Annotated in this window: 48 protein-coding genes and 2 tRNA genes (2 of these 50 running past the window's edge); 24 read left to right on the top strand and 26 right to left on the bottom strand. The window is 62.5% G+C overall.

What is annotated here, in order from left to right:
• Nucleotides 1-688, top strand: the 3' portion of a protein-coding gene (locus KF712_13150) for a hypothetical protein (GenBank protein ID MBX3741936.1). The gene continues 605 nt to the left of window position 1, outside the view; the window shows 688 of its 1,293 coding nt (coding positions 606-1,293); the start codon falls outside the window, past its left edge; its stop codon occupies nt 686-688.
• Nucleotides 689-706: 18 nt separating this feature from the next.
• On the opposite strand, the gene speA is transcribed toward KF712_13150, so the two are convergent.
• From speA to KF712_13125, 5 genes are all read right to left on the bottom strand, one after another.
• Complete coding sequence (gene speA / locus KF712_13145; protein MBX3741935.1) at nt 707-2,653, bottom strand: biosynthetic arginine decarboxylase; 1,947 nt, start codon at nt 2,651-2,653, stop codon at nt 707-709.
• A gap of 148 nt (nt 2,654-2,801) precedes the next feature.
• Nucleotides 2,802-3,236 (bottom strand): hypothetical protein, encoded by a 435-nt coding sequence (locus KF712_13140; GenBank protein MBX3741934.1) that lies wholly within the window; start codon nt 3,234-3,236, stop codon nt 2,802-2,804.
• Nucleotides 3,237-3,284: 48 nt separating this feature from the next.
• Nucleotides 3,285-5,663: a tetratricopeptide repeat protein gene (locus tag KF712_13135; protein ID MBX3741933.1), complete on the bottom strand. Its 2,379-nt coding sequence runs from the start codon at nt 5,661-5,663 to the stop codon at nt 3,285-3,287.
• Nucleotides 5,664-5,705: 42 nt separating this feature from the next.
• Nucleotides 5,706-6,122, bottom strand: coding sequence for a biopolymer transporter ExbD (locus KF712_13130; GenBank protein ID MBX3741932.1), 417 nt, complete (start codon nt 6,120-6,122; stop codon nt 5,706-5,708).
• Nucleotides 6,123-6,136: 14 nt separating this feature from the next.
• Nucleotides 6,137-6,943 carry a MotA/TolQ/ExbB proton channel family protein gene (locus tag KF712_13125; protein MBX3741931.1) on the bottom strand — a complete coding sequence of 269 codons (807 nt, stop codon included), beginning with the start codon at nt 6,941-6,943 and terminating at the stop codon, nt 6,137-6,139.
• A gap of 189 nt (nt 6,944-7,132) precedes the next feature.
• Between KF712_13125 and KF712_13120 the strand changes: the two genes are divergently transcribed.
• Nucleotides 7,133-8,680: an excinuclease ABC subunit UvrC gene (locus KF712_13120; protein MBX3741930.1), complete on the top strand. Its 1,548-nt coding sequence runs from the start codon at nt 7,133-7,135 to the stop codon at nt 8,678-8,680.
• 18 nt (nt 8,681-8,698) lie between these two features.
• Here the strand turns inward: KF712_13120 and KF712_13115 are convergent, their stop codons facing one another.
• The 3 genes from KF712_13115 to hprK all read right to left on the bottom strand — a co-directional run bounded on the left by KF712_13115 (nt 8,699) and on the right by hprK (nt 11,130).
• On the bottom strand, nt 8,699-9,097 hold the full coding sequence (locus KF712_13115; protein MBX3741929.1) for a hypothetical protein: 399 nt from the start codon (nt 9,095-9,097) through the stop codon (nt 8,699-8,701).
• A 42-nt stretch (nt 9,098-9,139) separates the two neighbouring features.
• Nucleotides 9,140-9,865 carry a hypothetical protein gene (locus KF712_13110; protein MBX3741928.1) on the bottom strand — a complete coding sequence of 242 codons (726 nt, stop codon included), beginning with the start codon at nt 9,863-9,865 and terminating at the stop codon, nt 9,140-9,142.
• A 296-nt stretch (nt 9,866-10,161) separates the two neighbouring features.
• Nucleotides 10,162-11,130: an HPr(Ser) kinase/phosphatase gene (gene hprK / locus KF712_13105; GenBank protein MBX3741927.1), complete on the bottom strand. Its 969-nt coding sequence runs from the start codon at nt 11,128-11,130 to the stop codon at nt 10,162-10,164.
• Between the two features lie 139 nt (nt 11,131-11,269).
• Here hprK and KF712_13100 point away from each other — a divergent pair, with 139 nt between their 5' ends.
• Complete coding sequence (locus KF712_13100) at nt 11,270-12,004, top strand: PEP-CTERM sorting domain-containing protein (protein MBX3741926.1); 735 nt, start codon at nt 11,270-11,272, stop codon at nt 12,002-12,004.
• 16 nt (nt 12,005-12,020) lie between these two features.
• Here KF712_13100 and KF712_13095 read toward each other — a convergent pair whose 3' ends face one another.
• The 5 genes from KF712_13095 to KF712_13075 all read right to left on the bottom strand — a co-directional run bounded on the left by KF712_13095 (nt 12,021) and on the right by KF712_13075 (nt 18,997).
• Nucleotides 12,021-13,718, bottom strand: a complete 1,698-nt coding sequence (locus KF712_13095; protein ID MBX3741925.1) for a hypothetical protein — start codon at nt 13,716-13,718, stop codon at nt 12,021-12,023.
• 78 nt (nt 13,719-13,796) lie between these two features.
• A complete protein-coding gene (locus tag KF712_13090) occupies nt 13,797-14,360 on the bottom strand; it encodes a spermine synthase (GenBank protein MBX3741924.1) in 564 nt (187 codons plus the stop codon).
• 244 nt (nt 14,361-14,604) lie between these two features.
• On the bottom strand, nt 14,605-16,056 hold the full coding sequence (locus KF712_13085; GenBank protein MBX3741923.1) for a hypothetical protein: 1,452 nt from the start codon (nt 16,054-16,056) through the stop codon (nt 14,605-14,607).
• A gap of 22 nt (nt 16,057-16,078) precedes the next feature.
• A complete protein-coding gene (locus KF712_13080; protein ID MBX3741922.1) occupies nt 16,079-17,563 on the bottom strand; it encodes a c-type cytochrome in 1,485 nt (494 codons plus the stop codon).
• Between the two features lie 132 nt (nt 17,564-17,695).
• Nucleotides 17,696-18,997 (bottom strand): N-acetylmuramoyl-L-alanine amidase, encoded by a 1,302-nt coding sequence (locus KF712_13075; protein MBX3741921.1) that lies wholly within the window; start codon nt 18,995-18,997, stop codon nt 17,696-17,698.
• Nucleotides 18,998-19,072: 75 nt separating this feature from the next.
• On the opposite strand from KF712_13075, the gene KF712_13070 reads away from it, so the two are divergent.
• The 12 genes from KF712_13070 to rpoC all read left to right on the top strand — a co-directional run bounded on the left by KF712_13070 (nt 19,073) and on the right by rpoC (nt 33,207).
• Nucleotides 19,073-19,900, top strand: a complete 828-nt coding sequence (locus KF712_13070) for a TIGR00282 family metallophosphoesterase (protein MBX3741920.1) — start codon at nt 19,073-19,075, stop codon at nt 19,898-19,900.
• Between the two features lie 184 nt (nt 19,901-20,084).
• Nucleotides 20,085-20,159 (top strand) — tRNA-Thr (locus tag KF712_13065).
• A 45-nt stretch (nt 20,160-20,204) separates the two neighbouring features.
• Nucleotides 20,205-21,389 (top strand): elongation factor Tu, encoded by a 1,185-nt coding sequence (gene tuf / locus KF712_13060; GenBank protein MBX3741919.1) that lies wholly within the window; start codon nt 20,205-20,207, stop codon nt 21,387-21,389.
• A gap of 100 nt (nt 21,390-21,489) precedes the next feature.
• Nucleotides 21,490-21,565, top strand: a tRNA-Trp gene (locus KF712_13055).
• A gap of 112 nt (nt 21,566-21,677) precedes the next feature.
• Nucleotides 21,678-21,923 carry a preprotein translocase subunit SecE gene (locus tag KF712_13050; GenBank protein ID MBX3741918.1) on the top strand — a complete coding sequence of 82 codons (246 nt, stop codon included), beginning with the start codon at nt 21,678-21,680 and terminating at the stop codon, nt 21,921-21,923.
• Between the two features lie 32 nt (nt 21,924-21,955).
• Nucleotides 21,956-22,525, top strand: a complete 570-nt coding sequence (gene nusG / locus KF712_13045) for a transcription termination/antitermination factor NusG (GenBank protein MBX3741917.1) — start codon at nt 21,956-21,958, stop codon at nt 22,523-22,525.
• A gap of 47 nt (nt 22,526-22,572) precedes the next feature.
• Nucleotides 22,573-23,001 (top strand): 50S ribosomal protein L11, encoded by a 429-nt coding sequence (gene rplK / locus KF712_13040; protein ID MBX3741916.1) that lies wholly within the window; start codon nt 22,573-22,575, stop codon nt 22,999-23,001.
• Nucleotides 23,002-23,085: 84 nt separating this feature from the next.
• Complete coding sequence (gene rplA / locus KF712_13035; GenBank protein MBX3741915.1) at nt 23,086-23,793, top strand: 50S ribosomal protein L1; 708 nt, start codon at nt 23,086-23,088, stop codon at nt 23,791-23,793.
• Between the two features lie 17 nt (nt 23,794-23,810).
• The gene (gene rplJ, locus KF712_13030; protein MBX3741914.1) at nt 23,811-24,329 is read left to right on the top strand and encodes a 50S ribosomal protein L10; all 519 of its coding nucleotides are present in this window, start codon (nt 23,811-23,813) and stop codon (nt 24,327-24,329) included.
• A 140-nt stretch (nt 24,330-24,469) separates the two neighbouring features.
• Nucleotides 24,470-24,844, top strand: a complete 375-nt coding sequence (gene rplL / locus KF712_13025; GenBank protein MBX3741913.1) for a 50S ribosomal protein L7/L12 — start codon at nt 24,470-24,472, stop codon at nt 24,842-24,844.
• Nucleotides 24,845-25,047: 203 nt separating this feature from the next.
• A complete protein-coding gene (gene rpoB, locus KF712_13020; protein ID MBX3741912.1) occupies nt 25,048-28,995 on the top strand; it encodes a DNA-directed RNA polymerase subunit beta in 3,948 nt (1,315 codons plus the stop codon).
• A gap of 45 nt (nt 28,996-29,040) precedes the next feature.
• Nucleotides 29,041-33,207, top strand: coding sequence for a DNA-directed RNA polymerase subunit beta' (rpoC, locus tag KF712_13015; protein MBX3741911.1), 4,167 nt, complete (start codon nt 29,041-29,043; stop codon nt 33,205-33,207).
• Nucleotides 33,208-33,423: 216 nt separating this feature from the next.
• Here rpoC and KF712_13010 read toward each other — a convergent pair whose 3' ends face one another.
• The 5 genes from KF712_13010 to def form a co-directional block, all read right to left on the bottom strand.
• Complete coding sequence (locus tag KF712_13010) at nt 33,424-34,374, bottom strand: hypothetical protein (protein ID MBX3741910.1); 951 nt, start codon at nt 34,372-34,374, stop codon at nt 33,424-33,426.
• A 117-nt stretch (nt 34,375-34,491) separates the two neighbouring features.
• The gene (locus KF712_13005; protein ID MBX3741909.1) at nt 34,492-34,719 is read right to left on the bottom strand and encodes a hypothetical protein; all 228 of its coding nucleotides are present in this window, start codon (nt 34,717-34,719) and stop codon (nt 34,492-34,494) included.
• A 62-nt stretch (nt 34,720-34,781) separates the two neighbouring features.
• Nucleotides 34,782-38,423, bottom strand: a complete 3,642-nt coding sequence (locus KF712_13000) for a hydantoinase B/oxoprolinase family protein (protein ID MBX3741908.1) — start codon at nt 38,421-38,423, stop codon at nt 34,782-34,784.
• An 86-nt stretch (nt 38,424-38,509) separates the two neighbouring features.
• Nucleotides 38,510-39,481, bottom strand: coding sequence for a hypothetical protein (locus KF712_12995; GenBank protein ID MBX3741907.1), 972 nt, complete (start codon nt 39,479-39,481; stop codon nt 38,510-38,512).
• 80 nt (nt 39,482-39,561) lie between these two features.
• A complete protein-coding gene (def, locus tag KF712_12990; GenBank protein MBX3741906.1) occupies nt 39,562-40,119 on the bottom strand; it encodes a peptide deformylase in 558 nt (185 codons plus the stop codon).
• Between the two features lie 127 nt (nt 40,120-40,246).
• Between def and KF712_12985 the strand changes: the two genes are divergently transcribed.
• Nucleotides 40,247-41,278 (top strand): aldo/keto reductase, encoded by a 1,032-nt coding sequence (locus tag KF712_12985; GenBank protein MBX3741905.1) that lies wholly within the window; start codon nt 40,247-40,249, stop codon nt 41,276-41,278.
• 243 nt (nt 41,279-41,521) lie between these two features.
• Here the strand turns inward: KF712_12985 and KF712_12980 are convergent, their stop codons facing one another.
• On the bottom strand, nt 41,522-42,190 hold the full coding sequence (locus KF712_12980; GenBank protein ID MBX3741904.1) for an HAD family phosphatase: 669 nt from the start codon (nt 42,188-42,190) through the stop codon (nt 41,522-41,524).
• The gene (locus KF712_12975; GenBank protein MBX3741903.1) at nt 42,187-43,401 is read right to left on the bottom strand and encodes an MFS transporter; all 1,215 of its coding nucleotides are present in this window, start codon (nt 43,399-43,401) and stop codon (nt 42,187-42,189) included. Before KF712_12975 ends, KF712_12980 begins: the two co-directional genes overlap by 4 nt.
• A 70-nt stretch (nt 43,402-43,471) precedes the next feature.
• Here KF712_12975 and KF712_12970 point away from each other — a divergent pair, with 70 nt between their 5' ends.
• Nucleotides 43,472-44,347, top strand: coding sequence for a LysR family transcriptional regulator (locus KF712_12970; protein MBX3741902.1), 876 nt, complete (start codon nt 43,472-43,474; stop codon nt 44,345-44,347).
• 87 nt (nt 44,348-44,434) lie between these two features.
• On the opposite strand, the gene KF712_12965 is transcribed toward KF712_12970, so the two are convergent.
• Both KF712_12965 and KF712_12960 read right to left on the bottom strand, forming a co-directional pair.
• Nucleotides 44,435-45,586: a hypothetical protein gene (locus KF712_12965; GenBank protein MBX3741901.1), complete on the bottom strand. Its 1,152-nt coding sequence runs from the start codon at nt 45,584-45,586 to the stop codon at nt 44,435-44,437.
• 28 nt (nt 45,587-45,614) lie between these two features.
• Nucleotides 45,615-46,772, bottom strand: a complete 1,158-nt coding sequence (locus KF712_12960; GenBank protein ID MBX3741900.1) for an aminotransferase class I/II-fold pyridoxal phosphate-dependent enzyme — start codon at nt 46,770-46,772, stop codon at nt 45,615-45,617.
• A 95-nt stretch (nt 46,773-46,867) separates the two neighbouring features.
• Here KF712_12960 and KF712_12955 point away from each other — a divergent pair, with 95 nt between their 5' ends.
• From KF712_12955 to ispF, 3 genes are read left to right on the top strand one after another with little or no spacing between them, the layout of a single operon-like run.
• Nucleotides 46,868-47,515 carry a phosphopantothenoylcysteine decarboxylase gene (locus KF712_12955; protein MBX3741899.1) on the top strand — a complete coding sequence of 216 codons (648 nt, stop codon included), beginning with the start codon at nt 46,868-46,870 and terminating at the stop codon, nt 47,513-47,515.
• Between the two features lie 12 nt (nt 47,516-47,527).
• On the top strand, nt 47,528-48,274 hold the full coding sequence (locus KF712_12950) for an inositol monophosphatase (protein MBX3741898.1): 747 nt from the start codon (nt 47,528-47,530) through the stop codon (nt 48,272-48,274).
• Entirely contained in the window at nt 48,271-48,741 is a 471-nt protein-coding gene (ispF, locus tag KF712_12945; GenBank protein MBX3741897.1) for a 2-C-methyl-D-erythritol 2,4-cyclodiphosphate synthase, read from the top strand. The genes KF712_12950 and ispF overlap by 4 nt, the downstream gene beginning before the upstream one ends.
• Nucleotides 48,742-48,895: 154 nt before the next feature.
• On the opposite strand, the gene KF712_12940 is transcribed toward ispF, so the two are convergent.
• A complete protein-coding gene (locus KF712_12940) occupies nt 48,896-49,843 on the bottom strand; it encodes a tetratricopeptide repeat protein (protein ID MBX3741896.1) in 948 nt (315 codons plus the stop codon).
• Between the two features lie 91 nt (nt 49,844-49,934).
• Nucleotides 49,935-50,462, bottom strand: a complete 528-nt coding sequence (recO, locus tag KF712_12935; protein ID MBX3741895.1) for a DNA repair protein RecO — start codon at nt 50,460-50,462, stop codon at nt 49,935-49,937.
• Nucleotides 50,463-50,589: 127 nt separating this feature from the next.
• Between recO and KF712_12930 the strand changes: the two genes are divergently transcribed.
• The 4 genes from KF712_12930 to KF712_12915 are packed head-to-tail and all read left to right on the top strand — an operon-like array spanning nt 50,590 to nt 55,940.
• Nucleotides 50,590-51,465: a helix-turn-helix transcriptional regulator gene (locus KF712_12930; protein ID MBX3741894.1), complete on the top strand. Its 876-nt coding sequence runs from the start codon at nt 50,590-50,592 to the stop codon at nt 51,463-51,465.
• Nucleotides 51,466-51,525: 60 nt separating this feature from the next.
• Nucleotides 51,526-53,304, top strand: a complete 1,779-nt coding sequence (locus KF712_12925) for an Hsp70 family protein (GenBank protein MBX3741893.1) — start codon at nt 51,526-51,528, stop codon at nt 53,302-53,304.
• Nucleotides 53,305-53,357: 53 nt separating this feature from the next.
• Nucleotides 53,358-54,809 carry a hypothetical protein gene (locus tag KF712_12920; protein ID MBX3741892.1) on the top strand — a complete coding sequence of 484 codons (1,452 nt, stop codon included), beginning with the start codon at nt 53,358-53,360 and terminating at the stop codon, nt 54,807-54,809.
• A 9-nt stretch (nt 54,810-54,818) separates the two neighbouring features.
• Entirely contained in the window at nt 54,819-55,940 is a 1,122-nt protein-coding gene (locus KF712_12915; GenBank protein MBX3741891.1) for a hypothetical protein, read from the top strand.
• 19 nt (nt 55,941-55,959) lie between these two features.
• On the opposite strand, the gene aroE is transcribed toward KF712_12915, so the two are convergent.
• Together aroE and KF712_12905 are read right to left on the bottom strand one after the other, a co-directional pair.
• On the bottom strand, nt 55,960-56,859 hold the full coding sequence (gene aroE / locus KF712_12910) for a shikimate dehydrogenase (GenBank protein ID MBX3741890.1): 900 nt from the start codon (nt 56,857-56,859) through the stop codon (nt 55,960-55,962).
• A 4-nt stretch (nt 56,860-56,863) separates the two neighbouring features.
• Nucleotides 56,864-57,671: the 3' portion of a glutamate--tRNA ligase gene (locus tag KF712_12905; GenBank protein MBX3741889.1), read on the bottom strand. The gene runs 509 nt beyond the window's last position; 808 of the gene's 1,317 nt are visible here — the last part of the coding sequence; its start codon lies beyond the right edge, outside the window — the gene reads right to left on this strand; its stop codon occupies nt 56,864-56,866.

Raw genomic sequence — 57,671 nt, 5'->3', positions numbered from 1 at the left:
GAACCTCTTGGCGAGCGCCGCTGTAAAAGATCCGGCATTGTCGTTCGATCTGCTGGGGCAGCTGGGTTTGAAGGATGGGAAAGCCGGATTTGCGGCCATCCTTGGTTCCGTGCGGACTGATGGAGAGCGGGATGTCATGCTCGCTGCGATGCGACGACATTTGGCGGGCCTTACTGATCCGGTTGAGAGAGCCGGGTTGGAAAGGCTGGGTTTGCAGAAATTCGCTTCAGGAATTGCCAAGGATGGAATCGATTCCGCGATTCGTTGGGTGGAAACATTGAAGCTGCCCGAAGCGGAGCTTGTAGCTTTCTCCGAAGGCTTGATTGGCAAGGTGCGGACTGCGGAAACCGGAGAGTGGATCGGCTGGGTGAGCCGGACATTGTCCCAGGACAAAATCGACGGAACGGTGAGGGCGATGATGGCAAAATGGACGGAAGCTGATCCACAGGCGGCTGGCCAATGGCTTGTTTCCGCCCATGCGGGTTCCGGGAAGACGAGTGCCGTCCGCGCCTATGCGGAGACGGTGGCGAAGTATGATCCGCAGGCTGCAGAGCAATGGGCGCTCACCCTGCCTGACGGAGCCGTCCGCCGCGAAACATTGGAGAACATCCTGAAGTCATTGCCTGCTGACGGGGATGAAAACAAAAAAGCCGCGGCGTCCTTCGCGGAGCGCCACGGCCTTCGTTGAGTCCTTCAGGGAGCGGAATCAGCTCTCGAAATACGTGTAGCCGTTCAGTCCCTCGCGGTAGCGGTCGAGGATCTCGCGGCGTTCCTTCGGGGAGATGCGGCCTTCGGTCACGGCCTTCTCCGCGAAGTTGCGGAAGCGGCTGATCAGTTCCTTCGGATCGTATTCCACGTAGGTGAGCACGTCGGCCACGGTGTCGCCCTCGACTTCGTGGGTATAGACCGGCTTCCCGTTCTCAAGGTGGACGCCCACGACGTTGGTGTCGCCCAGCAGGTTGTGGAGGTCACCGAGGGTTTCCTGGTACGCACCGACGAGGAAGATGGCCACGTAGTAAGGCTCATCCGGTTTCAGGTCGTGGAGAGGGAGGATCTTGGCGACGTCCTCCTTGTCGATGAAGCGGTCGATCTTGCCGTCGCAGTCGCAGGTGATGTCCGCCAGCACCGCGCGGTGGCGAGGGCGTTCCTCCAGACGGTGGATCGGCATCACCGGGAAAAGTTGGTCGATCGCCCAGGAGTCCGGCAGGGATTGGAAGAGGGAGAAGTTCCCGTAGTAGTAGTCAACCAGCGTGGAGGACAGCTCGCGGAGGTCTTCCGGGATCTCATCCAGATCCGCGATGAGCTTCGAGATGCGGGTGAGGATGTGCCAGAACCAGGCTTCGCCCAGGCCGCGCTCACGCAGCGTGGCCGCCCCATAGAAGAACTGCGCGCGGAGCTGGTCGCGGTAGTAGAGCGCGTCGTTGTAGCTTTCCTGCAGGTTTTTCGTGGAAAGCGTTTTGTTGATGTCGATGATGTTGATCAGGTTCTGCGGTGCCTTTTCCGGGATGGCCGGTGCCGCTTCGCTGGTCTGCGCGCTGGTCACATCCAGGATGTTGAAGACCAGCACGGAGTAGTAGGCGACGATCGCGCGGCCGGACTCCGAAATGAGGTTCGGGTGGGCGATGCCGGCCTTGTCACAGACCTGGGAAACCGTCTCCACGATGTCGGTGCAGTACTCGGCGATGGAGTAGTTGCAGGAGGAGGCGAAGTTGGTGTGGGAGCCGTCATAGTCGACCGCCATGCCACCGCCGATGTCCAGCACGCCCATCGGCGCGCCTTCCTTCACCAGGTCGCAATAGACGCGGACCGCCTCCGTGCAGCCCTCGCGGATCGCCGCGATGTTCGGGATCTGGGAACCCTGGTGATAGTGGAGCATCTTCAGGCAGCCCAGGTATCCAGCGTCCTTCAGTTGATCCACCACGTCGATGATCTGGTTGGCGCTGAGGCCGAACACGGACTTGTCGCCCGCGGACTCCTGCCAGTGGCCGGAGCCTTTCGTGGAAAGACGGATGCGCACGCCGAGGTTCGGCAGCACGCCGATCTTGCGGGAGCGCTCGAGGATCAGGCTCAGCTCGGACGGCATCTCCAGCACCAGCATGATCTTGAGTCCCATCTTCTGGGTGGTCAGCGCCAGGTCGATGAATTCCTCATCCTTGTAGCCGTTGCAGATGATGTAGGCCTCCGGATCGTGCATGTGCGCCAGTGCGGCGATCAGCTCCGGCTTCGAGCCTGCCTCCAGGCCGTAGTGGTATTTTTTCCCGAACTCGGAGATTTCCTCGATGACCTGCCGTTGCTGGTTCACCTTGATGGGATAGACGCCGCGATACTCGCCACGGTACTTCACATCCTTGATGGCCTTGCGGAAGGATTCGTTCAGTTCGGTGATCCGGGAGTGGAGCAGGTCGCGGAAGCGGAGCAGCACGGGCAGGTGGGTGCCACGGTCGCGCAGGCCTTCCACGACTTCATGCAGGGAAACCTCCGCGGTGGTGTCTTCGTCCGTCAGCTTGACGGTGACATGGCCGGCCTTGTTGACGCCGAAAAACCCGTGTCCCCACGAATCGACCCCATAGAGGTCGGCGGACTTGTCCGGTGACCACGCCTTTTCAGCGGGACGTTTCGGGGATTTACCGGTGGCGGTGGCAGGAGGCGTCATGGGAAGGAGCGAATCGTTAGCACCGCTGGGCGGGGGATCAATGACGAAGATGTGGCGGATGCGGTCAGCGGTCAGCGGTCAGCGGTCAGCGGTCAGCGGTCAGCGGTCAGCGGTCAGCGGTCAGCGGTCAGCGGTCAGCGGTCAGCGGTCAGCGGTCAGCGGTCAGCCGGTTGCGAACTTCCCCATCCTGATGGCCATTGTCTGATGACCGCTGACCATTGACCGAAAGAATGCTTTCCAGTTCGGCGATTCTTTTCGAGAGGCCCCGGCGCTGGAAGGCGGTCATCAGCAGGCCCCCGGCGAACACCAGGGCGGAGGCGGTGGGAAGCCAGTTCCAGAACGTGAAATACACGACCTGTGGCAATTCCAGGGGCTCGTAGCCCTTGTTGGCGCGGTAGTCGATGAACTGCGTCAGCGCCTGTGGAATCATCCCGGTCAATGACAGGATGGAGCCAACCAGCATGATGCGGGGGCCGGCTCCCTTTTCCCGGAGAAAGACCACAGAGGCGCAGATGGCACCTCCCAATGCCAGCAGCAGCACGCAGAAACCGAGCAGTTGGATTTCGGGCGAGGCGAGGTCCATAGGTGGGAAGTGACCCGGAGGAGGATTCTGGAAAATCCCTCTGTCAGATCAAGGTGCGTTGCCGGGAGGCTTCCAGTTGGGGAATTCCTTCTGGAGCTGCTGGCGGAGTTTGTCCGCTTCGTCGTTGTTTCCGTTGCGCTCGCGGAGCTGGATCAGCTTGTGGAGAGCCAGAGGTTTGAGTTCCGCATCCGCCGCGAACTGGACGATCTTGTTGTAGGCGGCGGCGGCGCGGTCGGCCGCCCCTTCCTTGTCGAAAAGATCCCCGTTGAGAATGCCGAGCAGCACGCTGGTGCGGCCGGCCGGATGGAGGTCCTCGGCCTCATTCGCGGCCACCCGTGCTTCCGCGACACGATCAAGGGCGAGCAGGGCGCGTCCCTTGTCCACCAGTCCGTCCGCTTTCCAGCCCGGATTGTCCTCCACGGCCAGCACGTTGTTGGCGGCTGCCAGGGCGCCTTCGTAGTTCCCGGTCTCAAAGCGGGCCTTGCCCAGATAGCGCCAGACTTCCTTGGCGGTCGCACGGGGTTCGTCCGGGTCCGCGATGAGTTCGAGGAAGCGTGCGGCCGACTTGTAGTCGCCGCCGTTATAGGCCTGCATGCCGGCCCACTGGATCGTTTGATCGGCAAGTTCTTCGGAATACCCACCTTCGATGGCGAGGTTGATCTCCGCGGAGAGTTTCTGGGCATCCAGCATGGCTCCATAGGCCATGCACAGCAGGAGGCCGGAGTGCTTGCCGTAGGTTTTCGAGTCCAGGGCGCGGGCCTTCTCCAGATAGGGGATGGCTTCGGCGTGGGTGTTCTGCTTCACCAGCCCCCAGCCGATCCGGAAGTTCGCTTCCCCGGACTGGCTTTCGGTGATGTTCTTTTTGGAGAGCAATCCTTTGTAGCGGGCGATCATGTCCGGGACGTTCTCCTCCGCCCTCCGGAGGCGGGCTGACTCGATCCAGGCCGCGGTGGAGAGATCTTCCGGCATGCCTTCCGCGGTGAGCTGGTCGAAATCGGCGATGGCCTTCGCGTTGTCCCCGCTCTCCGCGTAGGATTGCGCGCGCTTCATCAGTGCGGATGGGGTGCGCCCGTCCTTGGGGAATTTCGTGATGAACTCACCCAGGGAGCGGATGGCGCCCTGGAGGTCACCCGCTTCCGCCAGACACCAGCCACGGTTGTAGAGCAGGCCTGGGAGATTCTGCTCGCTGATCGCGGTGGCATCGATCTCGGCGAATGCTTTCGCGGCCTCCGCGTTGTTGCCGCCGGCGAAAAGGGTTTCCGCCTTCAGCAGCAGGACGGTCTGGATCTTGGGGTCATCCGGCGGGCGGGTCTTGCGGTAGATCTGCAGGAAGCCATCGACCTGGTCAGGCACGTGCCGGCCTTCGATCTGGAAGAAACAGTGGAGCCGGTAATAGGCCGCCAGGAAGGCGAGGTTGCTTTCCGGCACCAGCTTCTCCACCTCGCGGAAAAGCGGCATCGCCTCCTGCGGCTGCTTGTTTTCCATGTAGGCGCGGGCGGCCAGCGTCAGGCGGGCGGCTTCGCGTTCGCCCTGGGCAGGGGCATTGTTGCGTTGGTAGATGGCGATGACCTTTTTGTATTCCTTCCGGTCGAACGCCTGCTTCATCAGCGTGGTCTGGGCATCGGCCCGGAACGCCTCCATGCCCGGATTCGTGAGGATGAACTGGAGATACTTGTCCGCCAGATCATGTTGGCCGAGTTTCGCCGCGGCGTCGGAAGCGTCCAGCGCCGCATCTCCCCGCAGTTCGTTCGGGTTTCCGGCGGAGTTGACCACTTCCTCGAAGAGGGGCAGGGCTTGCTTCGCATCACCGGATTTCAGAAGGATTTTGGCCGTGAAATATTTCGCCTTCGGGACCATCGGCGCACCTGCCGGGTCTTCGATGACCTTCCTGAAAGCGGCCAGCGCCTCCTTGTCCCGGCCGAGCAGGCGGTAGCAGTCGCCCGCATTGTAGGTTCCCCTCGGGCGCTCGGAAGGCTTCGCCGCGTTGAGCGCATAGCGTTCGAAGAGGGGGGCTGCGAAGGCGTACTCGCGCCGGGTGTAGTGCTCGAAGCCCAACTTGTAAGCGGCGAGGGCTGCCCACGGTCCGTCAGGGTAGCGGTTCAGCAGGGTGTGGAAACGCTGCCTGCCGGCATCCGGCTGGCCGCTCTGGTAGAGGGATTCCCCCAGGAAATAGTAGGCGCTTTCCGTGTTCTTGTGGTTTGGAAACTGGCTGATGTAGTTCTCCAGCAACTCCCCGGCATGCTGGAAAATCAGGATGCGGTTCTCCACGTCCGCAGCCTGCACGCCTTGGTTGAAGCGGTTCTTGCAACGCTGGAAGAACGCCTCACCGGGATCCTGTTCGAGGACCTCGTTCACCGGCTCGGCACGCGGCGGCTGGGCCGACAGGGCTCCGGCAGTGAGCAAAAGAAGGGATAACGCGCGGTTCAAGGGATGCGGTGGGTTCAGGGATAGCTCCCGGAGGTGGCTGCACTATTTCTCTTTCGGAGCTTGGGAGGCGAACGAAATGTTCCAGATCCCCGCTTTTTGGCAGGTGTCGATCACGTCAACCATCCGCTGGTAGGGGACGGTCGCATCCCCCCGCAGCCGCACCGGCTGGTTCTTGTAGTCCTTGGCCAGGGCGGTCAGTTTTTCCTGCAGCTCGGGGAGGGTCACGGTGCGTCCCTCCACCCGGATCGAGAGATCCGCGAGGATGTTGATGATGATTTCCCCCCGTTGCTGCTCGGAGTCCGTGCCTTCCTCGGCGGTGGGGACGGAGACGTTCAGCTCCGTTTCGGACTGGGAGAATTGCCAGGAAATGATGAAGAACGCGAGCAGCAGGAACAACACGTCGATCATCGGCACCAGGTTCATGGGTGCCGGAGGCGGTAGGTGACGATTGAACTTCATGGCCGGTTCGGAGTTCAGATGCCGTGCAGATCCGGGCGCTCCGCTCCCAGCGGGCTTGGCGTCGGCATGGCGAAGTCATCACCGCGGCCCCGTGCGGCCGGGGTGGAATAGGACGGACCGGACGGCTGACGCTCGATCTGGCTGTTCAGGATCGCCATCAGGTGTGCGGACGCTGCTTCCAGTTCGGAGACATAGCGGAAGACGCGGCCCCGGAAGAAGGAGTAGAACACCAGCGCGGGAATCGCGATGATCAGACCGGAAGCGGTGGCGATCAGTGCTTCGGAAACACCGCCCGCCAGTTCCATCTGGCGCACGCCCTGGCCCGCCCCACCGGAGATGTGGATGAACGACTTGATCATGCCCAGCACCGTTCCGAGCAGACCCACCATCGGCGCGATGGCGGCGATGTCCGCGAGGTAGGTGATGCGGGAGGTGAGGGTGCCCGCCTGGCGGGAGCCTTCCGCTTCGGCGAGGCTGCGCACCTCGATGAACGGAGCGTTCGGGTTCTTCGTGAGGAATTCCAATGACTTCTGGATCACCCGCGCGATGGATTCGTTCTGCCGGTGGCAGTAGGCGATGAGGCCCAGATAGTCCCGGCGGCGGATCATGGCGTCCGCGGCGCTCATGAACTTGTCACTCACCACCGCGTTGCGGCGGATGGTGGCGAGGAAGACCAGGATGAACAGCACCAGGATCACAGAGATCAGGAGCAGGGCGTACATCGTGTATCCGCCCGCGGCGAAAAGCTCGATGAGTCCTTTCTCCTGGGGAGCGCCGGTAGAGACGGGAGCAGCGGAAACGGAAAGCGCGGAGATCAACATCCCCGCGGTGGTCAGGAGGCGGCACTTCATGAAGTTGTCTGGGAGTTTAGCGACCGCGAGGGTCAACGCAAGCCCGGGGTGCAGGTGCGGATTACGGGAAAACCGGCGATTTCTTTCACCGGAAAGGCGTCGCCGGAATTCCGGTTTGTTTTTTGAAAATCCGGCGATTGGATGCAGAATCAACCACGGATGGCAGGGAGTGACTTGAGATCAAGGCTTGGCGAGGTGCCACATCAACCCGGCGTCTACCTGATGAAGGACCGTCTCGGTTCGATCATTTATGTCGGGAAGGCGCGGGATCTCCGCAAGCGGCTGTCGAATTACTTCATGGCTTCGCGGAAGACCCGCGCGGACCTCAAGACCCGTGCGCTGATCGATTCCATCGTGGATTTCGAGTTCCACATCGTCCGCAACGAGCAGGAGTCGCTGTTGCTGGAGGGCAAGCTGATCAAGGACTACCGCCCGCGCTACAACGTCGCCTTCCGGGACGACAAGCGCTTCCTGCTGGTGAAGGTCCGGATGGAAGACCCTTGGCCGAAGTTCATGACCACCCGTCTGAAAAAGGAGGATGGCGCCCGCTACTTCGGGCCGTTCCCGCATTCAGGGGCGCTCCGGGAAACCATTTCCTGGATCAACCGTGCCTGCGGGCTGCGGGTCTGCCGCCCCGTGGTCCCGGGGGAGACCGACTACAAGCACTGCAACGCGGACATCATCCGCAACTGCGCCGCACCCTGCATCGGGCGGATCGACCGGGCCGCCTATCTCCTGAAGGTGGAGGAGGCCTGCCGGATGCTGGAGGGGAAGGGACGGAAGGAGATGTTCGACAACCTCCGTGCGGACATGGAGCGCGCCGCCGCGAACCTGGATTTCGAAAAAGCGGCGAACCTCCGCGATGTCATGCTCAATCTGGAGAAGACCCTCAGCCCCACGCGCCAGTTCACCCGCGGCCGCGGGGTGCCCACCACCGTGAAGCCGGTGGAGGATCTGGCGGACCTCGGGGAGGCGCTCCACTTGTCCGGGCCACCCCGTGTCATGGAGTGCTTCGACATTTCCAACGTCTCCTCCAATCACATCGTCGCCTCGATGGTGAGGTTCACGGATGGCAAGCCGGACAACCAGAACTACCGCCGCTACCGCATTCGCACGGTGGAGGGGCAGGATGATTTCGCCTCCATGGCGGAGGTCATCCGGCGGCGCTACTCCCGCATCCTCATGGAAAACGCCTCGGCGGATCCGGATGCGGAGATTTCCCAGGAAGACGTCATCGAGGCCCAGCGGCGACTCGCCCGGGAAGGCCGGGCGAAGATCGTGCTGCCGGATCTGGTGATCGTGGACGGTGGCAAGGGCCAGCTTGGCATGGCCGTGCGGGAGCTGGGAAATCTCGGGCTGCATGATTTGCCGGTGATCGGCTTGGCGAAACAGCGGGAGGAGGTCTTCATCCCCGGCCACAGCGAGCCGATCCTCATCCCACACGACCGCGGCGCCCTGAAACTCCTCCAGCGCATCCGGGATGAAGCCCACCGTTTCGCCAACGGCTACAACGCGTTGCTCTACCGCAGGCGGATGAAGGAAAGCCTGCTGGATGACATCCCCGGCATGTCACCACGGAAGAAGAAGCTCCTGCTGGAGAAATTCGGCAGCGTGGAGCGGGTGAAGAAAGCCACCGCCAAACAGATCGCGGAAATCCCCGGAATCTCGGAGAAATCCGCCGCGGCCATTCTCGATTGGCTTTCCTGATGGCATGAGGCCGGTCGTTCAATTCGGTGCGGGAGGAGCCTTCGCCGCCTGTGCGGCCTTCTTCCTCTCCGCCATTTCCAGCACCTGCGCATGGATGGGGGAGTCCGGGTTTTCTTTCAGCCAGCGGTCCACCGCCGCGTGGTCCCGCTGGAGGGCGAAATCGACGGCACTGTTCCACTGGCGTTGGCTGAACTCTTTGCCTTTGAAAACCGGGCCCCGGGCGAGTTCGTCGAGAAGTTCGATTCCTCCCGTGACTTTCCTGTCCCGGATCTGCCCCATGCCACGTGTCGTCCAGTCGGCATCATCCGGGAACGTTGTGATCAGGCTCTCCAGGTCTCTTGCGAGGGAGGCGGCGTTCCGCCGGTTCGCGCCTGACCAGAGGATGCGGTCGAAAAGGGAGGTCGCCGCCCGCCGCACATACGGATCATCGCCACCGCTCGCTTTGAGTTCGTGGAGCCACTACACCCCACTCTCTTTCCCCGCCACCTGGACGATCTGGTTGGTGAAGGTGGCCAGGGCCCGCTCACGGTCTTCCCCCTGGAGAGAGCCGTAGAGCCGTGTGGCGGACGCCGGATCATTGATCATGGCCCCGGTGAGGAGGGCGTTGAAGAGTTTGCTCCTGGTGCTTCCATCGAGATCGGGATTCGCTTCCAGCCAGCGTCGTGCGGCTTCCGGATCCACTTGCGCCCAGCCCGTGAACGACTTGGACGCCGCTTCGGTGGTGATGCCGTTTTTCTTCCAGTCCTCCATCACCGTCTGACCGGCAATCTGACCGGCCCGCATGCTCATCAGCAGATACTCTTCCGGATACTCCCGTGCCGTGGCATTGGATATCTCCAGGATCTGGTTCATCATTTCCCGGTAGTTCGTGTGATCCCTCCGGGAATAGAGTTCGGACATCAGTTGCCTGCGCAGGATGGGATCCCCCGTTTCCAAGGCGCGGAAAACCAGTTGGGGGATCCGGTCAGCCGGTTGCGCCCGGATTTCCTGCTTCAGCCGGGCTCCGGGAGAGGAGGGGCGTTCCACCGGCGGCCGTTCCGCCACGCGTGTTTTGGCGGTAGCTGTCCGGCCATGCGTGCCGCCCGCGCTGTCATGGGCTGTTTCCGATGAGGACGTGATCCGCCCCGCCATGAATCCTACGGTCAAGGTCACGAGCAGACCGGCGGCGATGGTTCCATTCCTCATGGAACGATATCCCTATCTCGGAAGGCCTCCGGGTGTCAATCTGCTGCCGGGACAGGCCCAGGGTCACTTCATTTTGGAAAGCTGCACCCGGAATTTGGTCAAAATTACAACTGATTGCACTGATTTACTGATTCAGAATTGGATAATAGGGCCGCAATGTGAATGAGCGGCAATCGATTCTCTCTCTTCAAATCAGTAAATCAGTGCAATCAGTGGTCATCCAACGACTTTCCTCCAAGCAGCGCTCGAAATGAGGTGGCCCTGGGGACAGGCCGGGACAGCGAGGATCTCCAGAATCACCTCATCGGCCCGGCATTCATGCCCGCCATGTGGCTGAGGAGCTTCTGGTTGAACTCGTCCGCCATGTTGTAGCCCAAGCGGCGGAGCTGTTGGTCCAGCGCGGCGATGGAAACCATCCGGGCGGTGTCCCGTCCGGGACCGACGGGGATCTCCACGTGGGTGATGTGCTGGCCGAGAATCTCGTGGGTTTTCTGCTGGAGGCCCAGGCGGTCCACTTCATTGAGGTCCGCCTGCGGCTTGAGCGTCACGACCAGATCGACGCGCTTCTCCGGGCGGATGGAGGCCAGTCCGTAGAGGTTGGCCACGTTGATCACGCCGATGCCGCGGATCTCCATGTAGCCGCGGGAAAGGTCGGGCGCGGTGGCGGTCAGTTCGCCGCCCACCAGCTTGATGCGCACCATGTCATCCGCCACCAGGGACGCCCCGCGTTCCAGCAGGCCGATCGCGGTTTCGGATTTTCCGGAGCCGCTCTTGCCGATGATCAGCACGCCCACGCCGCGCATGTCCACCATACAGCCGTGCATCGTGACACTGGGTGCGAACTCGTGCTCCAGGCGGATCGTCGCCGCGTTGAGGAACTTCATCGTCACCTGGGAGGTGCCGAAGACCGGGATGGAATGCTCCTTCGCCACCGCCATCAGGTCCTCCCCGATGGTGGCTCCGCGCGCGATGACGATGCAGGGGATGTCACGGTCGCACATCCGGCGGAAACGGTCGGCGCGCATGGCCTCCGGCAGCTTCTTCAGGTAGGAAAGTTCGGAGTTTCCCAGCACCTGGACCCGCTTCGGCGCGAAGTAGGAGAAGAAGCCGGCGAGTGCCAGGCCGGGACGGTTGATCGCCGGTTCGCTGATCGGCCGGTCAAAGCCGACACTTTCACCGTGGAGGGTGAGGCCGAGGGCTTCGGCATGGTTCTCGAAGAACTTTCCGACGGTGATGGAGGCGACGGTTTTGACGCGTGGGGTCATGACTTGTGTCCACTCAATCAAACCCGGGACGTCGCGGCACGCGAAAAGAAATCAGGCTGGCGGACGTATGGCTGTAGTCCGGCGGGCCGCGAAGGGCCTTGTTCATCTCCATTTCATTGCCCGAAATCCCAGAAACCCCATGAAAAGTCTTCTCGCTGCCACTGTTATCGGCTTCCAGCTTGTCGGAACCGGATTTTCCCAGGCTACGACGGTTCTCTATACGACGGACTTCCCGGGGACGGCCACCCAGCCTGGCGATTGGACGGTGATCGATGGCGGGACAGTGACCGGCACCGGAGTAGGCTGGCGCATTGATGACAACGGTGCCTATCGATACCAGAATCCGGATACCGGGATAAATGCCCTCTCCCACTACACAGGGCCTCTTGAGGGTGGAATCGCTTACAACGAGCTGACGGATTTCACGATTGAGGCCACCGTGAGGAGGTCGAGCGGGTCCGTGGTCGGGCTTGCGGGGCGGATTTCAACGTCCAACACCTATTATCATGCACGGATCATCAACGTGAGCAGCATCCCGCGACTCCAGTTGTACAAGTTTGTGGGCGGTTCGCCTGCGGTGCAGCTTGGATCGAACGTAACGCTGGATCCCACCTACGTCGCGGACGCGGCGTGGCGGCTCGTGATGGATTTCAACGGCACCACCATTTCCGCCTACGCGTATGACGAATCCAATACGCTGGCCGCCTCGATCGTTGTGACTGACTCCTCCATTGCTTCAGGATCTGCCGGAGTGAGGGCCCAGGGCACGGGCCGCTACGAGAGTTTCACCATCAGCATCGTGCCGGAGCCTTCGTCGGCCCTGCTCGCGGGCCTGGGTCTGCTCGGTGCGGCTGCGGTCCGGAGAAGGATCTGAGGGAATCCCTTCCCTTTCACTTGAAGAGGGCGTCCACTCCCATTGCTGACTTGCGGAGGAATTTCGGCATCTTCCGTTTGTCCCGTGGCTTGAACACCCGGAAGGCGAAGCCGAGCAGATTGAGGGTGAAGATGTGGTCGATCAGGCGGTAGCCGCGCTTTCTCCGCAGGAGCAGGGAGGCGGCCAGGCCCAGCGTCCGGCCGGTGACCTTCACCGGTTCGAATGAAATCTTCAGCCGGTAGCGTTCGCGGGAGCCCTTCGGCCAGCGCTGCTTGTAGGCCTTCTTCGCGGCGCGCAGTTCGGTGCACAGTTCCCCGTCATACGGCAGCAGGTAGTAACGCCGCGCGAGGAGCAGGATGCCGAAAAGATCCCGCATGTGCTCCACATCCTCCACCGGCAGATCCGCCTCGCGTGCCAGGCTGATCATTTTCGGAAAAAGCGAGAATGCGCCTTCCGCGGATCTCAAGGCCCGTTCCGGATCCTTCACGAAATGCCGCAGCACCTTGCGGACCGCGTGGTTGATGAAAAGAGAATCCCAGTAGGCATGCAGCAACGGCGGGATGCGGACCCGCCGGAAGAACAGCTTCTGGCGGGCGAAGTCCTCGATGTAGAGCAGCTCGTGGATCACCGTGTCCGCCAGCGTGAGGAACTCCATGACGGCGGGATTCCCCACGGATTCCTCCACCGACTTGCCATGGCGGAAGATGTCGATGGCGGCGGTGGCGTTCAGGCGGATCCAAGTGTCATCCCCGGCGTTCTCCAGAAATGGCAACCGGCGGAACCGGTGCCAGCCTCCTGTCTGGCACCATACGGAAATGCCCGCCATGTTTTCCGCCGTGGCGAGCTCCCTGGCGAAGCGTTCGCAGTCCCGGCCGATGTAGGAGGGATACTCTCCGGCGCCCTCGTATTCCCGCCGGGCCTGGAGTTCCAGCAGCTTGCGCTGCGGCAGGCGGAAGAAAGCCCGGTTGAGCGGCAGGTAGCGGAAGAAGTCGCTCTCGCCGTGTTTCATCGAGACGATGAAATGGGGCGAGTCGATGCCCTCAAAGGTTTCCGCCAGCGTCCGGCGGTGCCAGATGAGATCCCCGATCTTGTGTGCGCCGACGGTCCACGTGCGGAGGATGAGGGTGCGGCCGCGGGCTTCGAACTCGGGCAGCAGGTTTTTCAGGAACCGGTTCGTCTCCGCCGCCCCGCGGAGGTGCAAGCGGGTCCGGATGGGGTCGCGCACGTCGTTGCCATCGCTCTCGCCGATGCGGAGGATGAGGCCGTCGAGCTGCGGGAAATCATCGAGGATGCCGCGGACCAGATCCCGGTAGTAGTCCTCCCACGTAACGGCATTCCCCCCGAACGCCGCATCCAGCGCGGGGGTGGACGGGATCACATCCGAGGTCAGGAAAATCTTCAGTCCGCATTCATTCTTCAGGAGATCGAACAGCCTGGCGAACTCCTCACGGAACACGGTGATGCGGTCGCGGATCTTCGGTTCATGGAGCGGATGCGGGGCCAGATGGGCAAGGTCATCCAAAGTGACCGCATTGTAACCAAGCCGGACGACTTCCGTCGCGAACCGGGCGAGATCCTCCCGGATCGTTTCCCATTGGGCCGCCCTGTCCTCCCCGGTGCACAGATGCGTGAACGGGATCTTCGACCAGTTGATGCGGCGCTTTTCATAGCCCCGGAAAAACGGGCCGATGGCGTCGATGAGGAACAGATCCATGGACGGGGCGATTCTTTCCCCGACCATGCCATAGGATAGTCCGCCGATGTGGCGGAATCGTCACCGGAGGAGTCCCGCTCAATCGCGGTCCGCGATGAACAGCGTATGGGTGAAGCGTTTCGCCTTCGGGTAGGCCTTGGCGCTGATCGCCTCGACGTTCTTGAACGTCCTGGAGAGGGTTTTGACGAAGGACTTGTCCTGGTGGGCGGACCAGAAGATGACGCGGCCCCCAGGCTGGAGGGCTGCCTTGATCCGGACGAGGCCGGAGCCTTGGTAGAGGCGCTCGTTGCCTTTCTGGACAAAGGGATCGGGACCGTTGTCAACGTCCAGCAGGATGGCGTGGTAGCGGTCGGGGCCGGATGCCTTGCCGATGATGTCATAGACGTCGCGGACGAGGGTGGTGACTCGCGGGTCGTCGAGCAGCCTGCCGTTGACTTCGGAAAGGTGCTCGCGGTTCCAGGCGACGATCTCCGGCATGAGTTCGGACACGTGGACGGCGGCATCCGGGCCGGTGAGCTCCAGGACGCGCTTCAGCGTGAAGCCGAAGCCAAGGCCGCCGATGAGAATGCGGGGCCGGGGCGGAAGCGTGGCGCAGGAAAGTTCCGCCATCTGCTCCTCGGAGGAGGAGGCGGTGGTGCTCATCAGTTGCAGGCCGGCCACCTTGAGGAAGTGTTGTCCGTCATGCTCGTGCAGGGTCATGGTCGCCCCGTCCGGGGTGCGGGTGGTGGCGAGGGTGACGGTCGGTTTCATGACGTGGAATGTGGCTGGGCCATCCTGGCCCAGGCCGTTGCCGGGGCGTCCCGGGTCTTTCTCCGGAAAGAAGTAAAGACGTCGCCTCACATGGCCAATCCTTATCGGGCAATTCGGAGAATTGCCTTCCTTTCCCTTACTTCGGGATCTCGTTCAGGGTGTACCATGCCTCCGCGTGCCATAGTGGGCTGCCGGAGGCGGACTTCACCCCTTTCGCGTCCAGGTGGTGGACGTGGCCTTTGGTGAGGCCGTCGATCTTGAGCCGGACGGACTTCTTGTCCGGGGAAAGCGTGGCGGCGGTGATCTTCGGAACTGTCTGATCGACTTCCGGGCTGCCATACTTCGACTGGTAGATGTAGGTCCAGGCGTCCATGGAGTAGCTCGCCGGATCACCGGCGGAGTCCCCCGCGGGTTCGGTGAAGTCCAGGGTGAAGCCGTCTTTCTCCGCCTTCATCGTGTGGATCTCGAACGGCGTCACGCCGGTCCAGGTGACGCGCTCGAAGGTGAATGGCTTGCCGCCGCGGGAAGCCCAGCCGCGGCTGGAACCACCGGCGAACAGGTGGCCGGTCTCCGCGTCGAGACGCAGCGGGATGATGCCGGAGCCGAAGCCGTCGAGGAACTTGAATACCGCACCCTGGTAGAGGCCGTTCACCTGTTCCAGGGCGACACGCTGGACTTCCGAGTGGGTCTGCTCACCCACGTAAAGCTGGTTTTCCCATGGCCCGAATTTCCCGCCGGAGACATCCGCGGCGATGCCGGTGGGCGATTGGCCGACTTTCGCATGCGGAAAGATCACGGCGGGCGGGACGAATTCCGGTAGCTTCTCCCGCTCGGTGATGATGCGTGAACCATCGGCTGGCTTAGGCGGTTCCGGCAGGTTGGCCAGGGTGTGATACTTGTTTCCCGTGGGATTTCCCTGGAACGAGCCGGGCTTCAGCCATTTGAGGGAGGAGGATCCGTTCCACGGCCCTTGGTTGTCCGTGTAGAACACATCCCCGGCGTGGTTGAAGCCGATGCCGCCGGGGGAGCGGATGCCGGAGCAGGTGGGGATCATCTTTCCATCCGGGGTGACGCGGACACACCAACCCCGCCAGTCGGATGCGGCCCCGCCCGAGCCGGTCAGGCAGAGGACCACCCAGATGTTGCCCTCCTTGTCCGCCGGGCTGCCGAAGGCGTATTCATGGTAGTCGCCGTTGATGCCCCAGCCGGAGTTGATGGTTTCGAAGACATCCGCCGTCCCATCCCCGTCGGTGTCCTGCAGACGGGTGACCTCCGGACGTTGGGTGAGATAGAGGGAGCCGTCCTTCCAGAAGGCACCGAGCGGTTCGTGGAGTCCTTCCGCGAATTTCTTCCAAGTGACCTTGGACAGGTCCTTCTCATACGCTCCGGAGCAGATCCAGACGTCACCGCGGCGGGTGGTCACGGCGATCTTTTTCTCTGGCATGAGGGCGATGGAACCGAGTTCCATGATCCCTCCATCGGGGAGAGGGATGGGCTCACGGAGGTAATAGTCGGCCTGGGCTGCGAAGGCGGAAGCCATGATGACGAGTCCTGAACCAAGCGGGATGAACGTGCGCGAAGAGAACATGGTGTTTGGCGGGTAAGGATTCTCAGGGAGCGAACGAGTAGAAGACCCTGCGTGGTTGTCCCGGAACCAGTTCCACTTCATGGCGGCCTGCGGTTTCCCGGATTCCGTCCTGGGTGCCGCTGATCCGCAGCCGGTCTCCCGGCGGGAGGCTGTTGAGGGCGAAAGGAAGCTTTGCCGGACCATCGCTCAGAGTGAGGGTGCGGATCAGCGTATCCTTTTCCCCCCGCTCCCAGGCATCCGTGAGAATCTGGTCACCGATCTGGATCCGGAACGCCGGATTTCCGGCGGAATCGAGAACGAAGCCTTTGAAGACCGCATCGTCGGGCAACAGGCGTTTGTCCGATAGTTTCACGACCGTTTTGCCGGCAGGTTCCTGGTTGCCCTGGCCTCGGTCCGTCCAGTGACGTCCGGCATCAATGAAGTCCCCCTTCCAGACCAGAGTTGGTTCCAGATTATCCGCGGACCAGACGAGATTCACGCCCCCGGGGAAACCGACACCGATCGCGCGGGCGGTGCTGCCCGCGATGAAGTTCCGGTAGATGATGGGGCGGTCCTTCGGTGTCAGCAGGATCTCCTTCCACTTTTTCGTATTGGAGGCCGTGTCCTTGGAAACCCATTTGAAGTCCTTCATTTCCGGCCCTTTCCAGCCGAGCTGGATGCCGTCGTTCTGGGTCACTTCGTAGTATTCGATCCGGATGGGATGCAGTCCCTTCGCCAGCTTGATCTTTCCGGTCTTGGAGCGGCTGCCGTTCATCGGGCCGAGGCCCTTGATCTCGGCGATCCTCTTGCCATTGATGAGAACCCGTCCGCCGTCATCCGCATCGAAATAGAATTCGTAGTCGCCGTCCTTTTCCGCTTCGAAATCCGCCTCCCATACCATGCCGAAGTGCTCGCCGCGCTTGGTGGCCTGGTCGAGGCTGATGATGCCGTCATGTTCCTCCTCGACGTTGGCGGAGGTGAGTTTGGAGAAGTCGGGCAGGTCTTTCCAGTTTCCGAAGTAGGTGCGGGAGATGAGGTTCTTGAGGGCGGACGGCTCCTTTGGCAGCGGGTGGAGCTTGAGGATCTCCGGAGCGGTCCAGGCTTTCTCCCGGGTGGCTGTCGCCGCGCGGATGGATTTCACAAGGTCGGCGGATACCGCGGATTCCCCATTGCCAAAGGAGGAGCGGACATAGGTGAGGATCGCAGCGACGACGTCGTCCGGCAGCACCGCGCCTTGGGGAGGCATCGTGAGATTGTAGGATTTGCCGAGCACCTCGATGGGGCCTTCCAGCCCGTGCAGCACCACCTTCACCGCGCGGTCCGGCGGGCCTGCGACCCACGGGCTTTCCGAAAGGGGAGGGGAATTCGCCGCCGGGACGCCTTTCCCGTCAGAGCCGTGGCAGGCGGAACAGTAGGTGGTGTAGAGCTGGCCTTCGTCCTGTGCATGGAGATGGCCGGCAAAAAGGAGAGGGAGGCAGCAGAAGATCGGCCGCATGGATTTCGCCGGAATGCCTCGGGAATAGGACATGAGACCGGGTTTATGGAGTTCCTGCGGAGCACGCAAGCATCCAGCGTCCGCCAGCAGGGCGGAGTGCGAAATATCCAGGCGGGATGGCCGGATCCGCATAAAATGTGTCCGCTCCCCGATAGGAGGGGGATCTCAGTCGGCCTTCGCCCGATGAGCCGAGTAGTGCCGGCGCAGGCCCTCGGCGAGGGCGTCCGCATACTCCCGGAAAATCGACGGACGGAGCTGGCCTTCGATTTCCTTCACCCCGTCATAGTCCCCGGCCTGGATGCGGGCGTAGTCGAGGGTGGAGTTCATCACGTAAGGCTCCATGTAGATGACCGGGCAGTCGTAGAGCCGGTTGGCGAGAAGGTTCCGCGCCCAGAGGAAAGGGTGGCCGCCCACGGAAAGCACGCTGCCGCCCGGCGGATAGACGTAGGGGGGGAGCTGGCTGATCTCCGCGTAGGTGTCCGCGATGGTGCTGCCGACGAAGGCTTCCTCCTCGTGGGTATGGGAGAGCAGCTTTTTGATCATGGTGAAACGCTGGTCCGCCAAAGCGACCTCTTCGTTGTTGTAGGCTCCGTTCAGGATCAGGTGGAGATGGGTCCGTGGGATGAGGGTGGGGGTATTCGGATCGCCCCACGCCTCCGCGTTGAAATGCAGGCACAGCACCAGGTCCGGCTTGAGCTGGCCGTTGACGATCTCCGCACGGGAGTGGATCTCCGCGGTCCGGTAGAAAAGCCGCTGGGCCAGCCTGGAAATGGATTCCGGTTCCTGCGTGGCGGAGGTGGCCTCCGCATCCTGGATAAGGGCCTCCGGCCGGATGGTGGTCACGGGTTCCGGCTTGTCCCGGACGAGGGAGACGCGCGCGCCGAGAGCCTCCAGTTTGGGCTTCAGGAGCTTGGCCACCGCCAGGGTCATGTCGCCCTCGGTGACAGGCGTGCCGCCTTCGTGGATGAACCACCGTTCCTCCATCTTCGCCCACTCTCCGCCGATGTGGCCGGGGTCGATCGCGATGTGGAGATCCTGGAGCGGCTGGTCCGCCGGGGCGGCTGGCAGTTCGGAGGTCGCTTTCCAGCTTTTCGGGGCAGGCACGGCTTCCTCCGCGAACTGGAGGATGAAGATCCCGCCGTCCGTCGTCTTGATGACCGCGTTGGTTTCGGTGAGAAGGATGTAGTTCTTCCAGTTGTCCCCGACCGTGAAGACAGTGGTCAGCAGCCGCTCGAAGTCGGAACGGGTGATGGTCCTTTGGAAAGGGGCAAGGGACTGCCAGTCCGGCGGCTGCGCCAGCGGGGACAGCGCGGGTTTTTCCGGGATGATCTCGGTTTCAACGATTTCCGGAATCTCCGGTGGCGGGACGACAGCCTCCCGTTTCAGCTTCAGATAAAGCATGACAACGGCAACGAACGCCCCGGTGAGCACGAAAATGGGGAAATAGCGGAGCAGAAAGGACGGCATTCGGTAAATAGGATTGAGGCGGGAGGGCCGGGAGTAAAGGATCGGTCGCGGGCCAACGGGTACCGGATTAAGCCAATGTCATCGATTCGTATTTTATTTCTGGGGGATGTGGTGGGTGAGCCCGGCAGGAAAGCGGTCATCGGACAGCTCCCTGTCTTGAAACAAGAGAAGGGCCTCGATTTTATCATCGTGAACGGCGAGAACGCCGCCGGGGGCAGGGGGATCACCCCCCGCATCACCATCGACCTGCTGCGGGCAGGAGCTGCGGTCGTGACGACCGGAGACCACGTCTGGGATCAGCAGGAGATCGTCGAGTATTTCCCGACCGAGCCGCGTCTCCTTCGCCCCATCAACTATCCGGAAGGAACTCCGGGGCAGGGGAGTGTCATCCTTGAGACGGCGAAGGGGAAGGTGGCCGTGGTTCAGGTCCAGGGCCGCTCCTTCATGCAGCCACCGCTGGAGAACCCGTTTCTGGCCATGGAGGCGGAAGTCGGGCGCTTGCACGGGCTGGGGGTGAAGGTCATCGTCGCCGAGATCCACGCGGAAACCACCAGCGAGAAGATCGCGATGGGCCGCATGCTGGACGGAAAGGTTTCCCTGGTCGTTGGTACTCATACGCATGTGCAGACCGCGGACGATGTGATCTTTCCCGGAGGCACCGGCTACCTGACGGATGCAGGGATGTGCGGGCCGGAGGAGTCCATCCTCGGGCGCAGCATCGAGTCGGTCGTGTGGCGCTTCAAATCGAACATGCCTACACGATTCCCTGTGGCAAAAGGAGTTGTGAGGATTTGTGGCGTGATCGTTGACGTGGATGTGGAGAGCGGAACCTGCCTGCACATTGAAAAATTGTCGCTGCTGCTGAAGGAAGAGATGGAGGAATCCACTTCTTCGAAGGCGTAATGCCTTTATTTCCAACGATTTTCCAAGAACATGGAAATAGACGATATTTTTTTTGACAGAGGGGCGGGCTTTGTTACTGTCCGCCCGCTCTTCCCCACATGAAGTCAGGGGTGCCGCGGTCAGTCCGGAGCGGACAGGTCGCGGTTCTTTTGTCGGAAGAAGGAAGGGCGGACATCGTCAGATTGCTCGTGTAGCTCAGGGGTAGAGCGCATCCTTGGTAAGGATGAGGTCGGGGGTTCAATTCCCCCCACGAGCTCCATTGGCGGTCAGATACTCTCAGAACTCACGCGAAACCACAACCACCATGGCCAAAGAAGCATTCAAGCGCAACAAGCCGCACGTTAACATCGGAACCATCGGTCACGTTGACCACGGCAAGACCACCCTCACCGCAGCGATCACCAACACGCTGGCGGACAAAGGTTTTGCTGAAAAGAAAAGCTATGCGGACATCGACGCTGCTCCGGAAGAGCGCGAGCGTGGTATCACCATCAACACCGCCCACGTCGAATACGAAACCGACAAGCGCCACTACGCCCACGTTGACTGCCCCGGCCACGCCGACTACGTGAAGAACATGATCACCGGTGCTGCCCAGATGGACGGCGCGATCCTCGTGGTTTCCGCCGCTGACGGCCCGATGCCGCAGACCCGTGAGCACATCCTCCTCGCCCGCCAGGTCGGCGTGCCTGCTCTGGTTGTCTTCATGAACAAGGTTGACCTTGTTGACGACGAAGAACTCCTCGAGCTGGTTGAGATGGAAGTCCGCGACCTTCTTTCCTCCTACGAGTTCCCAGGCGACGACATCCCGATCGTCAAGGGTTCCGCCAAGGCCGCCCTCGAAGGCGACGCCGCCCAGAAGGAGAACATCTTCAAGCTCATGGACGCTGTGGATTCCTACATCCCTGAGCCGGAGCGCCCGATCGACAAGACCTTCCTCATGCCGATCGAAGACGTGTTCTCCATCGAAGGTCGCGGAACCGTCTGCACCGGCCGTGTCGAGCGTGGTATCATCAAGAAGATGGAAGAAGTCGAGATCGTCGGCATCCGCGACACCCAGAAGACCACCGTCACCGACATCGAAATGTTCCGCAAGCTGCTCGACGAAGGTCGTGCGGGTGACAACGTCGGCCTCCTCATCCGCGGTCTGAAGAAGGACCAGGTCGAGCGCGGCCAGGTCATCGCCAAGCCGGGCACCGTGAAGGGCCACACCGTCTTCAAGTCGGAGATCTACGTTCTCTCGAAGGAAGAAGGCGGCCGCCACACCCCGTTCTTCTCGAACTATCGCCCTCAGTTCTACTTCCGCACCACCGACGTGACCGGCAGCATCAAGCTTCCGGAAGGTGTCGAAATGGTGATGCCAGGTGACAACATCAACCTGGAAGTCGAACTCATCACCCCGATCGCCATGGAGCAGACCATGCGCTTCGCGATCCGTGAAGGTGGCCGCACCGTTGGCGCAGGCCGCGTCGGTGAGATCATCAAGTAATTCAAAGCAGTGAGGCATCCGGCGGGTCCGCCCGCCGGAATGCTGGACCCCGGGGCATCCCGCTCTTCAAAAAGCGAGATGCCCCTTGGTCGCCTCTAAAACGGCAGTAGTTCAATTGGTAGAGCATCGGTCTCCAAAACCGAGTGTTGGGGGTTCGAGTCCCTCCTGCCGTGCCACTTTCCACAGATTCCCGTCCAAACGAAACCATCGATGCAGTTCCTGGAATACATCAAGATTGCCGACAGCTGGGTCGCAACCGGAATTGTGTACGCGATTCTGATCGCGGCCATCGTCCTTTTCGCCAAAAATTTCGCCAGGGTAAGCACCTTTGTCAGCGAGGTGAAGGGCGAGCTCAAGAAGGCGAGCTGGCCTTGGGAGTCCGACCCGAAGATCAAGGGCTTCCGCAAATACAAGGAACTGGTCGATTCCACCGTCGTGGTGCTGATCGCCATGATCCTGCTCGCCGGTTTCGTCCAGTTCTGGGACTACATCCACGTCGCGGTGATCACCTTCCTCACCAACTTTGGCCGCTGAGGCCGCTTTTCCTTTTCCCATTTTCCTGATCCATGCCCGATACAGCGCCATTCAAAGACCAGTGGTATGTCGTCCAGGTTCTCTCCGGCCAGGAGCAGCGGGTCCGTGACCGGATCCAGCGCCAGGCGAAGGAAGAGGAGATGACGGACTACATCCGCGAGGTGCTGGTTCCGACGGAAATGGTTTCCGAAATCCGCCGCGGCAAAAAGACCGAGACGAAGCGCAAGTTCTTCCCGGGTTACATCATCGTCAACATGCACCTCATTTCCGAGGACAACCAGCTCGTCGAGAAGACCTGGTTCTTCATCAAGGAAATGGAAGGGGTGATCGGCTTCGCCGGCACCAAGGACCGCCCGATCCCGATGCGTCCGCGCGAGGTGGAGGCGATGCTTTCCCAGATCCAGGAGCGCGAACAGAATGTCCGCCCCGCCATCAGCTTCGAAGTCGGTGACACCGTCAAGGTGGCGGATGGTCCCTTCCAAAGCCAGAACGGCATTGTCGAAGAAATCGACCCGGAGCGCGGCAAGCTGCGTGTTTCGGTCACCATCTTCGGCCGCAGCACGCCGGTCGAACTCGAATACTGGCAGGTCGAGCGCGCCTGATCCACCCACCTCCAATCCCTCTCAACTAGTCTCAACACCGCATCACTATGGCCAAGGAAGTCGTAAAAATCATCAAGCTCCAGATCAAGGCAGGAGCCGCCAACCCTTCACCACCCGTCGGTCCCGCTCTTGGTCAAGCCGGTGTGAACATCATGGGTTTCTGTAAGGAATTCAACGCCGCCACCCAGGCCCAGGCGGGCGATGTGCTTCCGGTCGTGATTTCCGTCTACAAGGACAAGTCCTTCTCGTTCGTCACCAAGAAACCCCCGGCCGGCAACCTGCTGAAGAAAGCCGCCGGTCTTGCTTCCGGTTCCAAGGAGCCGCACAAGATCAAGGTTGGCAAGATCTCCAAGGAGAAGCTCATGGAGGTTGTCGCGATCAAGATGCCCGACCTCAACACCAAGGACCCGGAAGCAGCCGCCCGCATCCTCGCAGGCACCGCCCGCCAGATGGGTCTCGAAGTCGAAGGCTACTGAAAATTTCGGCCGAGGGATCCCTGATCCCGGAGCCCGCAGGAGGGAGCCAGCCGCTTCCGCCCGAACTGCAAACCAAAACAACAAATGGCCAAACACCGCAGCAAACGCTACAAAAAGGCAGCCGCCCTTGTCTCCGCAGGCAAGAGCTATTCCCTCACCGATGCGATCAGCACCCTGAAGGAATTCCCGGCTCCGAAATTCACCCCGACCGTCACCCTTTCGTTCCACCTCGGCGTGGACCCACGGAAGAGCGACCAGATGGTCCGTGGTTCCGTCTCCCTTCCCCACGGCACCGGCAAGAACGTCCGTGTCGCGGTCTTCGCCTCCGGTGCGGCTGCTGAAGCGGCCATCGCCGCTGGTGCGGAGCACGTCGGCTTCGAAGACCTCATCAAGAAGGTCCAGGAAGGTTTCACGGACTTCGACTCCGCGATCGCCACTCCTGACGCGATGACCGAAGTCCGGAAGATCGCCCGGGTTCTCGGACCCCGCGGCCTCATGCCGAACCCGAAGACCGGCACCGTCACCGACGACGTCGCCAAGGCTGTCAAGGAAGTGAAGGCCGGCCGGATCGACTTCAAGCTCGACAAGAACGGCAACGTCGCCGGTTCCATCGGCAAGTCCAGCTTCAGCCCCGCTGAACTGGCTGAGAACGCCCGCGCCTTCGTTGATGGCGTGGTCCGTGCGAAGCCCGCTTCCGCAAAGGGTAACTACATCCAGTCCGTGACCCTGGCCGGCACCATGCTGCCAGGTCTGCCGCTGGAAGCAGCCACCTACACCAAAGTCACCGCTTAATCCTCACGCCCTGTAAAATGAGCAATCCCGATAAGAAAATCATCATCGACGGTGTGCTGGAGCGCGTGAATGCGTCCCCTTATCTCATCGTCGTGGACTACACCGGCCTGACCGTGACCCAGTTCACGGAGCTGCGCAACCGCCTCGGTGCCGCTGGTGCCAAGGCCCTTGTTGCCAAGAACAGCTACGTCAAGAAAGCGCTCGCCGAAGCCGGTCTTCCGGACATCGCCGAGAGCCTGGTCGGCCAGACCGCCTTCATCACCGGTGACAGCGAGGTTTTCGCCGCCGCCAAGGTGGTGAAGAACTTCGAGAAGGAGTTCAAGAAGCCGGAATTCAAGATCGGTATCCTCGATGGTGCCGTTCTCTCCGCTGAGAAACTCCAGTCCATCGCCGACATTCCTTCCCGCGAAGCGGTTCTTGCGCAACTCCTCGGCCTCATCAACGAGCCGGCGACCCGCATTGCCCGCGTCCTCAACGCGAAGTTCAACCCGGATGCCAACGAGGCGAAAGCCGACGAAGAGGCGGCAGCCGAATAAACCAGACAAATCTGAACAGAAGGCATCCGCGTCTCCGCGCGGGTGCTTGAACACATAATGGTTCCTCGTCGGGGCGGCGGCTGCCGCACTGAAATTCCCGGAGGCTCCGGGAGCGACGATACCGAACAGGAGAAAACAAAATGGCCAACATCGAAACACTCGTAGAAGAACTCGGCAAGCTCACCGTTCTGGAAGCTGTCGACCTCGTTAAGAAACTTGAAGAAACCTGGGGCGTGTCCGCCGCTGCCGCTGTCGCAGCCGCTGGTCCTGCCGCTGGTCCTGCCGAAGCAGTCGAAGAGAAGACTGAATTCGACGTCGTCCTCACCGATGCAGGTGGCAACAAGATCGCTGTCATCAAGGCAGTCCGTGAAGTTGCTCCGGGCCTTGGTCTCGCTGACGCGAAGAAGCTCGTCGAAAGCGCCCCCGCGAAGATCGTGGAAGGTGTCGCCAAGGACGCTGCCGAAGCAGCCAAGAAGAAACTCGAAGAGGCTGGCGCCAAAATCGAGCTCAAGTAACTTATTTTTGGATTTCTTCCCGGAGCGTGCTTACGCTCGCTCCGGGAAGCTCCAGAAACACCGCCGGAACCGGCGGGAGATTCCACGAAAACTCCGGGCTTTCCCGCCGATTCCGACCTCCATTTCACATTCCTGAAACTCCACTCGCCTGAGACCGTTCGCGGCTCGGGCTTCACTTGTCATTAGCAGAACACGAAAACACCATGGCTGAACGTCTCTATTTCGGTAAATTTGAGGAAGTCATTGAACCCCCGAACCTCATCGAGGTCCAAAGCCGCTCCTATGACGAGTTCCTCCAGAAGGACGTCACGCCCAGCGAGCGCACCGATACCGGTCTCCAGGCCGTGTTCCGTGAAGTGTTCCCGATCAAGAGCTACGATGAAGCGATCGAGCTCGACTTTGTCGCCTACGACATCGAGGACCCCAAGATCACCTCTCTGGACTCTCTCCGCAACAGCGAGAGCTTCAGCGCCGCCCTCTACGTGACCTTCAAACTGAAGGACGAGACGGGTAACAAGAAAGAGCGCGTCTACATGGGCGAACTGCCGATGATGACCCGCCGCGGCACCTTCATCATCAACGGTGCGGAGCGTGTCATCGTTTCCCAGCTCCACCGCTCCCCCGGTATCTGCTTCGAGACCTCCCAGCACCTCAACGGCAAGCTGCTGCACTCCTTCCGCATCATCCCGGACCGTGGTTCCTGGCTGGAAGTCCAGTTCGACACCAACGATCTGCTCTACGTCTATCTGGACCGCCGCCGCCGCCGCCGGAAGTTCCTCGCGACCACGTTCCTCCGTGTTCTGGGCTACCCGACGGACCGCGACATCGTCGGTCACTTCTACTCCCCGGAAGCCCTCGCCCTCAGCGAGAGCATGGACGAAGGCGAACTCGGCCACAAGGTGCCGTTCGAGGACGTCCTCGACGGTGAACTGGTCGTCGCCAAGGCCTACGAGCCGCTGACCATCGGCATCGTCCGCCAGCTCCTCGCCCTGGGCCACAAGTCGATCGAGGTCATCGACGGCCGCGAGGACGAAATCCTGCTCAAGTCGCTCCGCAAGGATCCGGCGAAGGACGAGGAGTCCGCCCTCAAGGACATCTACCGCAAGCTGCGCCCCGGCGACCCGCCGACCGCCGCCAACGCCCGTGCGCTCCTGAAGCGCCTTTTCTTCGACGCGAAGAAATACGACCTCACCCGCGTCGGCCGTTACAAGATCAACCAGAAGCTCGGCATCAACGTCGATTCCGACCAGCGGATCATGGTCCCCGAGGACTTCCTCGCCGCCGTCCGCTACATCCTGAAACTGAAGAAGGGTGACGGTGTCATCGACGACATCGACCACCTTGGTTCCCGCCGCGTCCGTGCGGTGGGTGAACTCCTCGCCAACCAGTGCCGCGTGGGCCTCGCCCGCACCGAGCGTCTGGTCAAGGAGCGCATGACCCTGTTCGACGTGAACATCGAGGGCATGACCCCGCAGAAGCTGATCAACCCGAAGGCGCTCTCCGCCGTCGTGCGCGACTTCTTCGGCCGGTCCCAGCTTTCCCAGTTCATGGACCAAACCAACCCGCTCGCGGAACTCACCCACAAGCGCCGTCTTTCGGCCCTTGGACCGGGTGGTCTGAACCGCGACCGCGCCGGCTTCGAAGTCCGCGACGTCCATCCGTCCCACTACGGCCGCATCTGCCCGATCGAAACCCCGGAAGGTCCGAACATCGGTCTCATCAACTCGATGTGTACCTACGCCCGGATCAACGAGTTCGGCTTCATCGAGACCCCTTACCGCCGCGTCGTGAAGGGCAAGGTCACCAACGAGATCGAGTACCTCACCGCTGACCAGGAAGAAAACTTCCTCATCGCCCAGGCGAACAACCCGATCACCAAGGACGGCTCCTTCACCACCGAGCGCATCACCGCCCGTGAAAAAGGCGGCGAGTTCATCGAGTCCCTCCCGGTCGAGGTCCACTACATGGACGTTTCTCCGAAGCAGCTCGTGTCCGTGGCCGCGGGCTTGATCCCGTTCCTCGAGCACGACGACGCCAACCGCGCGCTCATGGGTTCGAACATGCAGCGCCAGGGTGTGCCTCTCCTTGTTTCCGAGGCGCCGCTCGTCGGCACCGGTCTGGAAGGCAAGGCAGCCCGCGACTCCCGCGCCGTGGTCGTCGCGGAGGCTGACGGCATCGTCGCCGCCGCCACCGCGGAAATCATCATCACCACCCCGGACGGCAAGCTGCCTGTCTCAGAGGAGAAGTTCCTCTCCGACGCGGAGTCGGTGAAGACCAACATCGACAAGGGCATCCTGGCCTACCCGCTGCGCAAGTTCATGCGCTCGAACGCCGGCACCTGCATCAACCAGAAGCCGATCATCAAGAAAGGCCAGAAGATCAAGAAGGGCCAGGTGCTCGCCGACGGTCCGAACACGGAGGATGGCGAACTCGCCATCGGCCGCAACGTGCTGGTCGCGTTCATGCCTTGGAACGGCTACAACTTCGAGGACGCCATCGTCATCTCGGAGCGCGTGGTGAAGGACGATGTCTACACCTCGATCCACATTTCCGAGTTCGATGTCGCCGCCCGCGACACCAAGCTGGGACCGGAAGAAATCACCCGTGACATCCCGAACGTCGGTGAGGAAGCGCTCCGCAACCTCGACCACGACGGTATCATCCGCATCGGTGCGGAAGTGAAGCCGGGCGACATTCTCGTCGGCAAGATCACTCCGAAATCCGAGACGGAGCTTGCCCCCGAAGAGCGCCTTCTGCGCGCCATCTTCGGTGAGAAGGCGGCTGACGTGAAGGATACTTCGCTGCGCGTGCCATCCGGTTGCATCGGCATCGTCCAGGACGTCCGCGTTTCCTCGCACGGCTTCGCCAAGAAGCGCGCGGAGAAGGTGGATCCGGTCGAGCTCAAGAAGCAGCTCAAGAAGATCAACGACGAGCACAAGAAAAAGGCTGACAAGCTGACCGACGACCTCACCGAGCGTCTCTCGGACATCCTGCTCGGTGAGAAGATCCCGCTCGACGTGGTGAACGCGCAGACCGGTGAGATCATCATCCCCGCGAACCGCAAGATCACCAAGACCCTGCTGCGCAAGCTCGCTTCGGTGCACGATCACATCGAGATCGACCCATCCCCGATCCGTAACAAGATCCTGGAAATCATCGGTTCCTTCGAGGGCCGCTTCCAGGAACTCGACACGGAGCGGGAGCGCAAGCTCGACTCCCTGGAGTCCGGTGACGAGGTCGATCCCGGCGTCATCAAGGAAGTGAAGGTCTTCATCGCCGCCAAACGGAAACTCTCCGTGGGTGACAAGATGGCGGGCCGTCACGGTAACAAGGGTGTCGTCGCGACCATCGTCCCTGAAGAAGACATGCCGTTCCTGCATGACGGAACGCCTGTCGATATCTGCCTCAACCCGCTCGGCGTGCCGTCGCGGATGAACGTCGGACAGGTTCTCGAAACCCACCTCGGTGTCGCCGCCAAGGCGCTCGGTTTCAAGGTTGCCACCCCGATTTTCGACGGCATCAAGGAAGAGGTCATCTGGGACTTCATGTCGAAGGCCAAGAAAGTCGATGGTGTGAAATTCGTCGGCGACAACGGCGATCTCCGTGAGCGGAAAAAGGACGAGAAAGAAGGCCGCGGCTATACCTGGATCGGTGACGGCAAAGACGGCACCACCGGTGGCAAATCGACCCTCTATGACGGTCGCACGGGTGAAGCATTCCACAACCCCGTGGTTGTGGGCATGATCTACATCCTGAAGCTCGGTCACTTGGTTGCGGACAAGATCCACGCCCGTGCCGTTGGTCCATACTCCCTCGTCACCCAGCAGCCGCTCGGGGGCAAGGCCCAGTACGGTGGCCAGCGTTTCGGGGAAATGGAGGTGTGGGCGCTCGAAGCCTACGGCGCCGCCTACACCCTGCAGGAGCTCCTCACCGTCAAGTCGGACGACGTCCAAGGCCGGACCCGCATCTATGAGGCGATCGTCAAAGGCGACAACAACCTGGAAGCCGGCACGCCGGAGTCCTTCAACGTCCTCATCAAGGAAATGCAATCCCTCGGACTTGATGTCCGTCCGGGTCGCAGGGGATCGGGCCATGGCTCCGGCATGACCGGCGGTCTGGACGACTTCTCCCTCGATGACCTCACCCTCTGATCAAGTAACCGCGAACCTAACTGCTGACCTAATTTACTACCCTATATGAGTGTCGATAACAACCTTCGCGAACTTTTCGGCGTGGACGAACGCCCCGAGGCATTCGATCAAGTCTCCATCACCGTCGCCTCCCCGGACGTCATCCGTTCGTGGTCCAAAGGCGAGGTGAAGAACCCCGAAACCATCAACTACCGGACCTTCAAGCCGGAGAAAGGCGGTCTCTTCTGCGAGCGGATCTTCGGACCCACCCGCGACTGGGAGTGCGCCTGCGGAAAATACAAGCGCATCAAGCACAAGGGCGTCGTCTGTGACCGCTGCGGCGTCGAGGTGACCCTCAGCCGCGTGCGCCGCGAGCGCATGGGCCACATCGAGCTTGCCGTGCCGGTTTCCCACATCTGGTTCTACAAGTGCATGCCATCCCGCATCGGCCTCATGCTCGACATGAGCGCCCGCCAGCTGGAGCGCGTGATCTACTATGAGGACTACGTCGTGACCGAGGCCGGCAACACCGCCCTCGAAGTCGGCCAGCTCCTCACCGAGACCGAGCTGCGCGAAGCGGAGGACACCTACGGTGACGGATCTTTCCGCGCCGGCATGGGTGCCGAAGCCGTCCAGGACCTGCTCAAGCAACTGGACCTCGCCGAACTGGCCGTCGTGCTGGAAGGCGAGCTGGCCACCACCCGCTCCAAGCAGAACAAGAAGAAGCTCAGCAAGCGCCTCAAGATCACCCAGGGCTTCGCCAAGTCCAAGTCGCGCCCGGAGTGGATGATCCAGACCGTTCTCCCCGTGATCCCGCCGGACCTCCGTCCGCTGGTTCCTCTGGAAGGCGGCCGTTTCGCCACCTCCGACCTGAACGACCTCTACCGCCGCGTCATCAACCGGAACAACCGTCTCAAGAACCTCCTGCTCCTCAAGACCCCGGAAGTCATCATCCGGAACGAGAAGCGGATGCTCCAGGAGGCCGTTGACGCCCTCTTCGACAACGGCCGCCACGGCCGTGCCGTCACCGGCGCCGGCAACCGTCCGCTCAAGTCCCTCAGCGACATGCTCAAGGGCAAGGGTGGCCGTTTCCGCCAGAACCTTCTCGGCAAGCGGGTGGACTACTCCGGCCGTTCCGTCATCGTCATCGGTCCGGACCTCAAGCTCGGCCAGTGCGGTCTTCCGAAGAAGATGGCGCTGACCTTGTTCGAGCCGTTCATCATCCGCCGCCTGAAGGAGCTGGGCTACTGCCACACCGTCCGCTCGGCCAAAAAGATGATCGACCGCAAGACGACCGAAGTGTGGGACATCCTCGCGGAAGTCACCAAGGGTCACCCGATCCTCCTGAACCGCGCGCCGACCCTCCACCGCCTGTCGATCCAGGCGTTCGAGCCGAAGCTCATCGAAGGTGAGGCCATCCGCGTCCACCCGCTCGTTTGTACCGCCTACAACGCGGACTTCGATGGTGACCAGATGGCCGTGCACGTCCCGCTCTCCGTGGAAGCCCAGATGGAAGCGCGCCAGCTCATGCTCGCGCCGAACAACATCTTCTCCCCGGCGTCCGGCCGTCCGATCACCGTTCCTTCCCAGGACATCATTCTCGGCACCTACTACCTCACCTGGGCAGGCGTCCGCACCCAGGTGGACCGTGAGAAGCAGGAACACCTCCCGTTGTTCGAAAACTCCTCCGAGGTCGAGTTCGCCATCGCTTCCCGCAAGATCTCCTACCACTCCTGGATCCGCATCCGGAATCAGGACTTCGGCAAGAAGACCACCTACGGCGACAGCGAGCTGCGCATCCTCGAAACCACTCCGGGCCGCGTCCGTTTCAACGAAATCTGGCCGTCCGAGCTGGGCTTCTACAACAAGACCGTCGGCAAGAAGCAGATCGGTGACATCATCTGGCGCTGCACCCAGGTGTCCGGCAAGAAGAAGACCGTCGAGGTCCTCGACAAGCTCAAGGCACTTGGATTCATGGAAGCCATGCGCTCCGGTATCTCCATCGGTATCGTTGACATGCTCATCCCCGAGGAGAAGCCGGAAGTCATCGCCAAGGCCTACGAGGAAGTCGAGAAGGTCACCAAGCAGTACCGCAACGGTGTCATCACCGACGGCGAGCGCTACCAGAAGGTCGTCGACGTCTGGACCCAGGCGACCGACACCATCGCCAACGCGCTCTACCGCAAGATCGAGTTCAACGAAGGCAAGAACACCGCGTCCCCGCTCTTCATGATGGTGGACTCCGGCGCACGGGGTAACAAATCCCAGATCAAGCAGCTCGGTGGCATGCGCGGTCTGATGGCCAAGCCATCCGGCGAGATCATCGAACGCCCGATCATTTCGAACTTCCGCGAAGGTCTGTCCGTGCTCGAGTACTTCATCTCGACCCACGGTGCGCGGAAGGGTCTGTCCGACACCGCGCTCAAGACCGCGGACTCCGGATACATGACCCGGAAGCTCGTCGATGTGGCCCAGGACGTCATCATCACCCAGCAGGATTGCGGTACCGTCAACGGTATCTCCGTGGCCGCCATCTATGACGGCGACGAGGAGGCCGCATCCCTCGCCACCCGCGTCTATGGCCGTGTGTCCTGTGAGCAGATCAAGGACCCGATCACCGGCGACGTCATCGTCAGCGTGGATGATGTCATCAATGAGAACCAGGCGAACGCCATGGAGCGCATCGGTGTCCTCAAGCTGAAGATCCGTTCCGTCCTCACCTGCGAAAGCGACCGTGGTTGCTGCGCGAACTGCTACGGCCTCAACCTCGCGACCGGCCTTCCGGTCAAGATCGGTGAGGCGGTCGGCATCATCGCCGCCCAGTCGATCGGCGAGCCCGGCACGCAGCTCACCATGCGGACGTTCCACGTCGGTGGTGTCGCGGCGGCGACCTTCAAGCAGCCGATCATCAAGGCGAAGAACGGCGGACGCCTGGTCTACAAGGACCTCCGCACCGTCCAGTCCGCCGATGGCACCTGGGTCGTCCTCAACAAGAACGGCTCCATCTCCATCCGCGACAAGGGCGGTCTTGAACTGGAAAGCCACAACATCGTCATCGGTTCGATCATCTCCACCAAGGACGGTGAAGAGGTCAAGAAGGGCGACACCGTCGTCACCTGGGACCCCTACAACGTGCCGATTCTCACCGAGAAGGGCGGCCGTGTCGAATTCCGCGACATGATCTCCGGCATCACCGTTGCCAGCGAGACTGACAAGGAAACCGGCAAAAAGGGTATGGTCGTCACCGAGCACAAGGAAGACCTCCACCCGCAGGTCGTCATCTTCGACGAGAAGACCAAGGAGATCCGCGCCAGCTACTCCATCCCGGTCGGCGCCCACCTTTCCGTCAAGGAAGGTGATGTCGTCACCGGAGGTACCCAGCTCGCCAAGACCCCGCGGAAAGTGGCCCGCACGAAGGACATCACCGGTGGTCTTCCACGGGTGGCGGAACTCTTCGAGGCCCGCAAGCCGAAGGACGCCTGCGTCATCGCCAAGATCGAGGGTGAAGTCTCCTTCGGCGGCAACGTCCGCGGCAAGAAGAAGGTCATCGTCACCGACTCCCAGACCGGCGAGCAGATCGACCACCTCGTCCCGATGGGCAAGCACATCGTCGTCACCGACGGCGACGTGGTGAAGCGCGGCGACCAGATCACTGAAGGCCCTGTTTCCCCGGAAGACCTCCTCGAGGCTTGCGGCGCGCAGGAACTCCAGGAGCACCTCGTCAACGAAGTCCAGTCCGTCTATCGTGTCCAGGGCGTGGAGATCAACGACAAGCACATCGAGGTCATCATCCGCCAGATGCTCCGCAAGGTGAAGATCACCGACCCGGGCGACGCGGAAGACATGGACGGCTCCGGCTGGCTGTGGGGTGACCAGGTGGACCGCACCGCCTTCAAGCGCGAGAATGCACGCATCCTCGCACAAGGTGGCAAGCCTGCCGAAGGCGAGCCGGTTCTCCTCGGCATCACCAAGGCCTCTCTCGAGACCGACTCGTTCATCTCCGCCGCTTCCTTCCAGGACACCACCCGTGTCCTTACGGAAGCCGCGACCCTCGGCCGCGTGGACTACCTCACCGGCTTCAAGGAAAACGTCATCATGGGTCACCTCATCCCCGCCGGCACCGGCTTCGACACGCACCGCGATTCGGAGTTCGAGTTCACCGTGGAAGAGCCTGAGCCGATCGTCGAGGAAGCCGAAAGCTTCGACGACGACGAGGACGCCGCTTCCGCGTAAGCACCGGTAACAGCCACCTCAAAAAACACCCCGTCCCGCGAAAGCAGGACGGGGTGTTTTGTTTGGATTGCCTGCCGCAGGCTCTGAATGGAGCGCGGACTTCAGTCCGCCCGGGAGTATCCGGTCTTTGCGAAGCCAAGCGGACTGAAGTCCGCGCTCCGTTCCGGCAATGAACATGGATCAGGTGCCTGGCCGAAGATGCCGCTCCAGAGCGGATCACTTGTCCTTGTCGAACTGCATTTCGTTCCGCTTTCCGTCCGGCAGCCGGTTGCCGGGCACGGTGGCTTCCTTCAGCCAGCGCATGGCTTCCAGGATCACCTCCGGAGGGGCGACCACATGCCCGCCCGGGAAGGGGAAGTCCTTCACGTTTGCCCTCGCCTTCCTGAAGATTCCGTCTTCGGCTTCGATCCACGCATTGGCGCTGGTATCCTTGTCCCCATTGACCCGGGCGACCGCCATCTTCGCCGGACTGCCAAGGGCCTGCTTGCGGCCTAGCCATCCACCGAAGGCGAGCACGCCTTTCCATGGCCGGACGGTCAGTTCCGAATAGTCATAGGATCGCAACGCTCCTCCCGACAGTCCGCCCATATACAGCAGATCCGGATCATGGAGGACGGTTTTCTCGATGGCGGGCAGGACTTCCGCCCACTTGGGGTCCAGCAGGGAGCTATCGACTCCATTCTTGAACTCATCGCAACCGACTCCGATCCAGCCCAACTCCTCGCATGCCGCGCGGACGGAACCGAGCATGCCTTTCCCATCTCCGCCGGGGCTGAACATGATGATCATCGCAGGCGGCTTCGAAGGGTCGAAGGAGGTCGGATAATAGACATGATAGCCGACCGCCTGCGGTCCTTCGGATTTCATGCTCACCGTCTTTCCGGCGTTTTTCCGCAGTTCGGAAAGCCTCTCCTCCTGCTGGCGCAGATGATCCGTGATCCATGTCCGGTCGGCCTCGCTGAGTTTCGCCAGATCGATGAGAGGTTCATTTCCGTTCGCGAGGCGGACCTTCACCTTTGCGCCTGCGGCATCAAATGAAACAAACTCGGCCTCGATCGTCCGGCCCTGCACATCCGTCCATGATCTGGCCGAAACGGTTCCTCCTGAAAAGAGCAGGATGGAGGAAAGGGCGATGAAGGTGCGGGAGATGGGAGTCCGGAAGTCCATTGGACAGCGTGGCCACAAAAGGCTTCGGATGTTAAGCGGGAAATGGATTGATGTCTTGAGAGAGGCCGGGTCCGGAGGCTGTTGGAATGGACACGCCCGGCTTGAGCCGCCGGATGATCAAAGCCTGAGAATCGCCTCGGCGATGGCTTCTTCCGTTCCGGGTTCCGTCCGGATGAAAAGTTCCTGCAGACCCTTGGTGGACTGGGTCACCGCCTTGATGCCGCCGGGCACCTTCCGCTGGATCTTGAGCGAGCCGGTGCTGCTGCCCGCGCCCAGGGATTTTCCGCCATACGAGCGGCCGATGATGACGCCGATCACGCCATCGAGCGCTTCGATCCGCCGCATGATGCGGTGGCATTCCTTGGAGGAGCTTTGATGTCGGCCGCGGGATGGCATGGTAAGGAGGCTCAGTGAGAGTCGCCCCATCCACCGCCACCCGGCGTGTGGATCAGGATGCGTTCACGGGCGGTGGCTTCATAGGTCACGGCACCGGGCAGCGGTTGTTCCGTACCATCCACCAGGATGCGGATCTGTTCTCCGCATTCCCCGCCTTCACCTCCGGTCATTCCTTCCGGGCGGGTGGTGCGGCGTTCCGTCAGCAGCGAGACGGTCATGGGTTCGAGGAACTCGACTTCCCGCGTCACGCCGTCACCGCCGTGGTGCTCGCCCTTGCCTCCGGATTCCCTGCGGATCGCGAACCGGTGCAGGCGCACGGGGAAGCGGTGTTCGAGAATCTCCGGATCCGTGATCGCGGTGTTCGTCATGTGGACATGGCGTCCGCTGTTGCCGTGGAAGCCGGCTCCGGCACCGGACCCTCCGGCGATGGTTTCGTAGTAGCCGAAGGTGCCGTTGCCGAAGAGGAAGTTGTTCATCGTGCCCTGGCCATTGGCGCAGAGGCCGAGCGCGGCCAGCAGCAGGTCGGTGAGGCGCTGGCTCGTCTCGACATTCCCGCCAACCACGGCAGGGCATTTCTCCGGATCATCGGGAAACTCCGGGTTCAGGAAACATCGCGGCAGGATCACTTCGGTGGATGCCAGCAGTCCTTCGTTGAGCGGGATGTCCTCGTCCAGCCACAGGCGCAGCACATAGAGCAACACGCTGCGGACGATGGCCGGGGTGGCGTTGAGGTTCTGCGGATGGACAGGACCCGTGCCGGTGAAATCCACGGTCATGCCGCCACCTTCCACGGTGATGGAGGTCTCGATGGCTGTGCCATCATCCAGCGCCCCGGAGCGGTGGAATCTCCGGCCGTCATGGCGCTGGAGCAGGCCTTCCATGAGGGCGGCGGAGCGTGAAAGGATGCCTTCCATTTCCGCCCGCACGAGGTCGCCGCCATGGGTTCCGGCCAACGCCTCCAGCGTGCGGATGCCATGCGCGACGGAGGCGGCCTGCGCTTCCAGGTCCGCGAGGTTTTCCTCCGGCCGCCGCGATGGATGCGGGGAATGGCGGAGGAGGTCTTCCAATGAGGAAGGATCAGGCGTCCCCGCCGTGATCCATTTCATCGGCGGGATCACCACGCCTTCCTCCGCGAGATGGCGTGCGGCGGCAGGCATGGATCCCGGAGCGATGCCGCCGATCTCGGCATGGTGCGCGCGGTTCGCCACGTAACCAATCCGCTTGCCGCTTCCGTCAAATGCGGCGGCGATCACCGTGATGTCCGGCAGATGCGAGCCACCGGCCGCGGGATGGTTGGTCACCACCACATCGCCGGGGCCGAGGTCGATCCTTGATGCGACCTCCCGCACACAGACCCCCAGCGCACCCAGATGGACCGGCACGTGCGGAGCGTTCACCACCAGCCGCGCCCCGGCATCCAGCAGTGCGCAGGAATAGTCCAGCCGCTCACGGATGTTCGGGGAGATGGCCGTTCGGCGCAGCAACGCGCCCATCTCCGTCACCAGACCTTCGAAGCGGTTGCGGAAGAGAGCCGCGCGGATCTCCGGATTGCCGTCTTCCAGCGAGCCTGCTGCGTCAGCCGAAATCTTTTCCAACAACAGGGACCGCCGTGAGCCGCGCCTCATCTGCCATCCCGCGGGAATCACACAGGTGCTGAAGCGATCCTGGAGAAGATGCGGGCCGGTCAGTTCCGCCCCGCCGAATGTCTCCGCATCCAGCGCGACCTCCGCCTCTTCGGCGATCACCCGCAGGGTCACGCATTCGATGGTGCGCGCGGCGGATGGATCATAGCCATAGAGCTTGCGGTAGGCCTCCCGGAAGCGATCGGTCAGGAAATCCCCGCCCGCATCGGCGGACGGAGCCTCGACCTCGATGGGGGTGTCTTGTCCGGTTAACCGCAGCTCGGCCAGCCAGCGGAACGATGGCGCGGCGATGGCCAGAGCCGCGGATGATTCGACCGCAAGCCCGCCCCAGATCGCCGCGGTATCAGTCTCCGCCAACGGCTTGAGCACCTGCCGCACCGCTTGCTCCTGCCGCCGTGCCTGATGGAGGCCCCATGCGCTCAACAGGCCCGCGTCACCCGGCACCAGCACCGTCCGGATGCCCAGGTTGTCCGCCACGGCACAGGCATGTTGCGGCCCCGCCCCGCCGAAGGCGAACAAGGCGAAGTTCTCCGGATGATGTCCTTCGGAAAACGAGATGGCACGGATCGCCTCCGCCATTTTTCCCACGGCGATGTTCCGCAGTCCTTCCAACAGCTCCCGGACCGGAGGCGGCGTCACGCCGTCCGCCTCCATCGCGTCCATCAGCTTGCGGAGTTCATGGCGGGCGGGTTCTCCATCGATGGGGATGCCCGCACCCTCCGGGCGCATGTGCCCCAGGAGGAGGTTCACATCCGTGACGGTCAGCGGCCCGCCACGGCCATAGCATGCCGGCCCGGGATCAGAACCCGCGCTTTCCGGCCCCACCTCCAGCCTGCCGAGATGCCAGCGGCAGATCGATCCACCGCCAGCGGCCACCGTCTCGATCTTCATCGCGGGAGCCAGCACCCGCGCCGGTCCCACTTCCTGTTCATAGCGGAATGAAAACGGCCCGTCGATCCGGGCCACATCCGTGCTGGTGCCGCCCATGTCGAAAGTGAGCACCTTCGGAAATCCCGCCGCCCGGGCGATGGCCGCGGAGCCGACCAAGCCACCCGCAGGCCCGGAAAGGAGCGAGTCCTTCGGCTGGTAGGCGGACGCGGCGGACAGTCCTCCCGCGCTGGTCATCATCCATGGCTCGCCCGTTTCCATCGCCGCGGCCACCTTTGCCGTGAAGCCGCGCATGATCGGGGCCAGCCACGCGTCCGCGAGCGCCGTCTCCAGTCGCGGCAGAAAGCGGATCACCGGTGACACCCCGGAGGAGGTGGTGACATGGCTGAATCCTTCCTCCAGCAGCCACGCGGCGACCTTTCTCTCCATGGATGGGTCCTTCCACGAGTGGATGATCGCGACGGCCGCGGCACGGATGCCCGCGGTGACGCATCGCCGGGCCTCCTCCTTGACCGTTGCTTCGTCGGGTTCATCTACGATTTCTCCAGTAGATGAAAGGCGGGCGGAAATCTCCACCACCTCCTCGCAGAGGATCTCCGCATCCGGTTGCGTGAGCGAGAACAGCAGTGCCCGGCGCTGGTCGCGGATCTTCGGCAGGTCGCCGAATCCTTCCGTGACAAACAGGGCGGTGCGCGCACCCTTCCGTTCCAGCAGGGCATTCGTCCCCCGGGTGGTGGCCACACGGAAATCCATCGGCGGCAGCTTCGTTCCGGGCGGGGTGCCGGTCAGCAGGCGTGCCGCCAGCACCGGGGCCTCGTCACCGCTGCGCAGGACCAGCCGCCCGCCGGGAAAGGATCGGGAAAGCCGGATGAACCGCCCATGTTCCCGGTCGGCGGTGACGGTCAGGCCATCGCCTGCGGAAAATCCCGTGAGCACGCCGTCCCCGCAGGCGGGTGCGCGGCCCAGATCATGCCAGCCCTCCGCATCAGGCGGGGAAAGTTCGAAGATCAGGGAACCATCGGAGAGCACCTTGCACCGGCGTTCCTCCCCCGAGGGGGTGAGTGCCCATGCGTCGGTGAATGTGCCGCCGGTATCCACCCGGACTTTCCATGTTCCTGCCACGCGGGGAGTGTGTCCCTTGCGCGACAAAAAGAAAAGCCGGCGGATCACGCCGGCTTTCCATCAACAAGATGCGATACAGGGAAAATTCAGGAGCGGCTCAGTTCGCGGGCCACGATCATGAGCGTCTCACGCACGCCCGGGGCGAAGCCACCATCCGTCTGGACGGCCAGCAGCACGCCGGACTCACGGATGAACTCGATCGGCACGGAACCCGCGTAGAGCTTCAGTCCGCCGGAGCCGAATCCCAGGTTGGACACCACTTGCTTGAGCGCGTCCACGGCGGCGACGTCACCCGCGCTCACGCGGGCGATGTGGCGGATGCCTGGCAGGGAACGCGCACGCTGGAGGATCTCATCCGTGCTCATCTCGCGGTCCACGCCGAAGATCGCGCGGAGTTCCAGTTGCCGGATGGCAAAGGAATCTGACTCGCTGGAGACGGGTGCGGGTGCTGGCGCGGCGGCAGCAGGGGCCGGAGCCGGGGCTTGCACCGGGATGGGTGCGGGTGCCGGGGCTGGCGGAGCGGCGACGGCCGCAGGGGCAGGAGCCGGGGAAAACGATCCGAAGGCGCTGGCAGCGGCCGGTGCCTGTTGCCAGGAAGCGGGGGCCGGGGAAGGCTCGGCGGAGAAAGGCGAAGGTGCCGCTGCGGGACGCGCCACCGGCTCCGCGGGAGCGATCGCGAACGGGGAGGCTGCTGGCTCCGGAGCCGCGCTGAATGGGGACGGGGCTGGCTCGGATGGAGCGGCGGCGAATGGGGACGCCTGCGGTGCGGCCTCAAATGGTGCCGCGGCGAAAGGGGAGGGAGCAGGCTCGAAACCGAAGCCTTCGTTGTCGTCGGAAACTTGGAAAGGGGAGTCGTTCCTGCGCCGCTCCGGGATCTTCACGCCTTTGGCGGCGGAGCCATCATCCGCCACGCTGAATGGGGAGCCTTGGCGGGGCGCTGCGGCGAACGGGCTGTTGCCTGCCGCTGGAGCAGGAGCCGCGGGGTCCTGGACGACGGAGAAAGGACTTGCTGATGGTTTTCCCGGGAGATTCTCGAAAATGCCTCGATTGTTGCTCATGATGAAGGAGCACCTGCTTTGGCGCCGCAGGCATGAAAGATCGGATTTTTTAAAAAGTCGAGCCGCAATCCGTTGAAAATCTACATTTCCGTATTTTCCGCCAGCAGCTTCTTGAGGCGGTTTTTGAGCGCGACCTTGCTCGCCGCGGACAGCCGCTCGGTGAACAGGATGCCGTTCAAGTGGTCCGTCTCATGCTGGATCGCACGGGAAAGCAGCCCGTCCGACTCGATGACCAGGACGGAGCCGTCCAACTGCGGCAGGGTGGCCTTCACATCCATCGGGCGGCGGACTTCCGCGCGGATGCCCTGGATGCTCAGGCAGCCTTCCTGTCCCCATTCCTTTTCCTGGCCGAATTCCAGTTCCGGATTGATGAACACCAGCGGCATGTAGTCCTCCAGGTTGGCGTCTTCCCCGTTCACGCGGAAATAGGAAATGCTTTCCGGATCGTGGGAGATATCGACCACCGCCAGCCGCAGGTCGATGCCCACCTGCGGGGCGGCCAGGCCGACGCCGTTGGCATCCACCATGGTTTCGAGCATGTCGTTCACCAGTTCCACCAATGAATCGTCAACCACGGTGACAGGTTGGCAGCGCTGGCGGAGGACGGGGTGGCCGTATTGGACGATTTCACGGATCATGGGCGGACGTCAGAGTATGAGGCAACGGCAGTGCAGGTCAAACCCCGCTTTGGAAATGGTCCTCCGCCGCCCACGGCCCGGAATCATCTTTTGACAGGGTGCCACCTTGTTCCATAATCATCGAACTATGGAATACAGACAACTTGGTGGATCAGGATTGATGGTGCCTGCCCTGACCTTCGGTGCGGGGACGTTCGGAGGAACCACGGAGTTCTTCAAAGCATGGGGTTCGTCCGATGTGAAGGAGGCCACCCGGTTGGTGGACATCTGCCTGGAGGCGGGCCTCAACATGTTCGATACCGCGGACGTTTATTCCAAGGGGGATTCCGAATCCATCCTAGGCGAAGCTCTCAAGGGCCGCCGTGACCAGGTGCTCATTTCGACCAAGGCCACCTTCCGTTTCGATAACGGGGCGAACAACGTCGGCTCCTCCCGTCACCATCTCACCCGCACCATCGACGCTTCATTGAAGCGTCTGCAGACGGACTACATCGACCTTTTCCAGCTCCACGGGTTCGACGCGAAGACCCCCGTTGAGGAAGCGCTTTCCACCCTGGATGGCTTCGTGAAAGCCGGAAAGATCCGCTACCTGGGTGTCTCGAATTTCTCCGGTTGGCACCTCATGAAGTCGCTGGCGGTGGCGGACCGCTACGGCTGGACCCGCTATGTCGCGCACCAGGCGTACTACTCGCTCATCGGCCGTGACTATGAGTGGGAACTGATGCCGCTGGGCCTGGACCAGAAGGTCGGCGCGATGGTGTGGAGTCCGCTTGGTTGGGGACGCCTCACCGGAAAGATCCGCCGCGGTGCGCCACTGCCGGAGGGCAGCCGTCTGAACTCGCAGACCGTCGTGGATGCGGGGCCGCAGGTGGAGGATGAATTTCTCTATCAGGTGGTGGACGCGCTGGATGAGGTGGCGGAGGAAACCGGGAAATCCGTGCCCCAGGTGGCGCTGAACTGGCTGCTCCAGCGGCCCACGGTTTCCAGCGTGATCATCGGCGCGCGGAATGAGGAACAACTGAAGCAGAACCTCGGCGCGGTCGGCTGGAACCTCACGAAGGAACAGGTCGCGAAGCTGGATGAAGCCAGCAAGCGCCCCTTCGCCTATCCTTATTTCCACCAGCAGGGATTCGCGGAGCGGAACCCGTTCCCGGTCTGAAGCATCATGCCTTTGGGGGCAGGGACCGCATTCCATGCGGTCCGGTTGGGGACGGCGGAAAAGTCCCCCGGTGCCGGGTTGCTACGGCCATCTTCGTAGATGTCTGGTCGCATCCTGTGGCAGGATGGGATCAGGGGATGGGCGGCTGCTTTCCCCGCCGGACCGCATGGAATGCGGTCCCTGCCTCGGATAGCTCTTCCGCGGGCACGCGCCCGCAGGCATTGGACTGAATCTGATCAGGCATCAGGCCTCCAGCAGCTCGGAGTAGGAGTCGATCACATGATCGGCACCCGCTTCGAACAGGGCTTCGCGCGGGAAAGTCGTGGTCAGCGCGATGACCGTGCAGCCCGCCGCGTGGCCGGAGCGCACGCCGTTGATGGAGTCCTCGATGACGATGCACTCCGCGGGATCAAGCCCCAGCTTCTCCGCGGTCAGGAGAAACGGTTCCGGATCCGGTTTCCCTTTCGTGATGTCCTCACCGGTGATGATGGTGTCGAAGTATTGGCCGAAGCCGAAGGTCTCGAAAGACAACCTCTGCGTCGCGCGGGATGCGGAGGTGGTCAGGCCATGCAGCCGTCCCGCCGCCCGGGATGCCTTCAGGAAATCGATGGCCTGCGGGATGAGCGTCACGTGTTCCGTGAAAAGGGCGGCGTAGAGTTCCACCTTGCGGGCGATGAGTTCCGGCGAAGTCCGCGTCTGTTCCGGGTAGATCTCCATCAGCCGCTTCGCCATGAACTTCTCCGGCGCGCCTTTGAAGGACTGGATGGTCGCGTGGTCGGTCAGTTCGTCGCCCAGCTCCCGGGACAGAGCGATGATCGCCTTCTCATGGGTCGGCTCGGAGTCGATCAGAACCCCATCCATGTCGAAGAGGATGCCACGGGCATTCCGGAGGGCGTCGCGGGGAGTGGTCATGATGCTTTGCGGGTGATGGTTTCGCCGAGGAAGCGGTTTCCGAATGCGGCGATGAAGAACGCGAAGGCCATCACCAGCGCGAAGGCCGCCGGCAGCCCCGCCTGGTGGCTGATGCTGCCGATGAGGGGTGGTCCGATGAGGAATCCAAAGTATCCCATGATGGAGATGGTGGCGATGCCATTTCCCGCGCCGCCTTCATGCGCGCGTCCACCCGCACCGAACAGGATCGGCACCAGATTCGCGAGGCCGAAGCCGGCGAGCGCCAGGCCGACGAAGGTGGCCGGCCAATGATGGATGCCGGTGACGACGGCCAGACCGGCGGTCGTGAAGATGCCGCCCACCGTCAGCATGCCGGAAGGTCCCAGCCTGGAGATCAGCGCGCCGCCGAACAGTCGTCCGAGCGCCATGCAACCGGAGAAAACGCCATAGGCCACCGGAGCCAGCCAGGCCTCCGCTCCGGAGATGGTGCGCGCATAGACCACGCTCCAGTCCATCATCACCCCTTCCGCGAACAATACCATGAAGGTGACGATGCCGATGCGCAGCAGCTTCCCATCGGGAAAGCGGAACTTTCCTTTCGCGGCGGCTTTCGGCGTCGCATCCCCGCCCAGCAGTTGCGGATGGAACGCGGTCACCACCGCCAGCAACACCACCGCGATGCCGATGGCGATCGAGGCAGGGGACAGCCCGGCTTTCAGGGCCGCACCCACCACCAGCGCGGCGGACATGCCACCCAGGCTCCACAGCGCGTGGAAGGATGAAATGATCGGCTTCTTCGCCGCATTCTCGATCGCGATGGCTTGGGAATTCACCGACACGTTGAAGGCACCCTTCACCGCGCCGAAGAGAAAGGCGGCGGCGATGAACAGCGTGAAGTGCGGGCTGAGCACCAGCAGCGCCAGTGACACGCAGAACGCGGGCGCGTAAATCCGGAGGTTCGCCCGGCTGCCATGGCGGGCGACCGTGCGTCCTGTCGCGGGCATCGAGAAAATGGCCCCGGCGGCGATGGCCAGCAGCACCACGCTCAGCTCCGCTTCGGACAGCCCGAACTTCGCCTTGAAGGAGGGGATCAGCGCCGCCCACGTCCCGAACACCATGCCATCGGTGAGAAAGTAGAGGGACGCCGCCAGCCGGGGATTCCGCGGCTTGCCGACGACGGTGCTGATTTCGTCGAACCGGAGATCGGTGGCTTCCGCAACGGGTGGTGGCATGCCCGTAGGATTCCATTTCCGTGAAAATTCTTCCAATGGTATGAATTCATTAGTGTGATAACCGCAGGTTATGGACATCCGTGAACTGAGATCCTTCGTGCTGCTGGGTGAGCAACTCCATTTCAGCCGCGCCGCGCGGCTCATGAACCTGAGCCAGCCCGCCCTCACCAAGCAGATCCGGCGGATGGAGGAGGAGCTGGGTTCCCCATTGTTCGAGCGGAACAAGCAGGGGACGAAGCTCAGCAGCTTCGGGGAGCGGTTCCTGCAGGAGGCGCGGGTGACCGTCCGCTCGTTCGATGAGCTGATGGACCGCGGGAAACGCGCGGCCATCGGGGAGACGGGGCGCCTCAGCATCGGCTTCGGCTTTCCCACCTTCGAGCTGGTGCCACGGCTGATCGTGAAACTCCGGCAGGTCGCCCCCGGCATCGAGGTCAGCCTGCGTGACATGTCCACGGCGGAACAGATGGACGGGCTGAATGCGCGGGTGGTGGACATCGGTTTCATGCGCCTCCCCGTGCCGAAACATTTCCACAGCCTGCCGGTGGTCGTGGACCGGCTGGCGCTGGTTTCTTCCTCCCTCTCCCACTTGCCTGCGGATGCCGGCTTGGCGGATTGCAGGGACGAGCCGTTCGTGGCGCTTTCGGAGAAGCGCGCCCCGGGATTCCATCACCACGTGCTGGCCATGTGCGGGAAACACGGTTTCCACCCGAAGGTGGTGCAGCAGGTCCCGGAGCTGCCCACCGCCATGGCCCTCGTTCGTGCCGGTCTGGGTGTCGCCGTCATCCCGGAGTCATTCTGGAACAGCCGTCTGGAAGGCGTGCGGCTCCACCGCTTGAAGGAAAAGGACGCCGCATGGAAAGTCGGTGCCGTATGGCATGCGGGAGACACGAATCCCGCGCTGGCCAGGTTTCTCGGATTGCTCCGCCAGGACATGAAACGGAAATGATCCGCGTGGAGTGCTCGGAACCTACTTGGTTCAATTTGCGCACCTTCGATGAGAGAAGATTTTCAACCCGCCTGTCTCACAAAGGACCTAGAAAGAAAGCCGCAGCCCGACCAACGTCGTGAATCCCTCATAGTCCCCGCCATCCCCGCCGCCATCCATCGACTGGTATTCCGTCCCGGCCATCACCTTCAGCTTGTGGCCGTGCACATAGTAGTTGAGGCCGAGATACGCCGCGTCGAATGAGGAACCCCTGCCGCCATCCGTCAGATCCGGAGCCAGCCGCTCATAGCGGGAGAGCAGTTGCAGCGCGTCGTCCTCGCCGTTCGCGTGCTGGTAGCGGAACACCATCTCCAGCTTGTCGGTGAGACGGTAGGAAGGCGTCAGTGTGAAGCCGATGACGTCTCCCTGGCCTTCATGCCCCATCCCCGCGAGCAGATCCGTGTAAAGGCTCCACCTGTCTTTCTGGATCAGGATATTGATGGAGTCCGCATGCTTGAACCGGCCCGCTCCCGCCGAGTTTTTCGTGCTGTCGCTGAACTGGTGATCGAACTTCACGATCGCACGGTCCACGTCCAGATAGCGACCGAAGTCATAGGCGAAGCTGAACTGGACGATCACCCCGGCATCGAATTCCGTGAACTCCGCCTGGTGGTCGCCGGCATACACCGCCAGCGCGTAGAGGCGGTTGTCGCGGGAGCCGCTCGCCCAGATGCCCGTGATCTCCCGCGGCACCAGCGCGTCCACCAGCAGGCTGCGCTCGAAGACGATGAGATCCGTGGACGATTGGTAATACTCCGCGCTGAAGAACTTCGGCGTGATCTTGCCGATGCCCATGTGGAATGCCGGGGAATAAGTATAGACCAGCGAGAACTGCTGGATGTCCCGGTACCAGCCGTGGCCGAAGGAATCGTCATAGCTGGGGTCCAGCCGTCCTTCCGGGTTGACGTTGAATTTCACCTGCAGCCGCCACTCGTCCGAATACTGGGCACGGAAGCCGACGTCCATCCGCCGCACCTCGATGCCGTCCCAAGTGCTTTCGTCCGTGCGGTCGCGGGAGCCGAAGGATCCGCGGTCGCTGTCGCCCTCCGCCCAGTTCCACTGGAAATTTCCCGCCAGGGTAAATTCCCGGAACCCGTCATGGGACGTGTTCTTGTAAAGCAGCGGGAGCTTCCACAGTTCCTCCAGTGTCTCCGCGGCGGTGGCCGCCTGGAGCAGGAGCAGGGGAAGGAGGTATTTCATGGCCGAAGGGGGACGGCGGGAAAATCGGTCAACGCCGTGATCGGACCTGCAGCAGCTTCTCCCCTGCGGCATGCAGCGTTGACTCGTTCTTTGCAAAGTGGAACCGGAGCAGGTGGTTCACCGGCTCCCGGAAAAAGCTCGACCCCGCCACTCCGGCCACGCCGATCTCCTTGATGAACCACTCGGACGCCTCCGTGTCGTTCTTGAACCCGAGGGGGGAAATGTCCACCAGCACATAGTAGGCTCCCTGCGGCTCGGTGAATGCCAGGCCGGTGCGGCGGAGGTAGTCCAGGAAGATGTCCCGTTTCGCCGTGTAGAGATCCCGCAGGCCGGTATAGTAGCTGTCGGGCAGCTCCAGTCCGGCCACGGCCGCCTCCTGCAGCGGGGCTGCGGCACCCACCGTCAGGAAATCATGGACCTTCTTCGCTTGGGTGATGACCTCTGGAGCGGCATGCACATAGCCCAGCCGCCAGCCGGTGATGGAGTAGGTTTTCGACAGCGAGTTGCAGGTGATCGTCCGCTCCGCCGCACCGGGCAGCGCCGCGAAGTAGGTGTGCACTTCCGGTTCATAGACGATGTGTTCGTATGGCTCGTCCGTGATGACGAACGCATCGTGCCGCTCCGCGAAATGGAGGATCTCCATCAGCTCGGAGTGGGTGAAGACCTTGCCGGTGGGGTTGGACGGGTTGCAGACGATGATCGCCTTCGGGTTCTGGGCGAAGGCGGCGGCCAGCTCCTTCGAGTCGTAGTTGAAGTAGGGTGGATGGAGCGGGACGTAGATCGGCTCCGCACCGGACAGGATCGCGTCCGCGGCGTAGTTTTCGTAGAAAGGGGAGAAGACGATGACTTTGTCGCCCGGGTTGCAGGCCGTCATCATCGCCACCATCATCGCCTCGGTGCTACCGCAGGTGACGACCAGGTGGCGGTCCGGCTCCACCGTCATGCCCGTGAAGCGGTGGATCTTCTGTGCCAGCGCCTCGCGGAACCGGGGTGCACCCCAGGTCACGGCGTATTGGTGGTGCGGGCCGCGGGTCGCCGTCTCCAGTGCTTTGAGCAGTTCTTCCGGCGGATCGAAGTCGGGGAATCCCTGTGACAGGTTGATCGCCCCGTGGAGGTTCGCCAGTCGGGTCGTCCCCCGGATCACGGACTCGGTGAAGACGGACAGGCGGCTGGCGGTGGCTGGCATGGGGATGCCGCGCAGGTTACATCAAATGGTGGGGATTTGTCGAGGATGGCGGTTTGTCCGCTTGCCAGCCGCGCCATGGGGGCCAGACTGTCCATGTGAACGTGCTCATCACCGCCGGCCCTACCCGCGAGCCGATCGATCCTGTCCGTTTCCTGACGAACCGCTCGTCCGGAAAGATGGGCTATGCGCTCGCGCATGCCTTCATCCATGCCGGCAACCATGTCCTGCTCGTCTCAGGCCCCACCGAGCTGGATGTCCCGGACTACGTGGACTTCATCCCGGTGACCACCGCGGCGGAGATGAACGAGGTGGTCGCCCAGCACATCGGGCGCATGGACATCGCCGTTTTCGTCGCCGCTGTCGCCGACTACACGCCCGTGCTCACGGAATCCCACAAGATCAAGAAGGACGGCGAGCGGATGACCATCGAACTGGTCAAGACTCCCGACATCCTCGGCTCCGCCAGGGAAGGCTTCAACTTTGGCGGAACCCTCGTCGGGTTCGCCGCGGAAACGGAAAATTTGGAGGAAAACGCCCGGAAGAAGCTGGTGGGGAAAGGCTGTGACCTGGTCATCGGGAATGACGTTTCCTCGCCCGGCCACGGCTTCGACTCCGACCGCAACGAGGTCGTGCTGGTCTATCCGGACCGGACCGAATTCATCTCGTCCGCCCCGAAAACCGAGATCGCGCACGATCTGGTGGACGCGATCCTGGAGATCCACCGCACGAAGGAATCATCCTGAAATTTTCGAAACATGACTGATCTCGAACTCGCCACCCATGCCGCCCTTGAGGCTGGCAAACTGCTCCGTGAACATTTCGGTGTGGAAGCCGCCGTCGATGAGGCGACCCACCACGACATCAAGCTGGCCCTGGACAAGGAATCCCAGACACTGATCACCAAGATCCTCCTCGAACAGCGCCCGGGGGATGCCCTCTACGGCGAGGAAGGCCTCGCGGGCAACCTGGACTCGGAGCGCCAGTGGATCGTCGATCCCATCGACGGCACGGTGAACTACTACTACGCCATCCCGCACTTCTGCGTCTCCATCGCCCTCCGTGTCGCCGGTGAGATCACCGTTGGCGTCATCCATGATCCGATGGTCGGCGAAACGTGGACCGTCGAGCGCGGTGGTCCGGCCATGCTCAATGGCAAGCCCATCGAGGCGAGCAAGCGGGAGCGTCTGGAGGAGTCCATCCTGTTCGTCGGTTGCGGCAAGGACGAGGAAGCCCTGAAAACGGGCATCGAGCGGTTCCGCAAGGCATCGCTCAAGGCACGGAAGATGCGGATGATGGGCTCCGCCGCGCTGGGCATGGCCTACATCGCCAGCGGACGCCTCGACGCCTATGTCGAGTCGCGGATTTCCCTCTGGGACATCGCCGCAGGCAAGCTGCTGGTGGAAACCGCCGGCGGAAAGGTCGATCTCGTCTCCAACGGCGAGAGTGACACCTGGGCCATCGTCGCCACCAACGGACGTATCCCCATCCAGGAGATTCTCTGATCATGACCGGCATCGGATACGACGTCCATCGGTTCGCGGAAGGACGCCCGCTTGTTCTCGGCGGTGTCACCATCCCGCACACCCACGGGCTTGACGGGCATTCGGATGCAGACGTCCTCAGCCATGCCATCGCGGATGCCGTGCTGGGGGCGATGGGAAAGCCGGACATCGGCTACTACTTTCCGCCCGGAGATCCCTCCTGCGCCGGGATTTCCTCCCTCAAGATCCTCGAAAAGTGCCGCGATCTGGCGGCGGAGGAAGGGCTGCGCATCATCAACGTCGATTCCAGCCTGGTCGCGGAGGCTCCCAAGGTCCTGCCCCACCGCGAAGCCATGCGGAAAAACATCGGCGAAGCCCTCGGCATCCCGCCGGAAAGGGTCGGGGTGAAAGCCACCACCAACGAGCTGATGGGCTTCATCGGCCGCCGTGAAGGGATCGCGGCGATGGCGGTGGCCCAGCTTGAGTAAGAAAAGTAAGGAGGGTGGACATTGCGGCGGTGCCGCTATGTCCGCTGCGCTTCCATTCCTGTCCACCGGCTGCAATGAGAACCCACAGCAAAGGCATTCCCGGCAGACTCCTCCAAAAAACCGGCCGTGATCATCAACCACGGCCGTTTTCCTCTCAAAGCACCACGTCCTTCACTTCTTCCTGCTCGACCGGCTCCTCGACCGGAACCGGTGCCGGAATCCCGAGCAGCTCGCGCACCCGTCCGGCGATGATTTCAGCGAGGGCGACATCACCTTCCGAAGCCAGGAACGAACAATAGTTGTCCGCCACCGCTTCCAGGTCGTCCGCGTAGGCAGGCCCGAGCGCTTCGTAACCGGCCAGCGCTTTCTCGAAATGGCGGCGCGCCCAGGCGCGGTCGCCGGTCGCCAGCAGCGCCAGCGCCAGGTTGTTGTGGGACTGTGCGGTGTCCGGATCCTCCTCGCCCAGCAGGGAGCGGCGGGTTTCCAGTGCCATCATATGCATTTCACGTGCCTGTTCGTGGAACCCGGCGGTGTGATACAGCGCACCCAGATTGTTCGACACGGAGGCCGTTTCCTCATGGTTCTGGCCGAGCTGCGAGTGGAGGATTTCCAGTGCTTTCAGGAAATGGGACTCCGCGGCGTCGATGTCGCCGGCGGCTTTCTTCAGGAAGCCGAGATTGTTTTCCAAGCCCGCCACATCCAGTTGGAGCGGCGGGGTGTGTTTCTCGAAATGCTGGATCGCGTTTTCCCAATAGACCGCAGCCCGCTCCGGTTGTTCGAGTGCATCGAGAGCGGCACCCAGACCGGCGTAGAGGCGGCCGATCTGGTCGTGGCGGTCAGGGCGGTTGTCGAGCTGGTCGATCGCCTGGCGGTAATCATCCCGCGCGGCGTCATGGCGGCCCAGTTCACGGAGAATCTCCGCACGCAGTTCCAGTGCGGAGGCGAACGCGTCGATGCTGTCCAGGTCGGTCCCGAGCGACTGCTGGGTTTTCTCAATGGCAGCACCAGCCGCGTGCAGGGCTTCATCCAGATTGCCGGCGGCGCGGAGCGTTTCGATCCGTTCGCGGAGGATGCTGATGAGGGTGGCGGTCGGGGAGTCCATTGGTAATATCTATGAATCTATCAACCGGATTTTGGAAATGACTAGCGGAAAGATGGAACAATCGACAGAAAAATGTATGGACGGTGTATTCTCATGCTGGTGACAGGCGGTCCAACAGTTCCATCCGTGCCGGGGGAAGTGTCCCCAGCGACTCTTTGAGCGAAAATTCAGCCGAATGCTGGTGATGCGCGATTCCCAGCAACCGGGCGAGTTCCGCCTCAAAGTGAAGCAGCGCCCGGCGGCTCGCTCCCACCGCATCGATGTGATCGAGCGCACGCGTCAGCAGATCATGGAGAGGTGGGTCCGGGTGGGCGGGTTCGACCGCCGCTTCCATGAGCTGGCAGCAATAGGCGGCGAGCAGCGTGGAAAGGTAGCTCCTGCGGAGTCCCTCCCGCCAGTGGCTGATGGAAACCTCACGCAGGCTGTGGAGCTCCCCGCGCCGTGCCATCACGAAATCAATCTCCCCACTGAAAAACAGGTCCAGTTTCCCCGCGAACGCGCTTTTGGGACGGTAGACTCCCTTCGCCACCGTCTTGATCAGACCATGGTCCGCCGTGAACCAATGGACGATCAGGCTGGTGTCCGTCAGGCGGGTCAGGCGTGTGATGATGGCAGGCACCGGAGGGAGGATGAGCCATCAGGGAAATCGTGTCCAAGATGGAATCCTGGAACGGTTCGGGAGATTTTAGTTGCTATTGAGAATCGTTCGCAATAAAAGTCCAGGCATGCGAGGCGAATCCGATTACATGAGCGGCTTTGAAAGTCCGCGGGTAGGAGAGAGCTGGTGGGGTGAGGCCGGTGGCCTGCGGTGTGGTCGCGTGAAAGGCCGGACGATTTCCGGTGGATGGAGGTGGAAGGTGGCCTCCGAGGGATCGGTGTGGCTGTGGCTGAACCGTGAGGGCAGCGGACTGCTGTGGGGGGACCAGGATCGTTTCATGCTGAAACCGGGAATGTACGCCATGACCGGCGGCGGTGGCCCTGGTGAGTGGTCCTGCATGCGCTATCCGGGTTCGCATCTGGTGGAGGTGGTGGTGCTTTCGAAGGCTTGGTTGACCGAGCGGCTGAAGCGCGGCGGCGAGTGGCTGCACCCGGAACTGGGGAAGTGGCTGGAAGAGGGGGGATCCGTGGCCTTCTGCGGACTCATGGGGGTGTGGGAAAAGGATCTCTGTGATGCCCTGCAAAAAGCGGCGGAGGAAAAAGGCTCCACCCGCCTGCTGGCGGAGGCCCGCGTCCTGGAATGGGCGGCGGTCAGGTTCTTCAGGGGACATGGGGAGGAGCGCTTGTCCGGGGGCATCCGCGGGCGGGATCCCGTGCGCCGCGCCTTGGATCTGCTGCGTTCCCGGCTGGACCAGCCTCTGGACCTTGTTCCCTTGGCGAAGGAAGTGGGTGTGGCCCCCCATCATCTTTCCCGCCGCGTGAGCGCGGAAACCGGGCGGACCTTGCAAAGGCACCTCCGCCGTCTGCGCGTCGAGCGCGCCTGCGAGGCCCTGGACTCCCGCCGGATGAATGTCACGGAAGCCGCGCTGGAAGTCGGCTACCAGAGCCTCAGCCACTTCGCCAAAGCCTTCCGTGAGGAAACCGGCAAGAGCCCGAGTGACTGGTTGGCGGAAGGAAAGAGGTGAGCAGGGCACTTACGGCGGGCGGACATTGACGCCCACGGCCCCGGCTGGGATGGTCCGCGCATGATTCTGGGCATTGACCTCGGCACGACGAATTCAGCGGTGGGCGTGGTGGATTCCGGCTTCCCCATCCTGCTGGCGGATGAGGATGGGCGGAGGATCACACCGAGCGCGGTCTGGCTGGGGCCGGATGGTTCGGTCGAGGTGGGAAGAAAGGCGCTCCGCCGCAGGGCGGTGGACCCGGAAAGGGTGCTGACCAGCGTGAAGCGGCTGATGGGCCGGCGCTGGGAGGAGGTTTCCACGGAGCCAGGTGTGACCCGTGCGGCGGATGGTTCGCCACGGATTCTGGAGAAGAGTCCGGAAGAGGTCAGCGCGGAGATTCTCAAGGAACTGAAACGCATCGCCGAATGGCGGATGGGAACCTCCATCACGAAAGCGGTCATCACCGTGCCCGCCTATTTCAACGACGGCCAGCGGGCGGCGACGAAGCGGGCCGGGGAGCTGGCGGGGCTGGAGGTGGTGCGCATCCTCAATGAGCCGACCGCGGCGGCGCTTGCCTACGGGCTGGACAAACTGCAGGAGAAATCCCGCGTGGCCGTCTATGACCTCGGGGGCGGCACGTTCGATCTTTCCATCCTGGAAATGCAGGACGGAGTGTTTCAAGTGCTGGCCACCCACGGGGACACCCGGCTCGGTGGGGATGATCTCGATGCCATCATCCTCGCATGGGTGGCGGAGCGGGAGTCGCTGGACGTGGACCAGCTTTCTCCGGAAGCCATCGTCCGCCTGAAGGTCGAGTCGGAGCGTGTCAAAATCGCGTTGGCCGGAGAGGAGGAGTCCGTGTTCCGCGTGCCCTTCCTCGATGGCGGGCGCAGCCTGGAACTCCCGATGACCCGTGGGGATCTGGAGAAGCTGGCCGCACCATGGATCAGCAGAACCCTGAGGCACTGCCGCCAGGCCATGGCGGATGCCGGTGTGACGCCGCAGGATCTGGATGCGGTGGTCCTGGTGGGTGGATCGACCCGGATGCCCGCCGTGAGAAAGGCGGTGGCGGAGCTTTTCGGAAAGGAGCCGGACGTTTCCCAACATCCGGACGAAGCCATTGCCCTGGGGGCCACGGTGCAGGCCGGTGTGCTGGACGGCAGCCTCCGGCGTGTGGTGCTGCTGGACGTCACACCGCTGAGCCTCGGCATCGAGACCTTCGGCGGCCTGATGAACGTCCTCATCCCCCGGAACACGACCATTCCCTGCAAGGCGGGGGAAATGTTCACGAACGCCGCGGATGGCCAGCGATCGATGAAGGTCAGGGTGCTCCAGGGTGAACGTGAGATGGCGCGCGACAACTGGGAGCTGGGTGTTTTCGAAGTCAGCTTCGACGCCGCCGCGAAAGGGCAGGCCCGGGTCGGGGTACAGTTCCGCATCGATGAGAACGGAATCCTGGAGGTGCTGGCGCGGGATGTTTCCACGGGCAGGGACACGGTGGTGACCATTGGCAGCGCGGCGGTGGATGTGGATGATGAGGCGGTGGGAACGATGGTCGGTGAGTCCGTCGAACATGCCTTCGAAGACATGGCGGAGCGGATCTTCACCGAGGCGAAGATGAAAGCGGAGGAACTCCTGCCCGCGGTACGGATGGTGCTCGGCCAGGGACTCGCCACGGATGAGGAAAAGCTTGAGATCGATGCCGCCGTCGCGGATGTCGAGGGGGCGATGGCGAAGGGCGCCGCCAATCCCCTCAAGGCCGCGGTGAAACGCTTGGACGCGGCGACGGAGGCCCTAGCCGCCAGATTGGTGGAGAAGGCGATGGAGGAAGCATTGGAGAAGCGCCTCGGGATCGGCTGAACCGTTCTGCTTGCATGAAACCTGAACGGCTTCTAGTTTCCGCAACCCTGCCGATGAATTCTGATTTCGAGGATCCCAACAACCATGTGCCGGAGGTGACTCCGGATGACGGCTGGGGGGAGGATGAAAAGGTGGAGCAACCCGCCAAGCGCATCCCGGCGAAGAAATCCACTGGCAAGGCCAAGGCCGGGGAAGCCGCGTTCGAAGTGCGGGAACTGGCTCCCATTTCAGATGCGGATGCGGAAGAGAAGAAGCCCGTGGCGGAAGACCACGTGGAGGAATCCCCCGCTTTCGAGGATCCCAACAACCATGTGCCGAAATTGACGGCGGTGGACGACTGGGGAGACCAGGATTCATCCTTCATTCCCAGAAGACGGGCGGCGGATGAGAGGCCGGCCGGTTACGCCGCGAAAGCGGATGATCAGGACGACCAGGGCATCGAGATCGGCGTTAAAGAGGTCGGGCGGGTGCAGGATCAGGAAGTGCGTGGCCCTGTCCAGCGCCTGGAAATCCTGGAACATACGCCGAAGCCATCCTCTCCGGAGGGAGGGACGTTGCCGCGCATCGTTCCCAAGCAAGTCATTGAAAAGCTGGAGATCCCGGCGGATCAACAAGCAGAGGAGACCTGGCATGGCCGGAATCCGGAGATCGAAACGTGGGGCAGGCAGAAGTCGGTGCAAATGCGCTGGATCGTGATCTCCGGTCTGGCTCTGGCGGTGGTGATCATCGGCGGGGTTCTCATCCTCCCCAACCTCGGATGGAAGAACGAACGCGGCGTGCGGACGGACTTTTCCAATCTGGAGGTGATGGAGACACCGATGCTGGAGCCGGCTGCGGAGGACAGGTCGGAACTCGGTGAGGGAATCGAGGCCAAGGCGAAGGTGCTGGTCGAAGCCTATGCGAAGGCGGCCGGCGTGGAGGAAGTGATCCCCTTGTTGAGGGACCGGGAGCGCGTGGAGAAAATGGTCCGCGAACGCTGGACCCCCATGGATGTGCCCAGGAACTGGCATGTCCCGGACGAGTCCAAGTGGGAGATCCTGCGGACCGGGGACCGTGAATATGGATTCCTCACCGGCCTGCTGCCGGACATCACCCCCTTCCGCTTCTACATCGTCCAGGAGGGGGATAAGGCGCTCCTGGACTGGGAGGCTTCCAGTGGTTTTTCCGAGACGACCTTCGGGGATCTCTCCAAGCGGCAGGGTGAAGGTGGGATCGTGCGTGGTTATGTTTCCGCCGGAGATCTCTACACGTTCTCCCTGCCGGAGGCGGACTACCAGTGCTTCCGCATCATTTCCGCGGACGGGGAGACTTTCGTCTGGGGCTATGCGAAACGGACGGATCCCGTGGCGGAGAAGATGACCGAGCCATTCCTCCCCGGTGTCATTCCCAGGGAGGTTCGCTCGGAGTATCCGATGACCCTGAAGCTGGCGAAAGGTCCCGCGGACTCCCTGCCCAACCAATGGATCATCACGGAGATGGTCCATATGGAATGGCTCACTCCCTGATTTCCGCCCATGAGTGACGAATTGACGGCATGGTTCCATTGCGGGCGTTGCGCATCACTGTTCCGGGCGGCCGCTCATGGCGCCCGGCGCTGCACGCTTTGCGGCGAGGACCCGTCGATCAGCCTTGATCCTGACGTCGCCGCCGGCCCGCGGAAAGCGGGCGCCGGCAGGGATCCCATGCTGCGCCTGAAGATGGCGGAGGTGGAGAAGCCGAGGTTCCACAAGCGCGGGGTGACACGCCAAAAGGGCCGCTATTTCGCCCTCAAGCTCGTGTTGGTATGGACGATTCTGATGGTGGCGCTCGCGGTGGGCGGGCATTTCCTGTGGCGGGACAGCCCGCGGGAGGAGCGCTCTGAAATGGTGGAGAAGGCAGCCAAAGGGACGCTGGCGGACGAGAATCACGCATTCCTCAGCCGGGCTTATGGAAAATGCGTGGAGAACCTGAGCGGGTTCCTCGCCGCGGGTACTCCGGAGGTCAGGAACCAATTCGTCCGCACTCCTCTGGATACGGCGCGCAGGATGGCCAGATTCTACCAGACGAATCCGTTCGGAAACTTCGACGTGACCTCCATCAGGGGCACCGGTTCCGGCGTGATCCATCTGAAGGATGGCCGCAAACTGGTGGAAACGCGTTGGGCGGTTGCGGATGGCCGCTCCTTCGACGCGGTGTTCTTTGATGAACATGACGGCTGGCGTCTGGACTGGGAGGAGTTCGTCCGTTTCAGCGAGCACCCGTGGCTGCTGTTCCTGTCCGGGTCCGGAGACGGGGAGGGCGAGTTCAGGCTCTTCGCCCGTGAGCGGCTCGCCGGCCAGCGGAGTGAGGTGGGGGACCTCCGGATCGCCCTGCATGCCCCGCGCTTCGGCTATCCGGGTGAGGCGGGCGAGGCCTCCACCGAGTTCTCGGTGGATCAGCATTCGGAGTCCGGGCGGCTGCTGCTGCAGGCGTTTGAGACCCGGAAGGAAGGCGGGCGCGTCTATGGTTCCACCCTCCCGAACCAGGATCCGGAAGGAATGATCCGGGTGCGGGTGAAAGTCCGCCGTGCCGATGGCAACCTGGGCCGCACCTTCACCATCGAAGAGGTGAAAGCCTGCCACTGGCTCTCCATCGACGACTCCGGTCTGTCCCGCTGAGCCGATGGCTTGGCGCGCCTCAATCCGCCATCGCCTGCCGCATGATCGACAGTGGGTCGGTCTGTGGGAACCAATGCTGGAACGCCAGCACCCCTTGGTGGATCAGCAGGGAAAGCCCGTTCGCCGTCCGGCAGTTCATTGACTGCCCCGCGGAGATCAATGGAGTCACCGCCGGTTGGTAGATGGTGTCATAGATCAGGTGGCTGGCCTTCAGGCATGGTGCGGGCAGGATGGAGGCATCGCCTTTCTTCAGTCCGAGCGAAGAGGTGTTCACGATCAGGTCAACGCTATGGGCCTCCATCGCGAGGAGCGGATCATCGAACGAAAGGGCGATGATTTCCGTGGTCGGTCCCAGCGCCACCAGCCGGTTGAGCAGCGGCTCCAGCTTGTCCACCGTCCGGTTCACGATCACCAGCTTTTCGATGCCCTGGAGGGCGCACTGGGTGGCGATCGCCTGCCCGGCACCCCCGCCCGCACCGGCGATGAGGACTTTCAGTGTCGAAAGCGGCTGGCCGAACTCGTCGTCGATGGCGCGGACAAAGCCAGGCCCGTCCGTGTTGAATCCCCGCGTGTGGTCCGCATCGAAGCGAACCGTGTTCACCGCCCCCAGGGACCGTGCCTCCGGGTGGACCTCGCTGCAGGCCTCCAGAGCCTCGAACTTGTGGGGCACCGTGACGTTGCAGCCGATGAAGCCGAGCGCGCGCATCCGGTCGAACGCGTCCCGCAGGTGTCCGGGTTCGATCTCGATGCGGATGTAGCGCGCGTCGATCCCCGCGGCGTCGAGCGCCGGTTGTTGGAGCCGGGGGGAGGCGGAATGGGCGACGGGATGGCCGATGACCGCGAGTTTCGCCGGTTTGCTTTCGCCTGCGTCCAGGCGTTCACGGGAAATCAGATCATTGAGGGTGAAGACATCGGGCATTTCGTCAGCTTGTGAGTAGGTTGGTGAAACGGTTCAGGCGTGCGACGCTGCGCTCGCGGCCCAGGAGATTGAGGATGTCCCCCAGGTCGGGACCGTGGGGACGCCCGGAAAGTGCCACACGCAGTGGAAACATCAACTGGCCCGCTTTCGCTCCGGCCTCTTTCGCGACATCCCCCAGCGCCTGCTTCGCCGCATCGGCGGACCATTCGGACAGCACGCTGAAGGTGGCCCCCAGCATGATGAGGATGGTGGGTAGCTGGGCGTTCGCCCGGACCTTCGCGACGGCCTCCTCGTCATAGGAAAACTCGTCCTGGATCAGGAAATCGACCGCGGCGGGCACCTCCTGCAGCAGGCGCACCTTTTCCTTCACGGAACCGGCGATGGCTTCGAAATTCTCCGGGACCGGCAGGCCCGCTTTTTCCACGAACGGCCTCGCCGCCGCCGCGAACGAGGCGGTGTCCATCTTCGCGATGTGCTGGAGGTTGACCCAGGCGCATTTCTCGATGTCGAACCGGGCCGGAGCACGGTTCACGCCTTCCAGCGAGAAACGCTGGACCAGTTCCTGCGGGGTGAAAATCTCCTCGTCGGTTTTCGAATTCCAGCCGACCAGGGCCAGGAAGTTGACCACCGCATCCGGCAGGAATCCCTGGCGCGGGTAGTCGCCCACGGCGGCACCCGCGTCGCGTTTCGACATCTTCGAGCCGTCCTGGTTCAGGATCAGCGGAATGTGGGCGTATTGGGGGGCTTTCCCGCCGAACGCCTCGATGAGCTGGAGATGCTTCGGCGTGTTCATCAGGTGGTCCTCGCCGCGG

The sequence above is a fragment of the Akkermansiaceae bacterium genome (assembly GCA_019634595.1).
Classification (GTDB): Bacteria; Verrucomicrobiota; Verrucomicrobiia; order Verrucomicrobiales; family Akkermansiaceae; genus Luteolibacter.
This window is presented reverse-complemented; position numbering and strand designations above follow the sequence as displayed.

What these genes read in the sequence shown, in the direction of transcription:
- KF712_12940 (MBX3741896.1), bottom strand. Translation starts at nt 49,843, where the DNA reads ATGGACTCCCCGACCGCCACCCTCATCAGCATCCTCCGCGAACGGATC.
- KF712_12985 (MBX3741905.1), top strand. Translation starts at nt 40,247, where the DNA reads ATGGAATACAGACAACTTGGTGGATCAGGATTGATGGTGCCTGCCCTG.
- KF712_13100 (MBX3741926.1), top strand. Translation starts at nt 11,270, where the DNA reads ATGAAAAGTCTTCTCGCTGCCACTGTTATCGGCTTCCAGCTTGTCGGA.
- rplL (MBX3741913.1), top strand. Translation starts at nt 24,470, where the DNA reads ATGGCCAACATCGAAACACTCGTAGAAGAACTCGGCAAGCTCACCGTT.
- tuf (MBX3741919.1), top strand. Translation starts at nt 20,205, where the DNA reads ATGGCCAAAGAAGCATTCAAGCGCAACAAGCCGCACGTTAACATCGGA.
- KF712_13090 (MBX3741924.1), bottom strand. Translation starts at nt 14,360, where the DNA reads ATGAGCACCACCGCCTCCTCCTCCGAGGAGCAGATGGCGGAACTTTCC.
- def (MBX3741906.1), bottom strand. Translation starts at nt 40,119, where the DNA reads ATGATCCGTGAAATCGTCCAATACGGCCACCCCGTCCTCCGCCAGCGC.
- KF712_13095 (MBX3741925.1), bottom strand. Translation starts at nt 13,718, where the DNA reads ATGGATCTGTTCCTCATCGACGCCATCGGCCCGTTTTTCCGGGGCTAT.
- rplA (MBX3741915.1), top strand. Translation starts at nt 23,086, where the DNA reads ATGGCCAAACACCGCAGCAAACGCTACAAAAAGGCAGCCGCCCTTGTC.
- KF712_13085 (MBX3741923.1), bottom strand. Translation starts at nt 16,056, where the DNA reads ATGTTCTCTTCGCGCACGTTCATCCCGCTTGGTTCAGGACTCGTCATC.
- KF712_12975 (MBX3741903.1), bottom strand. Translation starts at nt 43,401, where the DNA reads ATGCCACCACCCGTTGCGGAAGCCACCGATCTCCGGTTCGACGAAATC.
- KF712_12950 (MBX3741898.1), top strand. Translation starts at nt 47,528, where the DNA reads ATGACTGATCTCGAACTCGCCACCCATGCCGCCCTTGAGGCTGGCAAA.
- rpoB (MBX3741912.1), top strand. Translation starts at nt 25,048, where the DNA reads ATGGCTGAACGTCTCTATTTCGGTAAATTTGAGGAAGTCATTGAACCC.
- KF712_13130 (MBX3741932.1), bottom strand. Translation starts at nt 6,122, where the DNA reads ATGAAGTTCAATCGTCACCTACCGCCTCCGGCACCCATGAACCTGGTG.
- KF712_12960 (MBX3741900.1), bottom strand. Translation starts at nt 46,772, where the DNA reads ATGCCAGCCACCGCCAGCCGCCTGTCCGTCTTCACCGAGTCCGTGATC.
- KF712_12915 (MBX3741891.1), top strand. Translation starts at nt 54,819, where the DNA reads ATGAGTGACGAATTGACGGCATGGTTCCATTGCGGGCGTTGCGCATCA.
- KF712_13075 (MBX3741921.1), bottom strand. Translation starts at nt 18,997, where the DNA reads ATGCCGTCCTTTCTGCTCCGCTATTTCCCCATTTTCGTGCTCACCGGG.
- KF712_12980 (MBX3741904.1), bottom strand. Translation starts at nt 42,190, where the DNA reads ATGACCACTCCCCGCGACGCCCTCCGGAATGCCCGTGGCATCCTCTTC.
- KF712_13080 (MBX3741922.1), bottom strand. Translation starts at nt 17,563, where the DNA reads ATGTCCTATTCCCGAGGCATTCCGGCGAAATCCATGCGGCCGATCTTC.
- KF712_12970 (MBX3741902.1), top strand. Translation starts at nt 43,472, where the DNA reads ATGGACATCCGTGAACTGAGATCCTTCGTGCTGCTGGGTGAGCAACTC.
- KF712_13140 (MBX3741934.1), bottom strand. Translation starts at nt 3,236, where the DNA reads ATGGACCTCGCCTCGCCCGAAATCCAACTGCTCGGTTTCTGCGTGCTG.
- rpoC (MBX3741911.1), top strand. Translation starts at nt 29,041, where the DNA reads ATGAGTGTCGATAACAACCTTCGCGAACTTTTCGGCGTGGACGAACGC.
- KF712_12965 (MBX3741901.1), bottom strand. Translation starts at nt 45,586, where the DNA reads ATGAAATACCTCCTTCCCCTGCTCCTGCTCCAGGCGGCCACCGCCGCG.
- KF712_13005 (MBX3741909.1), bottom strand. Translation starts at nt 34,719, where the DNA reads ATGCGGCGGATCGAAGCGCTCGATGGCGTGATCGGCGTCATCATCGGC.
- aroE (MBX3741890.1), bottom strand. Translation starts at nt 56,859, where the DNA reads ATGCCCGATGTCTTCACCCTCAATGATCTGATTTCCCGTGAACGCCTG.
- KF712_13070 (MBX3741920.1), top strand. Translation starts at nt 19,073, where the DNA reads ATGTCATCGATTCGTATTTTATTTCTGGGGGATGTGGTGGGTGAGCCC.
- KF712_13120 (MBX3741930.1), top strand. Translation starts at nt 7,133, where the DNA reads ATGGCAGGGAGTGACTTGAGATCAAGGCTTGGCGAGGTGCCACATCAA.
- nusG (MBX3741917.1), top strand. Translation starts at nt 21,956, where the DNA reads ATGCCCGATACAGCGCCATTCAAAGACCAGTGGTATGTCGTCCAGGTT.
- KF712_13125 (MBX3741931.1), bottom strand. Translation starts at nt 6,943, where the DNA reads ATGTTGATCTCCGCGCTTTCCGTTTCCGCTGCTCCCGTCTCTACCGGC.
- speA (MBX3741935.1), bottom strand. Translation starts at nt 2,653, where the DNA reads ATGACGCCTCCTGCCACCGCCACCGGTAAATCCCCGAAACGTCCCGCT.
- KF712_12930 (MBX3741894.1), top strand. Translation starts at nt 50,590, where the DNA reads ATGAGCGGCTTTGAAAGTCCGCGGGTAGGAGAGAGCTGGTGGGGTGAG.
- KF712_13110 (MBX3741928.1), bottom strand. Translation starts at nt 9,865, where the DNA reads ATGAGGAATGGAACCATCGCCGCCGGTCTGCTCGTGACCTTGACCGTA.
- KF712_12995 (MBX3741907.1), bottom strand. Translation starts at nt 39,481, where the DNA reads ATGAGCAACAATCGAGGCATTTTCGAGAATCTCCCGGGAAAACCATCA.
- hprK (MBX3741927.1), bottom strand. Translation starts at nt 11,130, where the DNA reads ATGACCCCACGCGTCAAAACCGTCGCCTCCATCACCGTCGGAAAGTTC.
- KF712_12925 (MBX3741893.1), top strand. Translation starts at nt 51,526, where the DNA reads ATGATTCTGGGCATTGACCTCGGCACGACGAATTCAGCGGTGGGCGTG.
- KF712_13010 (MBX3741910.1), bottom strand. Translation starts at nt 34,374, where the DNA reads ATGGACTTCCGGACTCCCATCTCCCGCACCTTCATCGCCCTTTCCTCC.
- KF712_12920 (MBX3741892.1), top strand. Translation starts at nt 53,358, where the DNA reads ATGAATTCTGATTTCGAGGATCCCAACAACCATGTGCCGGAGGTGACT.
- rplK (MBX3741916.1), top strand. Translation starts at nt 22,573, where the DNA reads ATGGCCAAGGAAGTCGTAAAAATCATCAAGCTCCAGATCAAGGCAGGA.
- rplJ (MBX3741914.1), top strand. Translation starts at nt 23,811, where the DNA reads ATGAGCAATCCCGATAAGAAAATCATCATCGACGGTGTGCTGGAGCGC.